This window comes from Paenibacillus sp. (genome assembly GCF_031177825.1).
In the GTDB taxonomy this organism is placed as follows: domain Bacteria; phylum Bacillota; class Bacilli; order Paenibacillales; family YIM-B00363; genus Paenibacillus_AE.
In genome coordinates this window covers 1-55,310 of sequence record NZ_JAPSKE010000014.1, presented here as the reverse complement: position 1 = coordinate 55,310, position 55,310 = coordinate 1, and the positions used below count along the sequence as shown (strand labels likewise).

The window sequence follows — 55,310 nt, the reverse complement described above, 5'->3', positions numbered from 1 at the left end:
GGAATTGAAGGAAGTCGTCGGACTGCTCGAAGGGAAAATCGACACCGAGACGATGACCGCGCTCAACTATGAGGTAGACGTAAATAAGCGAGACGCCGCCGAGGTCGCTAAGGAGTTTCTTCAAGAGAATGGCTTGCTGCAATGAACGATTTCTTCGAGTACGCGGCAAAGCACGGCGATACGATCCTAAGCTTGGCGATCGATCACATCGCGATGGTGGCGTCCGGGCTCGGGCTCGCTTTACTCCTCGGCATCCCGCTCGGCATGGTGTGCGCAAGACGAGAGAAGCTGGGACGATGGATTCTCGGCGCGGCGAACGTCATTCAGGTGTTCCCGAGTCTCGCGCTGCTGGCGCTTCTCATGATCGTGCTCGGTCTCGGGTTTAAAACCGTCGTCGTCGGCTTGTTCTTATATTCGTTGCTGCCGATTATCCGGAATACGGCCGTAGGTTTGAAACAGGTCGATAAGGGCGTCGTCGAAGCGGGACGGGGCATCGGGATGAACGCTTGGCAGCTGCTCTGGAAGGTGCAGTTCCCGCTGTCGCTCCCGTTCCTCCTCGCGGGGATCCGCGTAGCCGCGGTCATCGCGATCGGGGTGGCGACGATCGCGCCGCTCATCGGGGGAGGCGGTCTCGGCAAGGAAATTTACGCCGGCATCAATCTACGCAACGATATTCGCATCTTCGCCGGCGCGATTCCCGCCGCGCTGCTGGCGATCGTCGCGGACGCATCCCTCGGTCGTTGGGAACGAAAGCTTAACACCAAGAATAGTTAACGAGGCATAATATTACTGTCATTAATGAATGAAAAAGACGCCAACGCCGATGATTCGAATTCGGCCGGCGTCTTCTTCGTTTACAGTCGCTTAGATAATTGAGAGCGCCAGCTTTCGGCGAGGGCGTCGACGTCGAGCAGCTTGCGAAGCCCGGCGGCATCGCGCTTATCTCGATGCATAATCCGGTTCGCCTCCGTGACGGTGACGCCGGCCGGATGGGGCGCGTCGAGCCGCAGGCGGTCTCCGGGGGCTGCCTCGCCAGCCTTCAGAATCCGGAGGTAGAAGCCCGTAAAGCCCGTGGCCGTCACTTCGGCTTCCAGCGTCGTCCGTTCGTGACGGGCCGACAACTTGAAGCAGGGCACTCTCGGCTGCGACACCTGCAGCAGAGCGTCGCCGAGGCGGAACGTGTCGCCGATGCGAACCTCGTCTTCCGTCGCGCCGCGCAGCGTGAAATTTTCGCCGAAGGCGCCGGGCGAGAGCGGCTTCCCGATGATTCGCTCCCAGTAAGGATAATGTTCGTAGCAATACGCGCAGATCGCCTTATCCGGTCCGCCGTGATGCACCGTGTCGGCTTGCTCGTCGCCCGCGAGCGGCGTCGCGTCGAGTCGCAAAGGCCCGGCGACGGAAGACTTCGCGATGGCGGTGACGACTTCTCTCCCTTTATACAACACAGTCGTCGGCTTGCCGACGTTCAACGAAAAAAGTTCAAGCTCCATGTTCCGTTCGCCTCCCTATGCTTGCAACTTTATCATATCGGAAATCCGCCTATCAAGGATTGAACCTTGACAACGTTCGGGCGATCCGGTACACTAACGAATGTCGCTGTAAAGCGCTAGGACTTGACGACGTCGGGAACGGGCGGAGGGACTTACCGGATGACGGAGCGGGAGCGCGACGCGCTGGCCAAGACGAACCGCATCAACTCGCTGTTCGACTTCTACGAACCGCTGTTGACGGAGAAACAACGGACGTTCCTTGAGTTTTACTTCCATGACGATTACTCGCTCGGCGAGATCGCGGAGCAATTTTCCGTATCGAGACAAGCGATCTATGAACATATCAAGCGCGCCGAGACGGCGCTCGAAGAATACGAAGCGAAGCTGCAGCTGCTCGCGAAGCACGAACGCCGCGAGGCGGCCGCGAAGCGGATGGAGGACGAGCTCGGGAAGCTCGGCTCCTCTCCGGAGGCGGAACGCGTCCGGGAGCGGCTTCGCGAATTGATGTCGGTAATCTAGAAGCAGCATTGTTGGAAAGGGGGGCGGCCCATGGCACCGTTCGAAGGATTGTCCAGCCGACTGCAGAACGTATTCAGCAAGCTGAGAGGCAAAGGGAAGCTGACCGAGGACGACGTGAACGAAGCGCTTCGCGAGGTGCGGCTCGCATTGCTGGAAGCGGACGTGAACTTCAAGGTCGTGAAGGATTTCGTCGCGAAGGTGAGAGAACAAGCGGTCGGGCAGACGCTCGAGAAGGGCTTCAATCCGGCGATGACGGTCGTGAACATCGTCAACAAAGAGCTGACCGAGCTGATGGGCGGCTCTCAATCGAAGCTGGCTCGCTCGAATCGTCCGCCGACGGTCGTCATGATGGTCGGTCTCCAAGGCGCGGGCAAGACGACGACGACCGGCAAGCTGGCGAAGATGCTGCTCGCGCAAAATCATCGCCCGCTGCTCGTCGCGGCGGACGTCTACCGTCCGGCGGCCATCAAGCAGCTTCAGGTGCTCGGCGAACAAGTGAAGGCGCCGGTATTCACGCTCGGCGATCAAGCGAATCCCGTCGACATCGCGAAGGCGGGACTGGCCCACGCGAAAGAGCACGGCAACGATTACCTCATTATCGATACCGCGGGCCGGCTTCACATCGACGAGACGTTGATGGGCGAACTTCATAACATCCGCGAGGCGACGAAGCCGGACGAAATCTTGCTCGTCGTCGACGCCATGACCGGTCAGGACGCCGTGAACGTCGCCGAACATTTCAATTCGCAGCTCGAGCTGACGGGCGTCGTCCTGTCGAAGCTCGACGGCGATACGAGAGGCGGGGCCGCGATTTCGGTCAAAGCCGTCACCGGCAAGCCGATCAAGTTCGCGGCGATGGGCGAGAAGCTCGACGCGCTCGAGCCGTTCCACCCGGAGCGGATGGCGTCCCGGATTCTCGGCATGGGCGACATGATGTCGCTCATCGAGAAGGCGCAGATGAATCTCGACGAGTCGAAGGCGAAGGAGATGGAACGGAAGTTCCGCAAAGCGGAATTTACGTTCGAAGATTTCCTGGAGCAGATGCAGCAGGTGAAGAAGCTCGGCCCGATCGAGAACATTCTCGAGATGCTTCCGGGCATGGGCAATATGAAGCAGCTGCAGAACGCGAAGATCGACCCGAAGCAGATGTCGCGAACGGAAGCGATCGTGCTGTCCATGACGAAAGCGGAGAAGCAAGGGCTCGTCGTCATCGACGCGAAACGCCGCAAGCGCATCGCGGCCGGGAGCGGCACGACGGTGGCCGACGTGAATCGGCTGCTCAAGCAGTTCGAGGACATGAAGAAGATGATGAAGTCTCTCTCGGGCATGATGGGCGGCAAGGGCTCGAAGCAAATGAAGAAAATGATGAAGGGCGGACGCGGCGGTCTCGGCGGCGGCGGACGATTCCCGTTCTGATTATCGATCGATATCGGAAGAACCGTATATTTTCGCTGACGCGGTTCATCCTTTGAAGGAGGTGACAGTTTCATGGCAGTACGTATCCGTTTGAAGCGTATGGGCGCTCACAAGGCACCTTTCTATCGCGTGGTCGTATCCGACTCGCGCTCCCCGCGCGACGGTCGATTCATCGAAGAGATCGGCACATACAATCCGCTTGCTTCCTCCGAAGCGGTAACGCTTGACGAAGAGAAGGCGCTGAAGTGGCTCCAAAACGGCGCGCAAGCGTCCGACACGGTTCGCAACTTGTTCAGCAAGGCAGGCATTATGACGAAGTTCCACGAGTCCAAGCTGCAGAAGTAATCGCGGCGGCACGGAGGTGCGAGATGGAAGCATTGGTACGAACACTCGTCAGAGGGTTGGTCGACCATCCGGACGACGTGCGCGTGGATGTAACGGAAGACGACGATTCCGTCCTCTATGAACTGACCGTTCATCCGGAGGATGTGGGCAAGGTCATCGGCAAGGGCGGCCGAATCATTAAAGCGGTGCGCGTCGTCGTGACGTCCGCTTCCGCGAAGAGCGGCAAGCGAATCGCCGTGGAAATCGCATCATAATGGCAACGAGAGGGTTAGGACACGGGTCCTAGCCCTCTTGCGTATCTATCCGCGGACTTCCCTAAGGAAAAGCGAGGACAATCATGAAACCGAAACTGTTGACCGTCGGCAAGGTCGCGAACACGCACGGCATCCGCGGCGAGCTCAAGGTGTGGCCGGAGACGGATTTCCCGGAGCAGCGCTTCAAGAGCGGCGCGGGACTGCTGCTCGTCTCCCCGGACGAAGCCAAGACGATGCCGCTTACCGTCGTAACCGCGCGACCGCAGAAGACGGTGTACATCGTGAAATTCAAAGAATTCGACAATATCAATCAGGCGGAGCCCTATAAGGGCTGGAGCCTGAAGGTATCGGCGGAGGAACGCGCGAAGCTGGACCGGGACGAGTTTTATTTCCACGATATTATCGGCTGCGACGTACGGACCGAGGAAGGCGAGGCGGTCGGCGTCGTCACCGATATTTTGCGGCCGGGCGCCAACGACGTGTGGGTCGTGAAGCGGACGAACGGCAAGACGGCGTATATCCCTTATATCGCGGACGTCGTGCTCGACGTGGACGTGGCGGGGAAGGTCGTCACGATCCGACTGATGGAAGGTTTGCTCGAATGAGGTTCGACGTATTGACGTTGTTCCCCGAGATGTTCCCCGGCATGTTCACGACGAGCATTCTCGGCAAGGCGCAGGAGAAGGGCATCGTCTCGCTGAACGCGATCAACTTCCGCGAATTTTCCGGAAATAAGCATCATACCGTCGACGACTATCCGTACGGGGGCGGCGGCGGCATGGTGCTAAAGGCGGAGCCGATCTTCAACGCGGTCGAACACGTCGTCGCCGCGGCGCGCGCCGAGGCGGGGGACCGCGAGCCCCGGGCGCCGCGCGTCGTGCTGATGTGTCCGCAGGGCGAGACGTATACGCAGCGGAAGGCGGAGGAGTTCGCCAAGGAAGATCATATCATCCTGGTTTGCGGCCATTACGAAGGGTATGACGAGCGCATCCGGGCGCATCTCGTCACCGACGAAATTTCGATCGGCGACTATGTGCTTACGGGCGGCGAGATCGCGGCGTGCGTCGTCGTGGACAGCGTCACGCGGCTGTTGCCGGGAGCGCTCGGGAACGAGCTCTCATCGGTAACGGACAGCTACAGCACCGGTCTGCTCGAGCATCCGCACTACACGCGTCCCGCCGAGTTTCGGGGATGGAAGGTGCCCGACGTGCTGATTTCGGGCCATCACGTGAACGTCGACGCGTGGCGCCGGGAGCAGTCGCTGTACCGGACGTGGCGCCGTCGCCCGGACTTGCTCGAACGCGCGGAGCTGACCGACAAAGAACGGAAGCTGATCGAGCGGTGGAAGGAAGAAGAGAAGGAACAGGGAACGGAATAATCCCGGGGACGTTCGGATGAAAAATTAAAAACCGGGAGTTTCCACTTGTCTTTTTCTGGGCGCTATGCTATGATCTTAGTTGTGTGTTTTTGAAGGAACGGGCGGTCCTCTATTAAGCAGAGAACGGAATGCCTAGCATTCCGGGAGCGATATGAACGCCTATGGCGGAAGGAGGTCAAACCATGAGCAACCTGATTCAAGAAATCACTCGCGAGCAGCTTCGCAGCGATCTCCCGAACTTTCGTCCCGGCGACACGCTTCGCGTGCACGTAAAGGTTAAAGAGGGAACGCGCGAGCGGATCCAAATTTTCGAAGGCGTCGTGATCAAGCGCCGCGGCGGCGGTATCAGCGAGACGTATACGGTTCGTAAGATTTCTTACGGCGTAGGCGTCGAGAGAGCGTTCCCGCTTCACAGCCCGCGCGTCGATAAGATCGAAGTGCTTCGCAGAGGTAAAGTTCGTCGCGCGAAGTTGTACTACTTGCGCAACCTGCGCGGTAAAGCGGCGAGAATTAAAGAAATTCGATAAGAATACAGGGGGCTTGGTAAGGTTCATCCCACCAAGTCCTTTTTCTTTATCCCAAAATCTTTTTACGCTTCGGGAGGACCGACGTCATGGAGGAGCAAGAGTCTCGGCAAAATCAATCCTCCGCTTCGGAATGGAAGCGGGAAGCGGTCGACTGGGCGAAGGCGCTGATCGTCGCCGGCGTGCTCGTCGTCGTCATTCGTTGGTTTCTGTTTTCCCCTTATATCGTGGACGGGCCGTCGATGCAGCCGAATTTCCATACCGGGGAGCGTATCATCGTCAACAAGATATTGTACGACATCCGCAAGCCTCAGCGCGGCGAAGTGCTCGTCTTTCATTCCGGATACGACGCGGATTACATCAAGCGCGTCGTCGCGTTGCCCGGGGAGACGGTCGAGGTGCGCGGCGACACGGTGCTCGTCGACGGGGAGCCGCTGCCGGAGCCGTATATCCGGGAGCCGGTGGATACGGCCGCGGCGTCGGGGGGAACCTACAATAACAAGGATTTCTCGGCCCAGACGGTGCCGGAAGGGCATGTGTTCGTGATGGGAGACAATCGGCCGAATTCGCACGACAGCCGGGATATCGGGTTCGTCCCGTACGAGGAAATCGTCGGGCGGGCGGATGTCGTCATCTGGCCGATCGGGGACATTCGCTTGATCGGACATCACTAATCGACCGACCCAGGGGCGGAGACGTTCGTTCCGCTTCGAGGACGGCTAACGATAGAAGGCAGGGCAAGCGATGACGATTCAATGGTTTCCGGGACATATGACCCGGGCACGAAGGCAAATCGAAGAGAAGCTGAAGTTGATCGACGTGGCGATCGAGCTGCTCGACGCGCGATTGCCGGCTTCGAGCCGCAATCCGATGATCGGCGACATTCTCGGCCAGAAGCCCCGGCTGGTGCTGCTCAACAAGAGTGATTTGGCGGATCCTGCGGCGACCGAACGGTGGGTCGAGAAGCTGGCGGCGGATCAGGTGCGGGTGCTTCCGATCGACGCGAACACGGGAACCGGCGTACGTGACATATTGCCTCGGGCGAAGGAGCTCATGGCGCCGAAGTACGAGGCGTGGCGCAAGAAAGGGATGGAGCCCCGGCCGATCCGCACGTTGATCGTCGGCATTCCGAACGTCGGCAAGTCGACGCTCATCAACCGGCTCGCCGGGCGGGCCGTCGCCGCGACCGGAGACCGGCCGGGCGTGACGAAAGGGCAGCAGTGGATCAAGTTCGGCAAGGAGATGGATTTGCTCGATACCCCGGGCATCCTATGGCCGAAGTTCGAGGATCCGCACGTCGGGTTTCGGTTGGCGGCGACGGGCGCGATCCGAGACGATATCTTGAACTCGGAAGACGTGGCGTTCTTCACGGCGAAGTTTCTGTGCAAGCGATATCCGGGCGTGTTCCAGGAGCGGTACGGGATCGAGAGCCTTCCGGAGGATCTCGAGGATCCGCATCAGGTCGTCGAGCTGCTGGAAGCGATCGGCCGCCGGCGCGGCGCGGTCATGAGCGGCGGGAAGATCAATCTGACCAAGGCGTCGGACGTCTTCTTGCACGATTTGCGCGGCGGCAAGCTGGGGCGGATTACGTTGGAGCTGCCGGGTTTGATATAAGCCGATCGGCGCGCGTACGCCGCGTGCGGCGGGAAACATTGGGAAGAGCCCATCGAAGACGATGGGCTTTTTTTGCTGTACAATGGGGTTTATCATCGTTTGTTTCGTTGGAGGATCGGGTTTATGCTTACATACGAAAATGAATTATGGACCGCCGGCCGGGCGCTTGTCGCGGGGGTGGACGAGGTCGGGCGAGGCTGCCTGTTCGGCGACGTCGTCGCGGCGGCGGTCGTCTTGCCCGCGGGCTGCTCGCTCGAAGGCGTGGACGATTCCAAGAAGCTGACGGAGAAGCAGCGCGAGGCGCTGCTGCCGCGAATCGAGGAACGGGCCGTCGCCATCGGCGTCGGTCGCGTCGACGCCGAGACGGTGGATGCGATCAATATTCGCCAGGCGTCGCGGCTCGCGATGAAGAAGGCCGTTCGCGCGCTCGGCCTGACGCCGGATTATTTGTTGGTGGACGCGGAGTCGATCGATCTCGACGTGCCGCAGACGGCCATTATCCACGGCGACGCCTTGTCGCTGTCGATCGCCGCGGCGTCGATCGTCGCGAAGGTGACGCGGGACCGGCTGTGCCGGGAGTGGGACGCGCTCTATCCGGAATACGGCATCGCCGGACATAAGGGGTATGCCACGAAGCTGCACCGCGAGCGGCTGCTTGCGTTCGGCGCGACCCCGATGCATCGGCAGTCGTTCCTCGGCAAGCTGTTCGCGGAACGAATGGAGCAGTTGGAATTATTCTGAGCGTCGAACCTTCGCGCGAGCGGATCGCGAGTCGGGAAAAACACGTAACGATTTCGGGAATCGGCGTCGATATATAAGGGTGTTCGCATGAAATCCGGACGGAAGGGGCTGGGAAGATGGACGTCGGTCGATTGATGCGCGCGGCGCTGGGCGAGGCGTCGCCCGCGGAGCCGAAGACGCTCGAGTTAAAGCCCGGACAGGTCGTCCGGGGCATCGTGCTGCAGCTGTTCGCCGAGAATGAAGCCCTGCTCCATATGAGCGGAACGACGATTCGCGCCAAGCTGGAGACGCCGATTCCGGTCGGCCAGGCGACGCTGTTCCAGGTTCAGCCGGATTCCGGTTCGCTCGCCGTCTTACTGAAGCCGTTGTCCGCTTCGACGGTCGACATCGCGACGGAGTCGTTCGCGGGCGTGCTGAAGAGCTTCGGCATGAAGGATACACCGCTGAACCGCGCCGTCGTGCGGGTGCTCCACGAGGAGGGCGTGCCGATGTCGCGCGCGACGAACGGGGCGGTCGCGTCGGCGATCGAGGCGCTGGCGCCATCCGGCGACGCCGAGACGGACGCGCTGCTTCGCGCCGCCGCGACCGCGGCGAAGCGCGGGCTGCCGCCGACCGCGGAGACGGTGCGCGCGCTGCATACGGCGATGACGGGGCCGTCGCCGACGGAGCTGCATCGCGCGCTCGAGACGAGCGCGCGGGATGCGCTGGCCGCGCCGGGGACGAGCGCGGCGGCGAAGCAGGCGGCCACGCGCCTGTTGGAGGTGCTGCAGCGCGCGGACGCGCTGCTGGGGGAGACGCTGCGGCCGCGGGCGGCAGCGGATGCCGGCGCCGCGCGGGCGCCGGCCGCCGGAGCGGCGCCGTCTAGCGCGCCCGGGGCCGCTGCGGCGCCTGGGGCGCCGGCGAGCGCCGCGGGGCCGCAGGCGCCCCAGCCGCAAGCGCCGGGGCCGGCCTCGGCCGCGTCCGGGGCGCCCGCGTCGGCGTTGCCCGCGTCCGGCGCGCCTGCAAGCGCTCCGCCGCCGGCCGAGCCGGAACGACCGCCGCTGCTGTCGTTCCTGAAGCTGCTCGGCGTCGACGCGGAGCGCGAATGGCTGAAGCTCGCCGCTTCGCTTCCCCAGTCGCGGCAAGCGCAGGAGGCGGCGCCTCCGCCGCTGCCGAAGGATACGCCGGAGGGCGGCGAAGCGCCGAAGCCGTCGCCGCTTGCGGAGCGCCCGCTGCGGCCGCTCGACGGGCCGCTGCCGCAGACGGCGACGCCGGCCGCCGCCCACGCCGCGGACGGGACTGCGACGCCGTCCTCCGCGGCCGACAAGGCGCCCGTCGAGACGCTGAAATCGCTGCTGTCGCAAATCGCGGCGGACGCCGACGTGCCTCCGGCGCTCAAAGAAGCGGCGCAAACGGCGCTGCAGTCCGTAACGGGCCAGCAGCTTCTCATGGCCCAAGACAAGTCCGCGCCGTTCGCGCACGTCACGATGTTCGTCCCGTTGAAGGGGAGGGACGGCGCCGGCGACGGCAACGCGTCGGTGCAAATTCATACCCGCCGCGGGAAGAAGGGCGAGCTCGACGCGGACAACTGCCGTCTCTGGTTCCAGCTGTCGCTAGCCTCGCTCGGCGAGACGTGGGTCGACGTGACGGTGACGAACAAAATCGTCGGGCTGCACGTCTGGAACGACCATCCGGCCGCGCAGGCGTTGATGGAGACGCAAAAGTCGGGGATGGAAGAGGCGCTGCGGGGGATCGGATACCAGCTTCTGACGTTCAAGCATTCCACGAAGCCGAAGGAGTCCGGGGACGATCCGTCGCAGGCGCCGGGCGGGCAGAGGAACGTCTCGGCGGCGTACGCCCCGCCGAAGTACAAAGGAGTCGACCTTCGCGTATGACGAAACCACCGAAACAAGCGGTCGCCCTGTCGTATTCGACGGACGCCGCGGCCGCGCCGGTCGTCAAGGCGAAGGGGAAGGGCGAGGTGGCCGAGCGGATCGTGGCGATCGCCGCCGAGAACGGCGTGCCGGTCCGGGAGGACGCCTCGCTCGTCGAGGTGCTCTCCAAGCTCGACCTCGATCAAGAAATTCCGCCGGAGCTGTACCGGCTCGTCGCTGAAATCTTAAGCTTCGTGTACCGCGCGGACCAAGAGGCGCAGGAGCGGGTTTCGAGGAAGGACGGGGATCGATGAGCGGAGGAAGGAAGAAGGCGACCGGCGCGGCCGGCGAAGCGGCGGCGGCCGCGTATCTCCGAAGCGCCGGATACGCGGTCGTCGCGAACAACTGGCGCTGCCGTTACGGCGAGGTCGACCTCGTCGCCTCGACGAAGGACGGCGCGCTCGTCTTCGTCGAGGTGCGCGCCCGGTCGGCGGGCACGCTGGACCGATTCGGAGCGCCGCTCGAATCGATCACGCCGAGGAAACAGACGACGCTGCGCCGGTGCGCGCAGTCGTACTTGCAGCGGCTGCCGTCGGCGCCCGCCGCCGTCCGGTTCGACTGCATCGGCGTCGTGCTCGGCGCGGACGGCGAGCCCGTCTCCATCCACCATATCGACAACGCGTTCTAATCGCCTCCCGCAGATGACGACGTCGCTTCCTTCATATCCCCGTCTCGCAGGCGCTGCCGGCGAACGTCCAACGCCCGATACGTCAGCGCCTCGTTCATATGCTCCGGCTCGATCCGTTCCGATCCTTCCGCGTCCGCGATCGTTCGCGCCACCTTCAACACCCGGTCATGAGACCGGGCGCTGAGCTCCAGCGCGCCGTACGCGCGCATCAGCTTGCCGGACGCTTCGGCGCCGAGCCGGCAAAATCGGTGCAGCAGCTTGCCGGACAGCTCCGCGTTCGAGCGGATGCCGAGCCCTGCATATCGTTCCCGCTGCGCCGCCCGCGCCTTGTCGACGAGCCGGATCAGCGATTTCGTATCCCATCGGGGGCCGCTCCCGACGCCGTACTCGCCTTCGCGCATGCGCAGCTCCGCCTCTTCCGGACGCAGTCGCGGCACGTCCATCGTCATGTCGATCCGATCCATGAGCGGCCCCGACAATCGCGACAAATACGCCAGCTTGCGGGGGAGGGAGCACGTACAGGTACGACTTCCTTCTTCGTACCCGTCATAGCCGCAGGGGCACGGATTCATCGTTCCCGCGAGCGCGAATCGGGCGGGGTACGTGAACGCGCCGCGCGCCCGCGCGATCGTTACCGCCCCGTCCTCGAGCGGCTGGCGGAGCGATTCCAGCGCTGTTCGAGGAAACTCCGGCAGCTCGTCAAGGAACAGGACGCCGCGATGCGCGAGGCTCGCTTCGCCGGGGCGCGGCGTCGCCCCGCCGCCGATGAGCCCTTGGGGCGATATCGTATGGTGGGGCGAGCGGAACGGCCGGCGCCGGACGAGCGCCCCGCGGTCGGCGAGCTGGCCGGACGCGCTGTAAATCTTCGTCACCTCTAGCGCCTCGTCGTCCTCGAGCGGCGGGAGGATGGTGGCGAGCCGGCGCATCAGCATCGTCTTCCCGGAGCCCGGCGGGCCGATGAAGACGATGTTGTGCCGCCCGGCCGCGGCGATCGCGAGCGCCCGCTTCGACTGCATCTGCCCGACCACGTCGGCGAAGTCGAGCTCGTTCGCGGCGCCGTCCGAAGCGTTCCGCTCGTCCGCGGGCCGCGCCCGCTCGCCCGTATCGCCGGCGCCGAGCGACGCGTCGAGCACGTCGCGCAGCCGCGCGACCGGAACGACGTCGATGCCTCCCGCGAGCGACGCCTCCCGCGCGTTCTCCGCAGGCACGACGATGCGCGCAAGACCGGCATCCTTCGCGGCGAGCGCCATCGACAGGACGCCGGGCACCGGACGCACGTCGCCGAGCAGGCTGAGCTCGCCGAGGAACATCGCGCCGTCGGCGACGCTCGCCGGCCATTGGCCGCTCGCGAGCAGGATGCCGACCGCGATGGCGAGATCGAACGACGCGCCTTCCTTACGCACGTCGGCCGGCGCGAGATTCACGGTAATCCGCCGCATCGGGAACTCGAACCCGCCGTTCTTCAGCGCGGCGCGCACGCGCTCCGTCGATTCGCGCACCGCATTGTCGGGCAGGCCGACGATGGCGAACGCGGGCAACCCGTTGGCCAGATCGATCTCCACCGTCACCGTCCGCCCGTCGATGCCGTGCATGCAGGCTCCGTAACAGGTTCCGTACATAAAAAAACACCCCTTCTTCGAATGAAATGCTTCGAAGGAGAGGTGCTTCCTCATCGCTTGCTCGTTAGCGAGGAGTATACCACATTTTCCCGAGAAATTAAATTTTTCACCAAAGTTCTTGTTAATCCGCCGCTATTGGGAAAAGTTATTAGGGGTACAACCAAATTTAATGTCGAATTGCCGCGCACGAAAGAGGAAAATGTTTCACGTTCGTGATACAATAGAGAAGTTGTGTCCAGAGAATCGAATAGGAGGTTTCGAGATGAACATTCACGAGTATCAAGCGAAAGCGGTGCTCAAGCAGTACGGCGTGAAAGTTCCGGAAGGCTACGTGGCGTTCACCCCGGACGAGGCGGTGGAAGCGGCGAAGAAGCTCGGCACGCCGGTAACTGTCGTGAAAGCGCAAATCCACGCCGGCGGCCGCGGTAAAGCCGGAGGCGTTAAAATTGCAAAGAGCCTCGACGACGTTCGCAATTATGCATCCGAGTTGATCGGCAAGACGCTGGTGACGCACCAGACCGGGCCGGAAGGCAAAGAAGTGAAGCGAATCTTGATCGAGCAAGGCTGCGATATCAAGAAAGAATACTACATAGGTCTCGTCGTCGACCGGGCGACGGGTCGCGTCGTTATGATGGCTTCGGAAGAGGGCGGCACGGAAATCGAAGAAGTGGCCGAGCACTCGCCGGAGAAAATTTTCAAGGAAGTCGTCGATCCGTCCATCGGCCTCGCCGCGTTCCAAGCGCGCAAGCTGGCGTACGCGATCAACATCCCGAGTCCGCTCGTGAACAAGGCGGTTCATTTCATGACGGCGCTGTACCAAGCGTTCGTCGAGAAGGATTGCTCCATCGCGGAAATCAACCCGCTCGTCGTCACCGGCGACGGCGACGTCATGGCGCTCGACGCGAAGCTGAACTTCGACTCGAACGCGCTGTTCCGCCACAAGGACATCGTCGAGCTTCGCGACTTGGACGAAGAAGACGAGAAGGAAATCGAAGCGTCGAAATTCGATCTGTCGTACGTCGCGCTCGACGGCAACATCGGCTGTATGGTTAACGGGGCCGGCCTTGCGATGGCGACGATGGATATCATTAAATATTACGGCGGCGAGCCGGCGAACTTCCTCGACGTCGGCGGCGGCGCGACGGAAGAGAAAGTTACCGAAGCGTTCAAGATCATTCTCTCCGACGCCAAGGTCAAAGGCATCTTCGTCAACATCTTCGGCGGCATCATGAAGTGCGACGTCATCGCGAACGGCGTCGTCGGCGCGGCGCGTCAGCTCGGTCTCGACAAGCCGCTCGTCGTGCGTCTCGAAGGCACGAACGTGGAGCTCGGCAAGAAAATCCTGGGCGGGTCCGGCCTGAACATTACGGCTGCCGATTCGATGGCGGACGGCGCGCAAAAGATCGTCGCTCTTGTGAAGTAGAGCCTCATTATACTATAAGGATGTGAGGAGTACCCATGAGTATCTTAGTTAACAAGAATACCCGCGTCATTACCCAAGGCATCACCGGTTCGACCGGGATGTTCCATACGAAGGGCGGCCTCGACTACGGCACCCAGATGGTCGGCGGCGTTACGCCGGGCAAGGGCGGCACGAAGGTCGACTTCACGCTGGAAAACGGGAGCACGGTAAGCCTTCCCGTCTTCAACACGGTGAAGGAAGCGAAGGCGGCGACCGACGCGAATACGTCCGTGATTTACGTTCCGCCGGCATTCGCCGCGGATTCGATCATGGAAGCGGTCGACGCCGAACTCGATCTCGTCATCTGCATCACCGAAGGCATTCCGGTGCTTGACATGGTACGGGTAAGCAAGTACATGGAAGGCAAGAAGACGCGCCTCATCGGACCGAACTGCCCGGGCGTCATCACGCCGGGCGAGTGCAAGATCGGCATCATGCCGGGTTACATTCACTTGCCGGGCCACGTCGGCGTCGTATCCCGTTCCGGTACGCTTACGTACGAAGCGGTGCACCAGCTGACGTCCCGCGGCATCGGTCAATCGAGCGCGGTCGGCATCGGCGGCGACCCGGTGAAGGGCTCCGAGTTCATCGACATCTTGAAGCTGTTCAACGAAGACCCGGATACGTACGCGGTCATCATGATCGGCGAAATCGGCGGCACGGCGGAAGAGGAAGCGGCCGAGTGGATCGCGGCGAACATGACGAAGCCGGTCGTCGGCTTCATCGGCGGTCAGACGGCGCCTCCGGGACGCCGGATGGGCCACGCAGGCGCGATCGTGTCCGGCGGCAAGGGCACGGCGGCCGAGAAGGTCGCGACGATGGAACGCTGCGGCATGAAGGTCGCGCCGACGCCGTCCGAGATGGGCTCGACGCTCGTATCGGTGCTCGAGGAGAAGGGTTTGCTCGAGAAGTGCATCGTTCGTAAGTAAGGATAAACGGCTTCGCCGTCCAATGATGGACGGTATCCGTTTACCGAGACGATTCAGGTGTTGTATCCGTAGGACATACGTTCTGAATCGTTAATTAAATAGAAGCTTTACCATCCGAGCAGGTAAGCAACCTCTCGTTTTCGGCCGAACAAGCCGAAGGCGGGAGGTTTTTTTTATGCGAATTCAGGGGAGGAATCGATCATGAACGAAAACGAAATTATGCTGGCGATTCATGAAATGGAGGGCATCGGTTGGGATACAATGAGTCATATCGTAGACGCGGTGCCGGATTTCCGCAGCTTCTTGGATCGCCCCGCGACGGAGCTTCTGGCCGGATCGAACGTCCCGAGGAGCAAAGCGGCGAAAATCGAAACGCTTTTGACGAATGAATACATTCTAGGTAAACTTAGGTTCTACGAGAGTCGCGGCGTCGTCCCGATCACGTACTTCGATCCGACGTACCCGCCGCTCCTTCGTCACGGCATCGAGAAGCCGCCGTGGGTGCTGTACGCGCAGGGCGACGTCTCGCTGCTGCAGCGCAATTGCTGCGGAATCGTCGGCACGCGGCACCCGACCGCATACGGCCGAGAAGTGGCCGAATGGTTCGGCGCGGAGCTTGCTCTAGCGGGGGTAAGCGTCGTCAGCGGACTCGCCCGCGGGATCGACAGTTACGCGCACACGGGCGCGATGCGGTCGACGGGGGCGACGATCGCCGTGCTCGGCAACGGACTGAACGTCTGTTACCCGCCGGAGCACGAAGCGCTGCAGCGCGCCATCGCGAAGCGCGGCCTCGTCGTCAGCGAGTACAGCTGGGACGCGAAGCCGTCGAAGTTGACGTTCCCGTGGCGCAACCGGCTGATCGCCGGCATCTCGCGGGGGGTGATCGTCGTGGAAGCGGCTTCGGAGAGCGGCTCGCTGCACACGGCGAAATGCGCGACGAACGCGAACCGGGACGTCTTCGCCGTGCCCGGGCTCGTTACGTCGCCGAAAAGCGCGGGCTGCTATCGATTGCTTCGGGCGGGCGCCCTCATGGCGGCGTCGCCGGACGATATTTTGGCCGAATTCGGCATCGCGAAGCCGGCGCGAGGCGCCGCCAAGGAAGATGACGCGCTTGCGCCGGATGAGGCCGAACTGCTCGAGGCGATGGGCGCCGAAGCGGCGACGCTCGATGAAATGATCGTCCGCACGAATCGCAGTTTTGGACATTTGCACACGGTTTTGTTATCGTTACTCGTAAAGAACCGTATCCGGGCGCTTCCCGGTTCGCGATACATCGCAAGAATGAAATGACGGAAATGGGGTGCAGGGGAGATGGCAGCCGATACGCTCGTCATCGTGGAGTCTCCGGCCAAGGCGAAGACGATTGGGAAATACTTGGGCAGCAAGTTTATCGTTAAGGCTTCGATGGGGCATATCCGCGATTTACCGAAAAGCCAGACCGGCGTAGACGTCGAACAAGGGTTCGCGCCGAAATATATTACGATCCGCGGCAAGGGGGACGTTCTTAAGGAATTGAAGGACGCCCGCAAGAAGGTCAAGCGCGTCTATCTCGCGGCCGACCCCGATCGGGAGGGCGAGGCGATCGCCTGGCACTTGGCGCATTATCTCGAGATCGACGAAACCGAGCCTTGCCGCGTCGTGTTCAACGAAATCACGAAGCAAGCGGTGAAGGAAGCGTTCAAGCAGCCGCGGAAAATCAACATGGACTTAGTCAACGCGCAGCAAGCGCGGCGCATTCTCGACCGTCTCGTCGGGTACAAGATCAGTCCGCTCCTTTGGAAGAAAGTAAAGAAGGGGCTGTCCGCCGGTCGCGTGCAGTCGGTCGCGGTCAAGCTCATCTCCGACCGCGAGAAGGAAATCAAAGCGTTCGAGCCTGAAGAATATTGGTCGATCACGGCGACGCTCGCGGAACGGAACGTCTCGTTCGAGGCGAAGTTTTACGGCGAAGGCGGGGAAAAGAAAGACCTCCCGAACGAAGCCGAGGTGAACCGGATTCTCGCGGCCGTCGGCAAAAACGCGTTCGTCGTCGCCGAGATCAAGGAGCGCGAGCGGCAGCGTCATCCGTCGCCGCCGTTCATTACGAGCTCGATGCAGCAGGAAGCGGCGCGCAAGCTGAACTTCCGAGCCGCGAAGACGATGCAGATCGCCCAGCAGCTGTACGAGGGCGTCGATCTCGGCAAGGAAGGCACGGTCGGTCTCATTACGTATATGCGTACCGACTCCCCTCGCATCTCGCCGATCGCGCAAGAGGAAGCGCGGGAGTATATCGCGAAGTCGTTCGGCCCGGAGTTCGTCCCGGAGACGCCGCGCAATTACTCGAAGAAAAATGCGAACGCCCAGGACGCGCACGAGGGCATTCGCCCGACGTCCGTCGCTTACGAGCCCGAAGCGGTGAAACCGTTTTTGTCTAGGGACCAGTTCCGGTTATATAAGCTCGTGTGGGAACGATTCGTCGCGAGTCAGATGACCTCGGCCGTGCTGGACACGGTGACGGCGGACCTCGAGGCGGGCGGCGTCCAGTTCCGAGCCGTCGGCTCGAAGGTGAAGTTTCCCGGCTTCATGAAGGTGTACGTCGAAGGCAACGACGACGGCGTCACCGACGACGACAAGTTTTTGCCGCCGCTCGAGAAGGGACAGAAGCTGAAGGCGGAAGCGATCGTTCCGAAGCAGCACTTCACGCAGCCGCCGCCGCGATACACGGAGTCCCGGCTCGTGCGCGCCCTCGAAGAGCTCGGCATCGGACGGCCGAGCACGTACGCCCCGATTCTGGACACGATTCAGCGGAGAGGTTACGCGGCGATGGAGGAGAAGAAGTTTTTCCCGACGGAGCTCGGGGACATGGTGATCGCGATGATGGAGGAGTTTTTCCCGGAAATTCTGGACGTCGAATTTACGGCGCACATGGAGGAAGACCTCGACTTCGTCGAAGAAGGCAAAGCCGACTGGGTGAAGGTGCTCGGCGAGTTTTACGAATCGTTCGAGAAGCGTCTCGAAGTGGCCGAGGAAGAGATGAAGGAAGTCGAGCTGCAGGACGAGGTGGCCGACGAGCAATGCGAAAAGTGCGGACGCCACATGGTGTTCAAGATGGGGCGCTTCGGCAAATTCCTCGCCTGCTCCGGCTTCCCGGATTGCCGCAACGCGAAGCCGATCGTCAAGGACGTCGGCGTGACGTGCCCGAAGTGCAAGAAGGGCCGCATCGTCGAACGCCGAAGCAAGCGCGGCCGAGTCTTCTACGGCTGCGACGCGTACCCGGAGTGCGATTTCGTGTCGTGGGACCAGCCGGTGTCCGATCCTTGTCCGGACTGCGGCGCTATGCTGGTGAAGAAGCGGACGCGCAACGGCAACGTCATCCAATGCACGGCGTGCACGCATAAGCAGGAGGAACAGGAACAGGACACGGATCAAGAAGAAGCGTAAGTAAAGGAGCTATGAACAGCATGGAACCGCATGTGACCGTCATCGGCGCGGGCCTGGCCGGCAGCGAAGCGGCTTGGCAGATCGCCGAAAGCGGCGTACGCGTCACGTTATACGAGATGCGGCCGGTTCGGAAAACCCCGGCGCATCATACCGATAAATTCGCGGAGCTCGTCTGCAGCAACAGCCTGCGGGCGAACGGCCTCAGCAACGCGGTCGGCGTCTTGAAGGAAGAGATGCGGCTGCTCGATTCGCTCATCCTCTCCGCCGCGGACCGTCACGCGGTCCCGGCGGGAGGCGCGCTCGCCGTCGACCGAGACGGATTTTCCGGCGAGGTGACGACCCGGCTTCGGACGCATCCGAACATCGACGTGCGCACCGAAGAGATGCCGGAGCTGCCGTCCGGCGTCGTCGTCGTCGCCACCGGTCCGCTGACGTCGCCCGAGCTGTCGGAACGCATCCGCGGACTTACCGGGGAAGACTACTTCTACTTCTACGACGCGGCCGCGCCGATCGTCGAGAAGGATTCGATCGACATGGACAAGGTATTCCTCGCCTCCCGGTACGATAAGGGGGAAGCCGCATACCTGAATTGCCCGATGAACGAAGAGGAGTGGAACGCCTTCTACGAAGCGTTGACGACCGCGGAAGCGGCGCCGCTGAAGGAGTTCGAGAAGGAAGTGTACTTCGAAGGCTGCATGCCGATCGAAGTAATGGCGAGCCGCGGCAAGCAGACGCTGCTGTTCGGTCCCTTGAAGCCCGTCGGCCTCGTCGATCCGCGCACCGGCAAGCAGCCGTTCGCGGTCGTCCAGCTGCGGCAGGACAATTCCGCGGGAACGCTGTTCAACTTGGTCGGCTTCCAAACCCATCTGAAATGGGGCGAGCAGAAGCGGGTATTTTCCATGATCCCGGGTCTCGAGAACGCGGAATTCGTTCGCTTCGGCGTCATGCACCGCAATACGTTCATCAACTCGCCGAAGCTGCTCCGCCCGACGTATCAATATCAGGGCCGCGACGATTTGTTTTTCGCGGGGCAGATGACGGGCGTGGAAGGGTACGTGGAATCCGCGGCTTCGGGTCTGATCGCGGGCATTAACGCCGCCCGGTACGCGCTCGGACAAGAGCCGCTCGTCTTCCCGGAAGATACGGCGCTCGGCAGCATGGCGCATTACATCACGACGGCAGATTTCCGCCACTTCCAACCGATGAACGCCAACTTCGGATTGTTCCCGCCGCTCGGAGAGAAGATCCGGAACAAGAAGGAAAAGAACGAACGAATCGCGAATCGGGCGCTGGAACGAATTCAGAATTTTTCGACAATCGTTAGAGCCCCTGTCTTGTAAACGCGATTCTCGCTGTGATACGATGAAGGAAGCGCAAGCTAGGCTTCATACGCACGCGTCGGGGGGATCGATCACGGCATGAATTCGGACGAATGGGTAGCTCGATTTTTACTCGCTCAGGAGATGGAGCATAACGCGTCTCCATATACGATCCGGCAGTACGCCTCCGACTTAACGCAGTTTTTGGAATTTCTACGAACGCAATCCGGCGACGATTTGGCCGCCGTCACGTACGTGACGGTGCGCACGTTTCTCGCCGGACTGCACGAGAAGCAATTGGCGAAGCGATCCGTCGCGCGAAAGCTGTCCGCGCTGCGATCGTTTTTTCGCTTTCTGATGCAGGAAGGCCGGATCGAAACGAATCCGATGCAAGCCGTCCGCAGTCCGAAGCTCGATAAGCCGCTGCCGAAGTTCCTATATCCGGATCAGACGATCCGGCTTCTGACGTCGCCGGACGAAGCGACGCCGCTCGGAGCCAGAGACCGGGCGATGTTCGAGCTATTGTACTCGAGCGGCCTTCGCGTCGGAGAGCTCGTCGGCCTCGACATGGACGCGGTTCGACTCGACCTCGGCATGGCGCTCGTGCTCGGGAAGGGCGGCAAGGAACGGTGGGTTCCGGTCGGGGAACATGCTTCGGACGCGCTCCGCGTATATGTAGAGGGCGGGCGCTACGCGCTTCTTGCGAAGTCCGCCAAAGCCGCGGGGGAGAGGGCCTTGTTCTTGAACCGCGACGGTACCCGTCTTAGCGATCGGAGCGTTCGTCGCATCTTGGACAAATACGTGGCTAAGCTCGCCGACGTGAACGGCATCAGCCCGCATACGCTGCGCCACACGTTCGCGACGCATCTGCTGGAGGCCGGGGCCGACCTGCGTTCGGTCCAAGAGCTGCTGGGGCATGCGCATCTGTCGACGACCCAAGTGTACACGCATGTAACGAAGGATCATCTGCAATCGATTTATAACCGCGCTCATCCGAGAGCGTAGGCACCGACAATATTGATTTTCGAAGGGGGGACGCGCGACGATGGAGATGAGCTTTCACGCCACCACGATCTTCGCGGTTCGGCATAAGGGCAAGGGAGCGATCGCAGGGGACGGACAAGTGACGTTCGGCAACGCGATGGTCATGAAGCACGGCGCGAAGAAAGTACGTCGCCTGTATCGGGGCAAGGTCGCGGCCGGCTTCGCCGGCTCGGTGGCCGACGCGATTACGCTGTTCGAGAAATTCGAAGGGAAATTGGAAGAGCACGGAGGCAACTTGCAGCGAGCGGCGGTAGAGTTAGCCAAGGAATGGCGGTCCGATCGGGTGCTTCGCCGGCTCGAAGCGATGATGATCGTCATGGATTCGCAGCACCTGCTGCTTATTTCGGGCAACGGGGAAATCATCGAGCCGGACGACGGCGTACTCGCCATCGGTTCCGGCGGGAGCTTCGCGTTATCCGCGGGGCGGGCGCTCAAGCGGTACGCGGGAGATCATATGGAAGCGAAAGAAATCGCCTTGGCCGCCATGAAGATGGCCGCCGAGATTTGCGTATATACGAATGATAACATCATCGTCGAAGAGATGGAGGGGTAGGGAGGTCTTATGTCTACATCTAATGAAGCCTATACACCTAGACAAATCGTCGCGGAGCTTGATAAGTACATCGTCGGTCAGAAAAAGGCGAAACGTTCGATGGCGGTCGCGCTGCGGAATCGATACCGTCGGAGCCAGCTGGACGAATCGATTCGGGACGAGGTCGTGCCGAAGAACCTGCTCATGATCGGACCGACCGGGGTCGGCAAGACGGAAATCGCGCGTCGCCTCGCGAAGCTCGTGAACGCGCCGTTCGTGAAAGTCGAAGCGACCAAATTCACGGAAATCGGATACGTCGGTCGCGACGTCGAGTCGATGGTTCGCGATCTCGTCGAGACGGCGATCCGGATGGTGAAGGCCGAGCGGACGGAGAAGGTTAAGGACCGAGCGGAGGCGCTCGCCAACGAGCGGATCGTTTCGATCCTCGTTCCTTCGCCGCAGCGCGAGAAGACGCCGAAAAATCCGCTCGAGATGATTTTCGGACAGGCGCAGCAGCAACAGCCTCCGCAGGAGCACGACCCGACGCTGAACGACCGTCGCGACATCGCGCGCCGCAACCTGGCGAACGGGCATCTCGAGAACGAGCAGATCGAAATCGAGGTCGAAGAGAACGCGCCGAACATGCTCGACATGTTGTCCGGTCCCGGCGGCAACGAGCAGATGGGCATGAATATGCAGGAGATGTTCGGCAACTTCCTGCCGAAGCGGACGAAGAAGCGCAAGCTGACCGTCAAGGAAGCCCGCAAGGTGCTGACCCAAGAAGAAGCGCAGAAGCTCATCGACATGGACGACGTGACGCAGGAGTCGATTCGGCGCGCGGAACAATCCGGCATTATCTTCATCGACGAGATCGACAAGATCGCCAGCTCTTCGCGGGGGAACGGACCGGACGTATCGCGCGAAGGCGTGCAACGCGACATCTTGCCGATCGTGGAAGGCTCTACGGTCGTAACGAAATACGGTCCGGTGAAGACCGATTACGTACTCTTCATCGCAGCCGGGGCGTTCCACGTGGCGAAGCCTTCGGACCTTATACCGGAGCTGCAGGGTCGATTCCCGATCCGCGTCGAACTAAGCTCGCTGACCCAGAGCGACTTCGAGCTCATCTTGAAGGAGCCGAAGAACGCGCTGACGAAACAATACGCAGCGCTTCTGAGAACCGAGGGCATCGAGGTCGAGTTTTCGCCGGAAGCCGTCTCGGAAATCGCGAAAATCGCCGCGGAAGTGAATCAAAATACCGAAAATATCGGCGCGAGACGACTGCACACGATTCTCGAGAAGCTGTTGGAGGATCTGAGCTTCGAAGCGCCGGACATCACGCTGGAGAACATCGTCATCACGCCGGAATACGTGCGGGAAAAGCTCGGCGAAGTAGCGAAAAACCGCGATTTAAGTCAGTATATCCTATAATCTCGAGAGGCTTGAGTGCATCAACATGACATTGTTATCCAAAACGAGGCGGTTGAATAAACTGCTGCAAAAAGCGGCCGGCACGTCCGTCAACTTCATGGAGATGGGAGAGGTGCTGCGGGACGTCATCGACGCGAACGTGTTCGTCGTCAGCCGCAAAGGGAAAATTCTCGGCTGCGGTCTTGCGCGAAATCCGCAAGGGGCGGACCTCGCCCGATTCGTTCTAGAGGACCGACGGTTCCCGCAGGAAGCGAACCATTGGTTCTCCAGCATCGATGAGACGACCGGCAATACGGACGATGACAGTCCGTACCGCAACCTCGTCGAGAAGGTCCACGAGCTGATGGAGGATCGGTTCGTGACGGTCGTTCCGATACTCGGCGCCGGCGACCGGATCGGAACGTTGCTGATTACGCGCGCGGAGTCGCCGTTCGGCGACGACGACCTGATTTTGGCGGAATACGGCTCGACGATCGTCGGGATGGAAATATTGCGGGAGCGCGCCGAGGAGAGCGAGCTGGAGGCGCGGACGAAAGCGGCCGTACAGGTCGCAGTCGGTTCGCTCAGCTTCAGCGAGCTCGAGGCGGTAGAGCATATTTTCGAGGAGCTGAACGGCAAAGAGGGACTGCTCGTAGCGAGCAAGGTGGCGGATCGGGTCGGCATCACGCGCTCCGTTATCGTCAACGCGCTGCGCAAGCTGGAGAGCGCCGGCGTCATCGAGACGCGGTCGCTCGGCATGAAGGGCACGTATATAAAGATTTTGAACGATCAGCTTGTCGAACAAATAGTAAAACCTGGGATTTCTCGAGAAGCAACAAACTAGAGACTTGGTTGATATAGGCTAAAGGCCCTACCTCTTATTTGCGAGGCGGGGCCTTTTTTTGCGTCTTATGACGCAATTCCAACAAGATCCTACAAAGGGAGCAGAAATTTCGATAAAAAATGTCGAATAAAGAAGGAAAAAAAACAAGGACTGTGGAATAAGATTATCTGACCTAAATCAAGTGTGCGTTTTTTAGGAATTCTATATCATTTTCGTATAGGAAGGGGGACCCTTGTGCTTAACGTAAACGGAAGCCACTTCCGCTTGTTGGAGCGGACGCTCGACGCCTCGAGCCTGCGGCAGGCCGTCATCGCGAACAATATCGCGAATGTCGACACGCCTCGCTTCAAGCGCTCCGAAGTTCAATTCGAAACGCTGCTTCAACAATCCATGAACGGGACGCCCGGCGGCATCGTCGGCCGTCGTACGGACCCCCGCCATATATATATCGGCAGGGGCGGCAAGGAAGTTGAGTCAAAAATTACAATTGATGAAAATTCTGTCATGAACAATAACTTGAACAACGTCGATATCGATTCGGAGATGTCGGCAATGGCGAAAAACCAACTCCGCTATAACACTTTAGTGCAGCAGGTTTCTCATGAAATCAAATTGGCGAAGACGGCATTGGAGGCTAGATAATGCGACTTACGAACGGCTTTGATATCAGTTCTTCGGCATTGACGGCCCAACGCTTGCGCATGGACGTCATCGCTTCCAATATTGCCAACGCCGAAACAACGAGGGGAAAATTTGTAGATGGCAAATGGGTTCCGTATTCTCGTAAACTTGTAGTTATGGAACCGAAAGGACAGGCTTCGTTCGCCGATGTCCTGAACGGTAAAATGCGCGAAAATACGGGAGAAGGCGTGAAGGTGACCCGCATTTACGACGATCCCGCACCGTACAAGCAAGTGTATAATCCTACGCACCCGGATGCCGACGAGAGCGGCTTCGTTTTGATGCCGAACGTCGACGTGCTGAAGGAGATGGTGGATATGATTTCCGCCACGCGTTCGTACGAAGCGAACGTGACCGCGTTGAACGCATCCAAGTCGTTCATTACGAAGGCGCTCGAAATCGGAAGATAATCGGTAAGTGTTTACTTAATTAGATGATATTAGAGGATACGAGGGAGAGAAACCGATGGAAGTATCGGGCGTGAAACCATTGTCGATCTCCGGCATCGCAAGCAACGGCGGTACCGGCGCAGCGAAGATCGGCGATGTGACGAAGGTCACAGAATCGTTCGGCGATGTTTTAGGAAATGCATTACAAGCGGTGGATAGCCAAGAGAAGCAAGTGAAGGTGTTGAACGAACAATTCGTCACGGGTCAAATCTCCGACGTGCATACCCTGATGATCGCCTCGGAAAAGGCGCAGCTCGGGTTGCAGCTTACCGTTCAAGTGCGCAACAAAGTGATCGAGGCTTACCAAGAAATCATGAGAACGCAGCTGTAATCATCGACAACGACTGAGCCCTGGTAATGAGGTGAAAAAGTGAACGAAACGCTCGTCCGGTACCGAGAAGCCATTCTACGGTTCTGGGGTCAATATAGTAACAAGCAACGATTCATGTTTATCGGCGCTTTCGTTCTCAGCGTCGCGACGATCGCACTGCTTGTGTTTCAATTTTCCAAAACGGAGTATTCCGTCGCATTCACCGATTTGAATCCGACGGATGCCGCCAATGTGAAAGGTTACCTGGAATCTTCCGGAATCCCCTACAAACTGAGTCTTGACGGGCGTACGATCGGCGTCCCGAGCACCGACGTGTCGTCCGTCAAGATCGACGTGGCTTCGCAAGGACTCGTGACGAACGGATCGATCGGCTACGAGATTTTCAGAGAGAACATGAACAGCTGGAGCATGACGGATTCGCAGTTCGACGTTCTGAACGCGGACGCGAGATCCGGCGAGATCCAGCGGTTGATCAACCAAATCAGCGGCGTCTCCAGCTCCGAGGTGTTGATCAATTCCCCGAAGCAAAGCGTATTTTTAAACCCGGACGGCGCGGGCCAGCAATCCACCGCTTCGGTCGTCGTCAACTTCACCCCCGGCTTCCCGCCGGACCAAGCGAAGATCGATACGATCTACAATCTCGTGGCGAAGAGCGTGCCGAATTTGACGCTCGACAACATTACGATTTCCGACCAGAACGGCGAATTGCTTCCGTCCTCCAAGCTCGGCGCGGGCGCCGGCGCTTCGGCGGGGCAGCTCGAACAGCAGATGCGGTTTAAGAAGCAATTCGAGCTCGATCTGCAGCGCAACGTCATGAGCTTCTTGGCGCCGCTGCTCGGCCAAGAGGACGTCATCGTGAGCGTCTTCTCGACCCTGAATTTCGACCAACGGAAAAGTCAAGAGAACCTTGTTACTCCGGTAAACCAAGAAGACGGCACGGGCATTATTATTTCCCGAAACGCCATCGAAGAGACGGTCAACAGCACCGGCGGCGAAACCGGCGGAACGACGGGCACGGGCGAGACGGATGTGCCGGGTTACCCGGGTACGACGTCGCAAGGCAATTTGGAATCCGAAAAAAGCGACATTACGGAAAATTTCGAAGTGAACCGCATTACCAACGAAATCGTGAAGAGTCCGTACGTCGTGCAAGACTTAAGCATCTCCGTCGGCATCAATGCGGACAACGATCCGGAGACGGTCGCCCAAGTCGAGGCGCTCCTTAAGAACATCGTAGGCACATCTCTCGCGAATACCGGCGTCACCCTTACGGACGAACAATTGTCCTCTAAGGTTTCGGTCATTTCGCGATCGTTCGGCGGTTCGGCCGCGACGACGGCGGCGAACGACAATCAGACGTTGCTGTACGCGATCGCGGGCGCGGCGGTCATGGCGCTCCTCGCAGGCGGCGGTTTCTTCCTCGTCCGTCGACGGAAGGCGCAGGCGGAGGCGATCGCGCAAGCGGAGCTGGAGGCGGCCGCGGCGGCGGCGAGCCAGCCGGAGGTCGTACTCGATATCGAACAGGTCGGCAACGACAGTCAAATACGCAAGCAGCTGGAACAGCTCGCGAAGCGCAAGCCCGAAGAATTTACGAATCTCCTTCGCACCTGGCTGGCGGATGAATAGAGGTGGAACCGAATGGCGAAGGGTCAGATGCAACAAATGCTCACGGGCCGGCAGAAAGCGGCGATTCTGCTCATTACGCTAGGCCCCGAGGTATCCGCGCAAGTATTTAAGCATCTGCGCGACGAAGAGATCGAGCAGCTGACGCTGGAAATCGCCAACGTCCGCAAAGTCGATCCGGTCGAGAAGGACGCGATCATGGCGGAATTCCATCAGATCGCGGTCGCGCAAGAGTTCCTTACGCAAGGCGGCATCAACTACGCGAAGGAAATTTTGGAGAAGGCGCTCGGCGCCGGCAAGGCGATGGACATTATCAACCGCTTGACGGCTACGCTTCAAGTTCGTCCTTTCGACTTCGCTCGGAAAGCGGATGCCGGTCAAATTTTGAACTTCATACAGAACGAGAACGCGCAGACGATCGCGCTCGTCCTCTCGTATTTGCATGCGGAACAAGCGGCGATCATCCTATCGTCGCTGCCGCAAGAGAAGCAAGCGGACGTCGCGAAGCGAATCGCGCTCATGGACAGCACGTCGCCGGAGGTCATCTCGCAAGTCGAGCGCGTGCTCGAGCAGAAGCTGTCGGCTACGGTAACGCAGGATTACACGTCCGCCGGCGGCATCGAAGCGATCGTTCAAATTTTGAACGGCGTCGACCGCGGTACGGAACGCACGATTCTCGATTCGCTCGAGATCCAAGATCCCGAGCTGGCCGAAGAAATCAAGAAACGAATGTTCGTCTTCGAAGATATCGTCAATCTCGACAATCGTTCGATTCAACGTATCATTCGCGACATCGAGAACGCCGATTTGCAGCTTGCCCTCAAAGTGGCGAGCGAGGAAGTGCGCGAAGCGATCTTCCGGAACATGTCGAAGCGCATGGCCGATTCGTTCAAGGAAGAGATGGAATTTATGGGCCCCGTCCGTCTGCGCGACGTCGAGGAAGCGCAAACTCGCATCGTAGCGACGGTACGTCGTCTGGAAGAAGCCGGAGAAATTATCATCGCGCGCGGCGGAGGAGACGATATCATTGTCTAACGTGATTAAGTCGAATCGGTATATTTCCCTGGAAGAAATCCGAAAGCTGGAAGCTTTCATCTATCAACCGCCTGCCCCGGAGGCCGAAAGCGAGTCCTTCGACCCGGAGCAAGCGTACGCCTCCGAACGGCGCAAGCAGTCGGAGGCGGTCGCCGAGCAGCTGATCGAAGACGCGAAGACGGCGGCCGAGGAGCTGCTGCAAGGCGCTTCCGACGAGGCGAACCGGCTCATGAACGAAGCGAATTCGCAGATCGAGCGGTGGTGGGACGAACGGCGTATGGAAGACTTGCGCGTCGTGGAGGAGAGCCGCCAATCCGGGTACGAAACGGGATACCGCGAAGGACTGAGGCAAGCCGAAGACGAAACGGCGGAGAAGTACGAGTCGCTGCTTCGCGAGGCGCGACAGCTGGTCGAAGAGGCGCATCACGTGAAGGAGCGCGTCATCTCGGAAGCGGAGCCGTTCTTGGTGGAGCTCGCGACCGCGGTGGCGAAGAAAATCATCGGCGAACATCTGGCCGTCGACACCGAATGGACGAAAGCGCAGGTCAAGCGAACGCTGGAACGACGTCGGGAGAAGGGGCTAATTACATTGTGCGTCGCTCCATCCCAATTCGCGAAGATGCAGGACGCTAGGGCGGAGCTGCTGCTCGCCGTCGACTCGGAAGCGGATTTAACGATCGTTCCGGACGCGACCGTCGACGAGGGAGGCTGCGTCGTACGTACAAGCTTCGGAAGCATCGACGCTCGGATCGATACGCAATTGTCCGAGCTGAAGGCGGCGCTTATGGAAGTCGCTTCGGAATCTGACGAGGGAGCGGGTGCGCCTTGAACGAAACAGCGACGAAGCGGCTCGACATCGATAGATACTTAGACAGCCTCCGTCCCGTCGACCCCGTCCGGATCAACGGCAAGGTGACGCAAGTCATCGGTCTTACGGTCGAGTCGGAGGGGCCGGACGTGAAGCTTGGCGACGTCTGTTTGATCCATCCGGGCAAAGGCGCGACGCCGTTGAAGGCGGAGGTCGTAGGCTTTCGGAACAACAAGGTCATCTTGATGCCGCTCGGCGATCTGCATTCGATCGGACCGGGCTGCGACGTCGTCGGCACCGGCAAGCCGCTTTCGGTGAAAGCCGGTCACGAGCTGCTCGGCAAAGTGCTCGACGGTCTCGGCGTTCCGCTCGACGGCTCCTCGCTGCCGATCCGGATGCCGGAGGTGTCCGCCAACAACGTGCCGATCAGTCCGTTGAAGCGGCCCCGCGTATTGGACCCGTTATCGGTCGGCGTACGCTGTATCGACGGACTGCTGACGATCGGGAAGGGGCAGCGGGTCGGGATCTTCGCCGGCTCGGGCGTCGGCAAGTCGACGCTGCTCGGCATGATCGCCCGCAACACGTCGGCGGACGTGAACGTGATCGGGCTGATCGGCGAACGCGGGCGCGAGGTGCTGGACTTCATCGAACGCGACCTCGGACCGGAAGGGCTTGCCCGGTCTGTCGTCGTGGTGGCCACCTCCGATCAGCCCGCGCTCATCCGGATGAAGGGGGCGCTGATCACGACGGCGATCGCGGAATACTTCCGCGACCGGGGGCTGAACGTTATGATGATGATGGACTCCGTCACGCGTTACGCGATGGCGCTGCGCGAGGTCGGCCTTGCGGTCGGCGAACCGCCGGCGACGAGAGGGTATACGCCTTCCGTGTTCGCGAGCTTGCCGAAGCTGCTGGAGCGTGCGGGCACCGGACCGAAGGGGTCGATCACGGCGTTTTATACGGTGCTGGTCGACGGCGACGATATGAACGAGCCGATCGCCGACGCGGTCCGAGGCATCTTGGACGGGCATATCGTTCTGGACCGCAAGCTGGCGAACCGCGGCCACTTCCCGGCGATCGACGTGCTCGCGAGCGTCTCCCGCGTCATGAACGAGATCGCGCCGAAGGAGCAGATCGCATCCGCGAATCGAATGAAGGAGCTCTTGTCCGTCTACCGCGACGCGGAAGATTTGATCAATATCGGCGCGTATAAAGCCGGATCGAACCCCGACATCGACATGGCGATCGATTCGATCAAAGACATCTGGGGCTTTACGAGACAAGGAACCGACGAGAAGTCGACGCTGTTCGATGCGCAGCAGGCGTTAATTCGCCAGTTTTCCGGAGGTTGATGAGAACGTATGAAGTTCGTATATGCTTTCCAGAAAGTGCTGGACGTCAAGACGAACGAGAAGAAGCAAGCGGAATCGCTTCTATCGCAAGCGGTCGGTGCCATGACCCAAGCCGAGCGGGAGCTGTCCGACCTGATGCTGTCGAAGTACAGATATCAGGAGAAGCTGGCCGACGATGCGACGAAGGGGCGGCCGATGGCCGACATGATCGCGGGACAGCAGTACGTCGATCATCTCGAAGAGCGAATCCGCGCGAGCAAGCGGGCGCTGCTCGCCGCCGAGAAGGCGGTGAACGAGCTGCGGGAGAAGCTGACGGACCGTTCGCTTGACGAGAAGGTGTGGCTCAATATGAAGGATCGGGCGTTCGCCGTCCATCGCGCCGAGGTCGAACGCCGCTCGCAATACGAGCTGGACGAGATGGCCGCGCTGCGTAGCCGATTCGCCCGATAAGGACGCTGCATAGAGGAAAGGGGGGAGACGCGTGGCGGACATGGAAGAGGAGCGATCGTACAGCTTCATAGAACGACTGCTGTTTTATACGCTTCCGGTTTTGTTTACGCTGCTCCTGACCGGCGTACTGCTCACGGTATTCGGCTATGACGTCGTAAACGAACTGCTGCGGGTCGGCCACAAAGTGCCGGGCGTATCGGCCGTGCTGCCCGACCCGAAGCCGACCGAGGAAGAGTTGCGGGCGGCGGTGTTCGAGGCCGGGGAGCAGGAGACCGAGGGAGAGACGAACGAAGAAGAAGCAGCGAAGATCGAAGCGGCGTTGTCGGCGAAGGAAGCCGAGATGGCGGCGCTGCGGTCGGAGACCGAGTCGAAGGAACAGCAAATCGCGAACCTGCAGGCGGAGCTTGAAGCGAAGCAGGAGGAAGAGGCGCGGCAAGCGGCATCCGAGGCGGAGTACGCGGAGAACATCAAGAAGCTGGCGAACGTATACGCCGAGATGAAAGCGAGCAAGGCGGCCCCCGTCTTGGAAAACTTGACGCTCAGCGAGCGGGTGCTCGTGCTCAAGGAAATGAAGGAAGAGAAGCAAGTCGATATCCTTGAGAAAATGGATCCGACGATCGCGGCCGAAACCTCGATCCTGATGAAGGACGTGGTCGCCGTGCGCGATCTGCAGATCGCGGCGCTGCAAGAGCGCCTCGCCCTCGGCGAAACGCAGACGGCATCGTCCGCGGCGCTTACGATCGACGAATTGAGCCGGACGTTCGCGCAGATGACGCCGGATCGGGCGGCGGAGGTCCTGCTAGAGATGGAGCAGTCGCAGGTCGTGAACATTTTGCGCGGCATGGAAGAGGCTTCTCGGGCGACGATCTTGAACTCGCTTGCGGAGCTCGACAAGGAACGGACGGCGCAAATCACCGCCCGTCTTGGATAGGTCCTGCCTTCTGTGTGGGAACAAAGACGGGGAAGGAGGTGAATACACATATGATGAATGGAGTACAGACTTTATTCGCGGGCATGACGACCCAATCGATGCCGAACGGCCTCGCGCAAGCCGGAATGGAACAAACCGCGAACGGCTCCGCCTTCGCGGCGCTCGTAGCGAGCTTGCTCGGCGGCGACGCGATGCCGGCGATGGCGCAGGAGACGACGTTGTTCGGTTTGTTGACCGGCGCGACGCTCGGAACGGCGGAGACGGCCGAAGGCGCGACCGACGAGGAGTCGCTCGAAGCGGCGTTGGAGCAGCTTGCGGCTTGGATCGGTTCGCTCTCGGCGGAACAACAGCAGAAGCTTGCCGCGGATCCGAAAGTCGCGGAATGGATGGCGATGACGGACGCGGAGCTGACGATGTCGGGTCATCCGGCGGCGGGGCTTCCGATGGAAGCGCAGGAGGACGGAAAGCCGCTTTCCGTTTTATTTGCCCGGTTGCTGGAGGTTTTGAAATCCAACGAGACGCAACCGTTCTTGGCGGCGGCGGCGAAGCAGGCGAAGGAAGTCATAACCTCGGCCGTCGAATCCGATATCGCGAACTTGCTGACGAAGACGAACGGCACGGTCGAGACGGAGGCGCAGCCGAAGGCGGAGACGCCGAACGCGAACGTTCGTTGGTCGCACTTCACCGCGATGCAAGCGAAGACCGTCCTCGTTCGCGTCACCGGCGCGGAGACGAATGCAACGACGGCGACGGCTGTCGATACGGCGGCGAAAGGCGGTGAGCCGATGGCCGGCGAGACGAACGGCTTGTTGCATTCGAATGCAGTCGAAGCGGCGAAGGCGGCGACGCAAGCGGAAGCGGCTAAGGGAACGGAGGCAGCCCCTCGCATGCCGCTCGCGGAAGCGACGGAGCGCTTGAACGAATGGGTGCTGAAGCATTCCGCGACGTCCGGCAGCCTGAAGGCGGAGACGGTGCTTAAGCTCATGCCGGAGCATCTCGGTCAAGTCGAGGTCAAGCTGTCGATCGCGAACGGCCAGTTGACCGCGGCGATTACGACGGAATCGGCGATGGCGAAGGAAGCGTTGGAATCGAATTTGGCAACGCTTCGCAGCAGCTTGCAAAGCCAAGGCGTGACGATAGAACGATTGGTCGTCTCGCAGCAGCAGCCTAGCGGCTTCCAGTCCGGCATGTTCCAGGAAGGGCGCCAGCAACGGCAGCCGGCAGAACGAGACGGAGCGCGCGGCGAGCGAGGAGACAAGGAGCAAGAAGCCGAAGATTGGGCGGAAGCGCTCGCGGTGAACGCAGGGGCGGATGCGGTTGAACGGGGCAATTACGGAAGCTCGTTCCGGGCCCAGGCGTAATCGGGAGGTGAACCTATGGCAGGCGCGGTGCAATGGCCTAATTATTCGAAAGTGAACGCGACGACGGCGACGAACGGGCAAAACGGTAACGTGATGGGCAAGGATCAATTTTTGAAAATTTTGATCACGCAGCTCCGAAACCAGGACCCGGCAGCGCCGATGCAGGACCGAGAGTTTATCGCGCAGATGGCGCAATTTTCCTCCTTGGAACAAATGATGAACATGACGAAAGAAATTCAGGATCTGCGTCAATCGCTCGGCATCGCATCCGGCATGATCGGTCGTGAGGTGACGTGGCTGACGTACGACGAGAACGGCGAGGCGATCGGACAGGACACAGGGGTCGTGGACGGCATCGTCATTAAGGAAGGCGCGCAATACGCGGAAATCGGCGGCAAGCAGATCGCCGTAAGCGACATCGTCGGCATGCGGACGGTGACGGAGGAAGCGACGCCATGAGCGACCGTCAGACGATAGGACAGATGTTTCCGAATCGCGTAGGCTTCGTAGCGCCGAAGCAAGGGCCGGCGAAACCGGCGGCATCGTCGAACGGGCCGGCATTCCAGGACGTGCTCGACGGCCACATCGTGAAGTTCAGTCATCATGCGGAGCAACGGTTGGCGCAGCGCGGCATCCGTCTCGAACCGGAGCAGCTGCATCGGCTCGGAGGGGCGATCGACAAGGCGGCGTCCAAGGGCGCGAAGGATTCGCTCGTATTATTTCAGGATTTGGCGTTCATCGTCAACGTGAAAAACCGGACCGTCGTTACGGCGATGGACGGCGCATCCATGAACGATCACGTCTTTACGCAAATCGACAGCACCATCTTAGTGAAGTAGGGCTGGACCTAACGGAGGCCCACCGGTTACGCGGACCGAATGAAGCGTAACGACATACTTATCAAATAAAGCGGAGGCTATTCCATGTTACGATCGCTATATTCAGGGATTTCCGGCATGCGCGGGTTCCAAACGAAGCTCGACGTCATCGGCAACAACATCGCGAACGTCAACACGGTAGGCTTCAAATCCGGCCGCGTCATGTTCAAAGATATCCTTAGCCAGACGATCTCCGGAATCACGGCGCCGGAGGAAGGCGTACGAGGCGGCGTGAACGCGAAGCAAGTCGGCCTTGGCGTCACGCTCGGCTCGATCGATACGGTTCATACGCCCGGCAGCGCGATGACGACGAACGTCGTGACGGACCTGCGGATCGACGGCGACGGATTTTTCGCCGTAACGACGGGCGAAGATCAGGATGTCCCGTACTTAACGCGAGCGGGCAACTTCACGCTCGACGGCGCTCGCCAACTCGTAACCGCCGACGGTTACTTCGTACAGACGGCAGGCGGCGGCAACATCGTTCTCGACGAAGAAGTGACCGCGTTCACGATCGCGCAAGACGGTACGATCATCGCGATCGGCGCGGACGGCACGAGCGAACCGACGGAATTTCAAGTCGGCGTCGTGAAGGTCGCGAACCCGGCGGCGCTCGAGAAGATCGGCGGCAACATGTATCGCATGAACGCGAACGCGAATCCGGAAGGCGAGTTCGAAATAAGCGTCGCGAACGATCCGGAAGTCGGCACGGGCGCGGTCATCTCCGGTCAGCTCGAGATGTCGAACGTAGATCTGACGAACGAATTTTCAGAAATGATCGTCGCGCAGCGCGGCTTCCAAGCGAACTCGCGCATCATCACGACGTCGGACGAAGTGCTGCAAGAAGTCGTCAATCTGAAGCGTTAATAACGGTTAACGGCTAAGGAATCCGATCCGGACCGGGAGGACATTTCCTTCCGGTCGACGGACGGGCGCGAAGGAGGAATGGTTTATGATCACCGTGACCCGCTTGAACGGAACGCGCGTGACCGTGAACGCTCTACTCATAGAGACGGTGGAAGAAACTCCGGATACGATCATTACGCTGACGACAGGCAAAAAATTAGTGGTCACGGAAAAAACGACGGAGCTGGTCGCGCTCGTTCAAGCCTATTTCTCGGGGATCGGGCTCGTCCGTACAACCGTCGAGTTACAGCAATCGGAGGGGTCGTAAGTGAAAAAAATGTTGCCTTGGATCATCGTGATCCTGCTGGCCGTCACGCTCATCGTCGGAGCGGCCTTCGTGCTTTGGAACAGCTTCAAGGAATCGTCTCCGTCGGATCCGAGAGCGGCCGCGAGAGAGCAAGCGGAACAAACGGAAACCGAACACGTCAGCGCCGAAAAGCTGGCGGAGATGACGTTCGCCATCGACGACGTCATCACCAATCTTTCCGATCCCGCCTATTTCGTGAGCGCGAGCTTCACGTTCGAGATGGACAGCCCGGAAGCGAAGCACGAATTCGAGCTCCTGAGCTATAAGATGAAGGATGTCATCAACACGACGCTGACGGATATGGCGCCGAACGAAGTGCAAGGCAGCGCCGGCATCGACGCGATCAGCTCCGCGTTGCTCAACAAGACGAACGAACTACTTCACGAAGGAAAAGTAAGACATGTGTACGTCACGAAATTTATCGTTACCGAGCAATAAGACGTTATACGCAATACAGGGAATGTGAGCTTGTCGACTTGATTTTGCGCAAAAAAGAGGGTGACCCCCATGGTGGACGTACTTTCGCAGAACGAGATAGACGCGTTACTTGCCGCGTTGTCTTCGGGCGAAATGGACGCCGAAGAGCTAAAAAAAGAAGAAACCCAGAAGAAAGTCCGCTCCTACGACTTCAAGCGCGCCGTCCGGTTTTCGAAGGACCACATCCGAAGCCTTACGCGGATCCACGAAAACTTCGCCCGCTTCCTGACGACGTACTTCTCGGCGCAGCTGCGAACGTTCGTGCAGATCAACGTCGTTCAAGTGGAACAGCTCCCGTACGACGAGTTCATCCGTTCCATCCCGAAGATGACGATCTTGAACATCTTCGAAGCCGAACCGCTCGAGGGCCGCATGGTGCTCGAGGTGCATCCGAACGTCGCATACGCGATGCTTGACCGTCTGTTAGGCGGAACCGGGACGTCGCCTTCGAAAATCACGAACCTGACGGAAATCGAAACGATCGTCATGGAGCGGATTTTCAGCAAAGCGTTCGACAGCCTTCAAGAAGCTTGGAAGACGGTCATCGAGATCAATCCGAGACTGGAGGCGCTAGAGACGAATCCGCAATTCATGCAGATCGTCTCCCCGAACGAAACGATCGCGCTGATTAGCTTAAGCACGAAGATCGGAGATACGACGGGGATGATCAACCTTTGTATCCCGCATGTCGTGCTCGAGCCGATCATGCCGAGACTATCCGTGAATAACCTGTTCTTTTCTCCGAAGAAGACGCGGGCGCCGGAAGAAATGGAAGTGCTGCAAGAGAGGCTCCATCGGGCGTCGTTACCGATTATCGCCGAGCTGGGCTCCTCGACGATTACGATTCGGGAGTTTTTAAGTTTGACGACCGGCGACGTCATCGCGTTGTCGAAATCCGTGGACGAACCTCTCGATATTAAAATTGGCGACCGTTCGAAATTTACCGGCACCCCGGGTACGGTCAAAGGCAAGCTAGCCGTTCAAATCACGGACTATGTGACCGAAGGAGTAGAAGAGCATGACGAATAAAGATTATTTATCGCAAGAGGAGATCGACGCGCTGCTCCGCGCTTCGTCGGACTCGAACGACGACCTGGACGCGTTCGCGGCCGGCTCCGCTTCCGGCTCGATGCTGTCGATCGACGATTACTTGACGCCGATCGAACAGGACGCGCTCGGCGAGATCGGCAACATTACGTTCGGCAGCGCTGCGACGGCGTTATCCACGCTGCTGGGTCGCAAGGTGGATATTACGACGCCGAAGGTGTCCGTCATCGGCAAAGAGGAAGTATCCGGGACGTTCCCGAGCCCGCATGTCGCGGTCCACGTCAACTACGTCGACGGCTTCCACGGCATTAACTTGCTCGTGATCAAGACGCGCGACGCTCAAGTGATCGCGGACCTGATGCTCGGGGGGACGGGGCACCCGGTCGAGACGGAGCTGAACGAAATTCACGTCAGCGCCGTTCAGGAAGCCATGAACCAAATGATGGGCTCCTCCGCGACGTCGATGTCGACGATCTTCAACCGGTTCGTCAACATCTCCCCGCCGGGCATCGACGTGCTCGACTTCGCGGAAGGGGAGGGCGACCAGCTGCTGACGGAAGAGGCGTTCATCCAAGTGTCGTTCCGTCTGACGATCGGCGACTTGATCGATTCCAACATTATGCAGCTGCTCCCGGTCTGGTTCGCGAAGGACATGGTATCCATTCTGATGGGCGGCGCCTCGAGCGAGCCCGCGCCTGCGCCGAAAGCCGCAACGCCGGCGCCCGCGCCCGCTCCGGTTCCGCCCCCGGCCCCTGCGTCTCAGCCGCCGCAATACGGCGAGCCGCCGGCCGCGCCGAACTATGGAGGATATCCGCCGCCCGGGCATCAACAACCGCCGTATGCGCCGCCCTATGCGCCGCCGTACGGAGCGCCGGCCCATGGAGCCCCGCCGATGCCGCAGCATGGCTACGCGCCGCCGCCTCCGAATCGGAACGTGCAGGCGGCGCAGTTTTCGGACTTGTCCGGATTCGGGGCTCCGAATACGGAAAATTCCAACCTGAATTTGCTTCTGGACATCCCCCTTAAGGTTACTGTTGAATTAGGTAGGACGCAGAAGCAAATCAAAGACATTCTCGAGCTGTCCCAAGGCTCGATCGTCGAGCTCGATAAGCTGGCCGGCGAGCCGGTCGACATCTTGGTCAATAACAAGCTGATCGCCAAGGGGGAAGTCGTCGTTATCGACGAAAACTTCGGCGTGCGGGTAACGGATATCGTCAGCCCTTGGGATCGAATCCAGAAGCTTCAGTAAGATCCGGTAGACGGCAATTCGTATGACTTCGTACTTTCAAATAAACAAACTAACGATCGAAAGGATTTGTATCGAATGGCGAACCGTATTTTAGTAGTGGACGACGCAGCATTCATGCGCATGATGATCAAGGACATCTTATCCAAAAACGGGTACGAGGTCGTAGGGGAAGCCAGCGACGGCGCGCAGGCGATCGAAAAATTCAAAGAGACGAATCCGGATTTGATCACGATGGATATTACGATGCCCGAAATGGACGGCATTACCGCGTTGAAAGAAATCAAGAAACTCGACCCTAGCGCGAAAGTCATCATGTGCTCCGCCATGGGCCAGCAGGCGATGGTTATCGACGCGATCCAAGCGGGCGCGAAGGACTTCATCGTAAAGCCGTTCCAAGCCGATCGCGTCATCGAAGCGATCAAGAAGACGTTGGGCTGATTCCATGTACGGAACCTTGATCAATACGCTCGGCAATTCGCTCGACGCGCCGCCTGGGACGTCGCCGGAGGGGTTTACCACAGGTGATTTCTACGGCAACTTCTTTCAAGTCATCGTCGTCCTTGCCGTCGTCATCGGACTGATCGTCGTATTGATCCGGTTTCTGGCCGCAAGGAATAAACGTTGGTCGGGGGACCGCTCGCTCCAGGTGCATGCCGGCGTTCCCCTCGGGCAAAACAAGTCGATGCAAGTGGTCGAGATCGGCGATGCCGTCTATATCGTGGGCGTCGGCGACGACATTACGCTGCTCGATAAGATCGACGACCCGGATCGGGTCGAGGCGTTCCTCGCATCTCTCGAGGCGAGACCGACTCCCGTTGCGGGAACCGCCGTCGCCGCCCTGGCGGGGATCGTTCAAGGGTGGCGCAGTCGTCGACGAGCCGCCCCGGAACAGCCGGAGTGGCAATCGAACGAAGCGTTCAAAGATTTGCTTTCCCAGAAGCTGAAGGGCGTCTCCGCGAGGAAAGACGCGATGAAGGAATGGATGGAGGAAGAGGACCGATGATACGAAAGCTGCTGTCGGCGTTGGTGCTCGGCGTCGCGCTGCTCGGCGTCTCTCCGTTCGCCGTTCCGGAGGCCGCGCTCGCCGCCGAGTCTCCGATTCCGGGCATCGACCTGTCGATCGGTACGTCGGACGAGCCTCAGGACGTCTCTTCCACATTAAGTATCGTGCTGATGCTGACGGTGCTCAGCTTGGCGCCGGCCATCCTCGTCATGATGACCAGCTTTACGCGGATCGTCATCGTGCTCGGGTTCGTACGAACGTCGCTGGCCACGAACCAGATGCCGCCGAACCAGGTGTTGATCGGATTGGCGCTGTTTCTCAGCTTGTTCGTTATGGCGCCGACGATCGGCGAAATTAACGAAACCGCCCTGAAACCGTATTTGGCAGGGGAACTGACGCAGGTCGAAGCGCTGAACGAAGCGGCCGTGCCGCTGAAGAAGTTTATGTCTAGCCAGACGCGAGAGAAGGATCTGCTGCTGTTTTTGGATTACGGAAACATGCCGCGTCCTACTTCGTACGAGGATATTCCGCTTACCGCGCTCGTTCCGGCCTTCGCGATCAGCGAGTTGAAGACCGCGTTCCAGATGGGCTTTATGATTTTTATCCCGTTTCTCGTCATCGATATGGTCGTTGCCAGTACGCTGATGGCGATGGGGATGATGATGCTGCCCCCGGTCATGATTTCGCTGCCGTTCAAGATTTTGCTGTTCGTCTTGGTCGACGGGTGGTATTTGGTCGTGAAGTCGCTGCTCTTAAGCTTCAATACCTGACGAACGGAGGGGACGCGCGTGAGATCCGATACGGTCATCCGCATCGCCGGCGAAGCGATCTATACGACATTAATGGCCAGCGGACCGATGTTAATATTGGCGCTCGTCGTCGGTCTCGCGATCAGCGTATTCCAAGCGACGACGCAAATTCAAGAACAAACGCTTGCATTCGTTCCGAAGATCGTCGTCGTGCTTGTGGCGATCTTGTTTTTCGGTCCGTGGATTTTGTCCAAGCTGGTCGATTTTACATTCCACTTGCTGGATAATCTGCACAATTTTATCGGGTAACCGGACATGGAACTCGTATTAGCTTATTACCCGAATTTATTGCTTATATTTTGCCGAATGACCGGTTTCTTTATTACGGCGCCGGTGTTCGCGACTCAAAATAATGTACCGCCACAATTTCGTATCGGCATATCGGTGTTCGTTTCGTTACTGGTATTTTTTACGTCCGGCACGGACCGCGCGATTCCGATCGACGCCGAGTACGCGTACTTCGTCATTCGGGAAACGCTGATCGGCGTGCTTCTGGGCTTCGTTGCCTATTTGTTTTTTACCGTTGTCCAAATTGCCGGATCGTTCATCGACATGCAGATGGGCTTCGGCATCGCCAACGTCATCGACCCGATGACCGGGGCGCAAACTCCTGTGTTCGGCAGCTTTAAATATATGGTTGCAATGCTATTGTTTTTGACGCTGAACGGACATCATTATTTGCTGCTCGGCATCATGGACAGCTACCAAACGATTCCGTTGAATAACTCGTTTTTCGCGGCTTTGGCCGACGGTCCGCCGACGGAGATGCTCACGAGAAGCGTATCGACCGCCTTCACGCTGGCGTTCCAGATGGCGGCGCCGATCGTTGCCTCGATGTTTTTAGTGGATGTCGCGCTCGGCATTTTGGCGAAGACGGCTCCGCAATTCAACGTATTCGTCGTCGGGATGCCGCTGAAGATTTTGGTCGGTCTCGGCATTACGCTGCTGCTGGTTCCCGGCTTTCTGGCCCTGTTCCAAACGCTGTTCGCGACGTTGTTCGACAACATGTTCGAAATGATGCGAACGCTGCGATCCGTCTAAGCAAGCCGCAAGGAGGTTTCCGATGCCGCTCCCGTTACGTTATACGCTCGACCTGCAGCTCTTCTCCCAAGAGAAGACGGAAACGGCGACTCCGAAGAAGCGGCAGGAATCGCGCAAAAAAGGACAAGTCGCCAAAAGTATGGAATTGCCGGGTGCGCTCATCATGCTCGGCGGTTTCGGTCTGTTGGCCATGTACGGTTCCACAATGGGCAAGGGCGTCGCGGGGATGTTCTCCGCGGGGCTTAAAGAATACATTCTGTGGGACGTCACCGATACGAACGTGATCGCGATGTTTTCGCAGTTAATGCGGGAAGGGCTTCTGCTTCTCTTGCCGATCATGGCGGTCGGCCTGGTGATGGCGCTGTTAAGCTCGTACGCGCAAATCGGTTTCTTGTTCACGGGCGAGACGCTGAAGATGAAGTTCGAAAAGATTAACCCGATTCAAGGCTTCAAACAGATTTTCTCGCTGCGTTCGGTCGTCGAGTTCCTGAAATCGATGCTGAAGGTGCTCATCATCGGATTGATCGCCTTTCTGATTTTATGGGGCGAACGCGCGACGCTGTTGACGCTGGCCTCAGTCCCGATCGGTTCGATCTTCCAATACCTCGCATCGCTGACGCTGAGACTGGGGTTGTTTTCCGGAGGCGCGTTGTTCGTACTCGCGCTGTTCGATTACGCGTATCAGAAATGGGAGTATGAGAAAAACCTTCGCATGTCCAAACAGGACATCAAGGACGAGTACAAGAAGACCGAGGGGGATCCCCTCATCAAATCGAAAATCCGCGAGCGTCAGCGTCGCATGGCGATGCAGCGGATGATGCAGGAAGTGCCGAAGGCGGATGTCGTCATCACGAACCCGACGCACTTCGCCGTCGCGATTAAATACGACGGGGCGGAGATGGAAGCGCCTCGCGTCATCGCGAAGGGCGCCGACTACGTCGCCTTGCGCATCCGACAAATCGCGAAAGACAACGATGTCCCGCTTATGGAAAATAAACCGCTCGCCCGCGCGCTGTACGGGCAGGTCGAGATCGGCGAATCGATTCCGCAAGAGCTGTTCCAAGCCGTCGCCGAAGTGCTTGCCTTCGTCTACAAAGCGAGAGCGAAGCTGCCGGCTGTTAAGAAATAACCGTAACGCCTAGTTCGAGGAGAGGAGGGGAACGCGATGAAGTTGAAAGATTTAGCGGTGCTCGGCGGCATTATCGGAATCGTACTGATGATGATCGTTCCGATCCATACGCATCTCCTCGATTTCATGTTGATCATTAACATCTCGCTGGCGCTCACGATGCTGGTCGTCGCGATGAATACGAAAGAAGCGCTGCAATTTTCGATCTTCCCCTCGCTCCTCCTCATCACGACGCTGTTCCGGCTCGCGCTGAACGTGTCGACGACAAGAAACATTTTGGCGAACGCGCATGCCGGCAAGGTCGTCGAGACGTTCGGCTCCTTCGTCGCGCAGGGCAACATCGCGGTCGGCTTCATCGTGTTCCTCATCCTCGTCATCGTTCAATTTATCGTCATTACCAAAGGTTCGGAACGCGTCGCCGAGGTCGGAGCGCGATTCACGCTCGACGCGATGCCCGGTAAGCAGATGAGCATCGACGCCGATTTGAATTCGGGGCTCATCAACGAGCAGCAAGCCCGGGAACGGCGGAAGAAGATCGAATCGGAAGCCGACTTCCACGGCGCGATGGACGGCGCGATGAAGTTCGTCAAAGGGGACGCCATCGCATCTATCATTATTCTCGTCATTAACCTGATCGGCGGCATTATTATCGGCATGACGATGAAAGGCTTCGAATTCGGCCAGGCGGTCGAGATGTATTCGATCATGACGATCGGCGACGGGCTCGTCAGCCAGATTCCGGCGCTCTTGATTTCCACGGCGGCGGGTCTGATCGTTACCCGCGCCTCCTCGGAAGGCAACTTGGCGCAAGATATTATGGAACAGTTGGGGGCGTTTCCGAAACTGCTTTACGTCGTCGGCGGTACGATCGCCCTGCTCGGTATCTTCACGCCGATCGGTCCCGTTCTCACGCTTCCCGTCGGAGGCGCGCTGGCGTTCGCGGCCTATCGGATCGACGGCGTCTTGAAGAAGCGGGAAGTGGAGCAGGAGATGCTCGTCGAGGAGCAGCAGATCGAAGAAGTGCGGAGCCCCGAGAGCGTCGTCAATTTGCTTCAGGTAGACCCGATCGAGTTCGAGTTCGGGTACGGCCTTATTCCGCTCGCGGATCAGCAGCAAGGCGGCGACTTGCTCGACCGGATCATCATGATCCGCCGTCAGTGCGCGCTCGAGCTCGGTCTCGTCGTGCCGGTCATTCGGATCCGGGACAACATTCAACTGCGCCCGAACGAATACGTCATCAAAATCAAAGGCAATACGGTCGCGCGCGGCGAACTGCTGCTGAATCATTACCTCGCCATGAGCCCCGGCATCGATGACGACAGCGTCACCGGGATCGAGACGGTCGAGCCGGCGTTCGGATTGCCGGCGCTATGGATCGACGAAGCGGCGAAGGACCGGGCGGAAATTTCCGGATATACGGTCGTAGACCCGCCCTCGGTCGTGGCGACGCACCTTACCGAGGTAATTAAGCGCCATGCGCATGAGATGATCGGACGCCAAGAGACGAAAGCGCTCGTGGAGAACGTCAAAGAGTCGTATCCGGCGCTCGTCGAGGAGCTTATCCCGAACGTTATGACGATCGGCGACGTGCAGAAGGTGCTGGCGAAGCTGCTGAAGGAAAAAGTTTCGATCCGCGATTTGGTTACCATTTTCGAGACACTCGCCGATTACGGAACGTACACGAAGGATCCCGATATTTTGACGGAATACGTAAGGCAAAGCTTGTCTCGCCAAATTACGCAGCAATATGCGCCCGGCAACGACACGCTTCGCGTCGTCACGGTCGGTCCGTCCTTGGAACGGAAAATCGCGGAGGCGGTTCAGCAATCCGATCACGGCAGCTACCTCGCCTTGGACCCGGCCAGCTCGCAAACCGTCGTTCAAAAAATTGCGGAGCAGGCGTCGAAGCTTGTGCAGTCCGGCGGCACGCCGATCGTGCTGACGTCGCCGACGATCCGCATGTATTTAAAGCAGCTGCTGGAGCGCGCGATGCAAGACGTTACCGTGTTGTCTTACAGCGAGCTTGAGCCGAACGTGGAAGTCCAAAGCATAGGGGTGGTGAACGTATGAAGGTGAAAAAGTACATCGTCGATTCGATGCCGGACGCGCTGCAGAAAATTCGCGCCGAGCTGGGCAAGGACGCCGTCATCATCAACACGAAGGAGATTCGGGTCGGCGGCTTCCTCGGGATGTTCACGAAGAAGAAGGTCGAAGTCGTCGCGGCGACGGATTCGAACCCCGAATCGGCTGCGACCGCGCGACCGACGTCCGCGATCGCGTCGTCGTCCCTCGCCGGACTGTCCGCGCCGCTCAAGCCTCCGGCTCCCGTCGCGCCGAGACCGACGCCTTCGGCTCGGCCGGAGCCGCGGCCAAACTTCGAAGCCGTGGCGGCCGCAGCGCCGACCGGACCGCTCGCGTCGGCTACGGCCGGGCCGACCGGGGCGAAGGATGACGCTCTTCTTCAGGAAATGAAGCAAATGAAGGAAATGATGCTTCGCCTAGCCCAAGCGCAGGCGGGAACGGGCCCCGTCGCCGCGTTGGCGGAAGCGTTGCCGCCCGCCTTCGACTCGATTCGTTCGCGCCTCGTACAGCAAGACGTGCTGCCCGAGCTCGCCGCGAAGCTCATCAAGGATTCCGTCGTGCTTCTCGAAGAAGCGGGGCGGCCGGTTTCGGAGCTTTCCGCGGCCGAGGCGGGCGCCGCCGTGAAGTCGGCGATCGTCGAGCTGCTTACGAAACGTCCGATCGAACAAATTCGGCAAGACGCGCGCATCGTTCATTTCGTCGGGCCGACCGGCGTCGGCAAGACGACGACGATCGCGAAGCTGGCGGCGGAGCAAACGCTCAAATTTCGGAAGTCGATCGGCCTCATTACGTCGGATACGTATCGGATCGCTGCGATCGAGCAGCTGCGAACGTATGCTTCCATCTTGAACGTGCCGCTCGAGGTCGTCTTCTCCGCGCTGGATTTGCAGAAGGCGCTCGATCGGATGCAGGATCGCGATATGATTCTGATGGACACCGCGGGCCGCAACTTCCGCAACGAGATGGCGGTATCGGAACTTCAATCGCTGCTTCGGATCGAAGAGCGCAAGGATACGTTCCTGGTCCTCAGCCTTAGTATGAAATACAGCGATATGAAAGCCGTCACCGACAATTTCTTCCGGTTCGGCGTGGAGAAGGTACTGTTTACGAAAGCGGACGAAACCGCCACGCTCGGGTCGATCGTCAACCTGTTACACGATTATCCGTTGTCTCTCTCCTACGTTACAGACGGGCAGAACGTGCCCGACGACATCAATATCGCTAACGCGAGGAATATGGCAGACGAACTAGTAGGTGAACCTCATGATGAATGACCAAGCGGAAGCGTTGCGCAATCTCGTTCGGCAGGACGTCGGAACGCCGCCTGCGGAGCGGGCTGCGCCGGAACGTCAGACGCGCATCTTGACGATCACCAGCGGCAAGGGCGGCGTCGGAAAGTCGAATTTCACGTTGAACTTCGCCTTGCAGCTGCAATCGCAAGGGTACCAGGTGCTCGTCTTCGACGCGGACATCGGCATGGCCAACATCGACGTGCTGATGGGCGCTTCGCCGAAGTACAATTTATACCATTTGTTGAAGCGGGAGAAATCGATCGAGGAGATCGTTTGCCTAGGACCGAACGATCTCCGCTTTATCGCAGGCGGTTCCGGCTTCAACGACTTGCTTTCGCTTACCAAAGAAGAGCTGCAATATTTCACGGAGCAAGTGCTCTCGCTGAGCGGGACGGTCGATTACATCTTGTTCGACACCGGCGCCGGTCTCTCGAAGGAATCGATGACGTTCATTACGGCGGCGGAACAGACGATCGTCGTGACGACGCCGGAGCCTACCTCGATTACGGACGCGTACGCCATCATCAAGATGGTCCACGCCCAGCAGCCCGACGTACGGTTCCAGCTCGTCGTCAATCGCGTGACCGACCGGAAGGAAGGCAAGCAAACCGCGGATAAGATCCGGATGGTGTCCAATCAATTTCTGCACCTCGACATTCCGACGCTCGGTTATATTCCGGACGACGCGAACGTCTCCAAGGCGGTCAAGCGGCAGATCCCGTTCTCCGTGTTGTTTCCGGATTCGGCCGCTACCCGGGAGTTGAAGGAGCTCGTTCGCCGCTTCGAAATATCGCAGCCGATGTCGGCGCCGGAAGGCGAGACGTCGGAGGCGGGAGGCGTCAAGCGGTTCCTGTCTCGGATGCTTTCGTTCATGAAATAAAGGAGGAGTCGCAATGCCCCCGTACCGCATTCTGGTGGTCGACGATTCCGCCTTCATGCGCAAGGTGGTTTCCGATATCGTGAATAACGACGAGACGCTGACGGTCGTCGGCACGGCATGCAACGGAGCGGAAGCGCTCGAAGCGGTCAAGTTGCTGCGGCCGGACGCCGTCACGATGGATCTGGAGATGCCGGTGATGACCGGACTCGAGGCGCTGCCGATGCTCATGAAGGAAGCGCCGACGCCGGTCATCATGCTCAGCAGCTCTACGGTGGAAGGAGCCGCCGCTACGATTCAAGCGCTGGAACTCGGAGCGTTCGACTTCGTGCCGAAGCCTTCGGGACCGAATTCGAGCGATCTCGGGCGGCTGCAGGAATCGCTGGCGGCGACGCTTCGGGCGGCGGTCGCCTTCCACCGAAAGGAGACGGTCAGCCGGCTTCAGCCCACGCCGTTGCCTTCGCCTGCGCCTTCGACGTTGCCTTCGCCTGCGCCGCTGCGGCCGAAGCCGCCGGAGCCTCCGGCGTGGAGAGGCGTCGCTCCGCCGGCGCCGCCGCCGAAACAGCCTGCCGCAACGAAGCCTGCCGTCTTGAAGCCTCCGGCCCGGCCGGCCGCGCCGGCTCCCGTGAAACCGGCGGCTTCCGCTCCGGCCGCGCCGTCGGCCAAGCCGGTCGGAAAGCCCGCAGAAAGGTTGAAGCCATCCGCGCCGGAAGCGCCGCCGCCCGCGAAACAACGTCCGAAGCCGCCCGTCGCGGTGTGGAATCGCGTCGTGGCGATCGGCACGTCGACGGGAGGACCTCGCGCGCTGCAGCAGGTATTAACGAGACTGCCCGAACATTTTCCGGCTCCGGTGCTCGTCGTGCAGCATATGCCCGCGGGCTTTACGAGGTCGCTGGCGCAGCGGCTGAATACGCTGTGCGCCATCGAGGTAACGGAAGCGGAGGACGGGATGGAGCTTCGACCGGGAGCGGCGTATATCGCGCCCGGTGGCTTACATATGACCCTTCGGAAGGAAGGCGGCGCGTACCGAATTCGTCTGAACGAAGATCCGCCGAGAAGCGGACATCGCCCTTCCGTCGACACGCTGTTCGAATCCCTCGCGCTGACGCCGGAGCTGGACCGGACGGCCGTGCTCATGACGGGCATGGGGAGCGACGGCGCGAAGGGGATGAAGGCGTTGTACGACCAAGGGGTGCGCCGAACGATCGCGGAGGACGCATCGAGCTGCATCGTGTACGGCATGCCGCGCGCCGCCGTCGAGCTCGGATGCGTCGCGAAGACGGTTCCGCTCGAATCGATCGCGGACCAAATCCGAAAAGAAGTAGAACAGGCCGAGGAGGTGTAGGGATGGATACGAACCAATACTTATCCATGTTTATCGATGAGTCCAGAGAGCACTTGCAAGCGATGAACGACAATATGCTCGCTCTGGAGAGCGCTCCGGACGACATCGGCATCGTGCAAAACATGTTCCGTTCGGCGCATACGCTGAAGGGAATGTCCGCAACGATGGGCTTCGAAGATATCGCATCGCTTACGCACGAGATGGAAAACGTGCTCGATCTGGTCCGCAACGGGAAGCTGAAGGTAGAGGACTACACGTTCGAGACGATCTTCCAAAGCTTGGACGCGCTCGAGGCGATGGTTTCCGATATCGTCGACGGCGGCACCGGCAAGTCGGACGTCTCCTCGATCGTGACCGATTTGAAGGCGATCGTGAACGGGACGTACGGCAAAGCGGGGAATCGAGCGGCCGACGCGACGGACCCATCGGACGGAACCCAAGGCGCCAGCGCGGCTGCCGGCGGTACGGTGCAAGGCCTGCTGGACGAATACCAATCTTCCGTGCTGCAGCAATCGCTCGAGTCCGGTCACCGCGCGTATCGGATTTCCGTCGCGATCCGCAAGGATTGCGTCCTGAAGGCGGTTCGCGCTTACATGGTGTTCGACGCCCTCGGCCGGCTCGGCGAAGTGATCAAGTCGGCGCCGTCGACGGAAGACATCGAAGCGGATCGATTCGATTACGAGTTTACGATCATCTTCCTGAGCGCCTCCGAAGGGGCTGCGATCGAAGCGGCGATCAACGGCGTGTCCGAGATCGAGCGAGCGACGGTGGAGCCGATCACGTCGGAGGACATCGCCTCGGCCGCGTCGTCGGCTGCGGCCGAAGCGGCTGCCGGCGCAGCCGCGCCGGCAGCGCCTGCGTCGGCGCAGGCGCAAGCCGCGACGACGCCGCCGTCAGCTTCGCCGGCGGCGCCGAAGGCGAGCGCGCCCGCGCCGGCGAAAGCCTCCGGGGCGGCGGCGACTCGCACGATCCGCGTCGACATCGAGAAGCTGGACACGCTGATGAACCTGTTCAGCGAGATGCTGATCGACCGCGTCCGGTTGGAATCGCTCGCGGGCGAAATCAAGCGCGCCGACCTGATCGAAACCGTCGAGCATATGGGACGGGTCAGCAGCGATCTGCAAGGCGTCGTCATGAAGCTGCGCATGATGCCGGTCGAATCGGTATTTAATCGGTTCCCGCGCATGGTGCGCGACGTCGCCAAGTCGCTCGGCAAGAAGGTCGACCTCGTCATTACGGGCGCCGACACCGAGCTCGATCGCACGGTGGTGGACGAAATCGGCGATCCGCTGGTGCATCTGCTCCGCAACTCCGTCGATCACGGCATCGAATCGATCGAGGAACGGCTGAAGGCGGGCAAGTCGGAGACCGGCACGGTCCATCTGCGCGCGTTCCACAGCGGCAATCACGTATTCATCGAGGCGGAGGACGACGGCAAGGGCATTAATCGCGACGTCGTGCTGAAGCGCGCGGTGAAGAACGGGATCGTGACGAAGGAGCAAGGCGATGCGATGAGCGACGAAGCGGTCTATATGCTGTTGTTCGCTTCGGGCTTCAGCACGGCCGATGTCATCTCGGACATCTCCGGTCGCGGCGTCGGACTCGACGTCGTCAAGTCGAAGATCGAATCGCTCGGCGGTCGCGTCTCGGTGACGTCGACCCTCGGGAAGGGCTCGAAGTTCTCGATCCAGCTGCCGCTCACGCTGTCGATCATTATGGCGATGATGGTGAAGCTCGGCGGCGAGAAATACGCGATCCCGCTGTCCAGCATCGTCGAAACGATGATTCTCCGCAAGGAGGACATCCGCAATGTGCACGGCAACCGGATGTTCGACTACCGTTCGAGCGTCGTTCCGCTCGTGTCCTTAAGCAAGCTGTTCGACGTGCCGGATTACAGCGACGAAGGCGAGGACGAGACGGAAGTCGTCATCGTGCGCAAGGGAGACCGGATCGCCGGACTTGCGGTAGACGAGCTGATCGGGCAACAAGAGATCGTCTTGAAGGCGCTCGGGAAATATTTGAACCGCGTCTTCGCGGTGTCGGGCGCCACGATTTTAGGGGATGGACAAGTCGCGCTCATTCTCGATACGAACGCGCTGATTAAATAACCTCGACAAGAGAGGAAGTGTCGTTATGGCAGCAGATACAAAGACGATCGTATTTTCGATCGGTACGGAGGAGTACGGCATCGAAGTCGAGCACGTGAAGACGATCGAGAGAATGATGCCGATGACCCGGGTACCGAAGACGCCGCCCTTCGTCAAAGGCGTCGTCAATCTCCGAGGCGTCGTCGTCCCGGTCATTCATCTGGCCTCGCGCTTCGGCTTGCCCGAGAACGAACCTACGGAAAATTCGCGGATCGTGATGGTCAACGTCGGCGACCTGGAGGTCGGCTTCATCGTCGATTCGGCGAACGACGTCATCGACGTCAACGCGGATCGCATCGAGGAGCCGCCGGAGGTCGTGGGCGGTATCCGGGCGAAATATTTGCGCGGCATCGCGAAGGTCGGAGACAACCGCCTTCTGGTGATGCTCAACTTGTCGGAGGTGCTCAACAAGAGCGAAATCATTCAGCTGGAGCAGATGGAGGACTAATCTTGAGCGAAATCGAACGGTTCGGCGAAACGCAGATGGACGTCCTTCGCGAAGTCGGCAATATCGGCGCCGGTCATGCCGCCACGGCGCTGTCGAAGCTGCTCGGCAAGCCCGTCGACATGGATGTGCCGCGCGTCAACTTGGTGCCGTTCGACGACATCGCCGAGCAGGTCGGCGGGGCGGAAGCGGTCGTCGCCGCGGTATTCCTAAGGGTGGAGGGGGATGCGCCGGGCAATTTGTTCTTCCTCCTGTCGATCGATTCCGCGAAGCAGCTGCTGCTGGAGCTGCTCGCTATGGAGACGGGGGAAGGGTCCCCATTTACGGAGCTCGAGGTATCGGCTTTGTCCGAAATCGGAAACATATTGGCGGGCTCCTATTTGTCGTCGCTTGCCGATCTCACACGCTTGAATTTGTCTCCGACGGTGCCGGGCTTCGCGGTGGACATGGCGGGCGCGATTCTGGCGTACGGTCTGCTTCAGTTCGGAGACATGGGGGATAAAGCGCTCTTGATCGAGACGTCGTTCTTCGACGGGATCGATCGGGTAGAGGGAAACCTGTTTCTGATTCCGGATCCGGAAGCGTTCGCTACGATCTTCGCCTCGTTGGGAGTGCCTCCCGAATGAGCGAAGCCGTCGTCGTGAAAGTAGGCATGGCGGATTTGAACGTCGCCGGCGGCGGACAATCGCTGCGGACGACGGGACTCGGCTCCTGCGTCGGTCTGACGCTGTTCGATCCCGTCGTTCGCGTCGCGGGCATGGCTCACGTCATGCTTCCGTCCTCCTCGATCTCGAAGGACGCGGCGTTGAATAAAGCCAAATACGCCGACACCGCGCTGCCTGAATTGCTCCTGCGCATGCAGAAGATCGGCGCGGTCGCCGGCAGACTGCAAGCGAAGCTCGCCGGCGGGGCGCAGATGTTCACCTTCTCGTCCCCGGCGGCCGACACGATGCGGATCGGTCCGCGGAACGTCGAGGCTTGCAAGGAAGCGCTGTGGCGTTACAATATTCCGATCATAGCGGAAGATACGGGTGGGAATTATGGACGTACGATCGAAATCGAAAGCGCGACGGGCAAGCTGTTCGTTCGCAGCGTACAACTCGGCGCGAAGGAGCTGTAAGCGATGATCGGCACCTGGCGGTGGAACGCGGTCGCGGCATGCGCCCTGGCCGCGGTTATCTTCTTGCTGTCGTATCGGAGCAATCCGCTCGCTACGGCGGGCATTCGCACGGGCATCGCCTTCGCCGTGACGTTCGGGATCGGTTTCGCGGTGCGCTGGCTGCTCGGCCAAGCGCTGGCAGGCGCCGAATCCGCCGCCGCCGCGCAGACGAGAGACGCCGAAGCCGCGGACGAAGCCGCCAAAGGGCAATCGATCGACATCGTCACGCCGGAGGACGAGGAGGAGGCGGGTCTCGATCTCGGCTTCGCGCCGCTCTCTCCGCCGAAGCTCGCCAAGACCGAATCCCCGATCGACCCCGAATTGCTCGCGCAAGCGTTAAGACACATGTCGGATAAATAGGAGGCGAAGGAAGTCGATGGACAGTACGCTATCGGAAACGCAGACGAACGGAATCGCGTCGGTATGGCGAAGCTGGAAAGCCACGGGCGACCCTGAAGCGAAGCGCAAGCTGATCGAGCATTACGTAAGCTTGGTCGATTACGTCACGAGTCGATTGGCCATCGGCTTGCCTCGAAATGTGTCTAAAGACGATCTTGCAAGTTATGGTATAATGGGATTAATCGACGCCGTCGATAAGTTCGACCTGGAGCGCGGCTTGCAATTCGAGACATACGCCTCCTGGCGCATCCGCGGGGCGATCATCGACGGGCTGCGCCAAGCCGATTGGGTGCCGAGATCGGTGCGGGAGAAAGCACGCAAGATCGAAGAGGCGTATCAGCGGTTGGAGCAGGAGCATCTTCGCAGCGTAACCGACGGGGAGATCAGCGCGTACCTCCAGGTGTCCGAGCAAGAGTTCCAGCAGATGGTGCAGGAAGTATCCGTCGCCTCGCTCGTGTCCCTTGAGGATCCGATCCGCGAGGAAGAGTCGGAGACGCGCATGACGCTGCTCGTGGACGAACGGGCGAAGAACCCGGAAGACAGCGTGCGGGACATCTACCTGAAGGAAAGCTTGGCGAAAGCGATCGAACGTTTAACGGAGAAGGAGCGCACGGTCGTATCGTTGTTTTATTTCGAAGAATTGTCGCTCAGCGAAATTGCGGAAGTCATGTCGTTGTCTCCGTCTAGAATTTCTCAACTGCACTCGAAGGCGATTCTCCGGCTGCGGGGTCATCTCGGCCGGGCGAAGGAACAATTGATGCAGCAGTAACGGAATTCGTCGAAGGAGAAGAGCGAAGGGGGGAACGGTGTGACGTCGGAGTTTACCATGAATCTCGGGGCGGCGGTTGCGGTGTCCGTCTCGGAGGATCGAATGAGCGCGTTCATACAAGTAGCGGAACCGGATTTGGCGCAATCGATCACGAAGGCGGGGCTCGTCGAGCTCCTGAAGGCGAACCGTGTCGTTTACGGCTTGAAGGAAGAAGCATTGTCCGCATTCGCGCTTCATCCGTTATCTTACGTCACTACGCCGTTATTGATCGCGCAAGGCGCGGCGCCGATGGCCGGCGCGGACGGGTACATCGATAACTTATTCAGTCTGGAAAATAAAGCCCGCAAACCGCTCGAACTCGAGAACGGCGCGGTGGATTACCGCGAACTGATGCAGCTGAACAACGCGGCGAGAGGGCAATTGATCGCCCAGCGCGTGCTCGCGACGAAGGGGACGGCCGGCATGGCGGTCACCGGCGAGCCGATTCCCGGCAAGGACGGGAAGGAAGCGAGATTCAAGCAAGGAAAGAACGTCGTGGTCGACGCGGAGAAGATGAGGATGTATGCGGTCATCGACGGCCTCGTCACCCAAACGGAAAAAGGCAAGCTCAACGTCTTCCCCGTCTACGAAGTGAACGGGGACGTCGATTATCACATCGGAAACATCGACTTCATCGGCACGGTCGTCGTACGCGGCAATGTGCTGAGCGGGTTTCGAATAAAAGCGGCCGGCGACATCCGCATCACGGGCGGCGTCGAAGGCGCGGAATTGGAAGCGGACGGTTCGATCGACATCGCGTCGGGCATCTTCGCGGCCAATAAGGGGTTCGTCAAGGCGGGCGTCGACGTGAAGAGCTCCTTCGTGCAAGAGGCGAACGTCTTCGCCGGGCAAAACATCGTCGTCAGTCAGAGCATCCTGCACTCGAACGTACGCGCTGGCAAGAGCATCTTATGTAAGGGATCCAAGGGGCTGATCGTCGGAGGCAATCTGCAAGCCGGCGAGATGATCGTAGCCCGCACGGTAGGCAACTCGACGTCCACGTCTACCGCGCTCGAGGTCGGCGTCGCGCCGGAGCTGCGGAACGAGCTGCAACAGCTGAGGACCGTCACGAAGCAAATCGCGGATAACCTGGACAAGACGGATAAAGCGCTTCACTTGTTGGATCAGATGGCGCTCGCCGGAACGCTGACGCCGGAGAAGCTGGAGCTCCGGACGAAGCTGCTCAGCACGAAGCGCACGTCGACCGAAGAGCTCGGCGCGGCGAGGGAACGCATCTGGGAAATCGAAACGAGCCTCGAGGATATCGAGAAGGCGAAGGTCGAAATCATCGGTACGGTGTACTCCGGCACGAAGGTCGTCATCGGCCGATATACGCGTTTCATTAAGGACGCTACGACGCGGGTCGCCTTCCAATTGCAAGGCGGCGAGATCACGTTAACCTCTCATTTTTAGCCCGCGGCCCTAAGGCCGCACCTGGCGATCGGGGGAACGAGAGATGAGCATGAAGGGCGTCGAGATGCAAATCGCCATACCTCGCACGAACGAAGCGACGACCGTGCAAAATCATCTGAATCATAAGCCTACGTACGATCAAGCGGTATTGGCGAACCAAACGACGAAGCAAACGGAACGGCGGAAGAAAGTCAGCGCGGAGGTGGACGCATCCGCGTTTTTGAACGTGAAGGAAGAAGGGTACGGCGGCTCCGGCGCAAGGCGGAACGCGGCGAAGCCGCGTACGGCCGGCAAGGAGGAGGACGCCCGTTTGTCCGGGGCGGATTCGGGTCATCCTTACAAGGGAAAACATATCGATATTTCATTATAGGGACGGTTGGGGGAATGTTCGTTGGAGATGTGGATGATCGTGGCGCTGCTCGGGCTCGTCATTATTTTATACGCCTCGATGCTGCCCCGCACCTCCGAGCGCAAGCCGGTGCAGGAAGATTTCCTCGACTCCGTGGGCGATACGCTGCAGCAGTTCGCCGACGAGATCGAGTCCGAAAATAAAGAGCTTATCCGTATGGTAGGAGAGATGAAGCGGGAGCACGAACAGCGGACGGGCAAGCTGCTCGCCCGCATCGAGCAGCTCGAGAAGCATTCCGCCGCGCCGGAGGAGCGCCTAGGGGCGCTCTCGCCCGCGGCGCCTACGCCGTCTGCGAATTCGACGCCTGCCTCCGCGCCTCGGCCGTTCGTCGCGAGCGTCGCCCCGGAGCTGCCGCCGCCGCTTCGCGCGGATCGGCTGCGCCCCGAGTCGGTGACGCACGTCGCCGCCGAAACGCGTCCTTCGTCCGTCGAATCGGCGGCCGCGACATTCCCGGTCGAGCCGGGCCTCAAGGACAAGCCCGCCCCGGAACCGGCGTCCCGGTTCGCCGATACGGTGAAATCCCGTTATAAGGAAGTGTTCGATCTGCACGACAGCGGCAAGTCGATCGAACATATCGCTAAGAAGCTCGGCAAAAACAAAGGCGAAGTACAGCTGATCATCGGACTCGCCAAACAGGAGGAACCGCAGCATGGCCAGCCGTAAGACGTATCTGTACGGGCTCGGAACGGGGCTGATCGCCGGCTCGTTGCTGCTGCAGCTGGCCAGCATCGGCCAGTCCGCGACGAGCGCGTTGAGCGAGGCCGAGCTGCAGGCGGCGGCGGCGGCCGGCGGGTACGTCTTGAAGGATGCCCGCATGGCGTGGTTCAACGAGTCCGAGGTGGAGGCCCGCGTCGCGGAAGCGGTCGAAGAAGCGTTAACGGGAGCCGCGGCGGGCGCGGGGGACGAGAAGCCGGCGGAGCAGCCCGTCGAAGCTCTGCCCGTCGCCAAAATTTACGCCTTCACGATCGCCGAAGGCACCGAGCTGACGACGGTCGCTAAGCTGCTGTACGAGCTCGGTCTCGTCTCGGATTATAACGGCTTCTTGATCGAGATGGACGAGCGGGGGCTCGCCGGGAAAATCCAGGCCAAGCATTATCGATTCGACCGCGTGCCGACGACGGACGAGCTGATCGAAGCGCTCATCACGCCATAATTTTCGAAGATAGAAGTTAAAAGTTGCGAAGGTCGCCGGTGGTATGTTATATTTGTAGACGGTGTGAAAAATCACACGCCTTTTCAATTTTCATCGTGGTGCTTTCGCCTGGCGGGAGCTCGATGGGAAGATGCGAAGGGCGGAGGCCAAAAAAACCATTTTGAGGAGGTGCGTGAAAGATGGCAGTAATTTCCATGAAACAGCTTCTGGAGGCAGGCGTGCACTTCGGTCACCAAACTCGCCGCTGGAACCCGAAAATGGACAAGTACATCTTCACGGAACGTAACGGGATTTACATTATCGACTTGCAAAAGACGGTAAAGAAGGTTGAAGAAGCATACAACTTCGTGAAGTCGGTCGCCGAGAACAACGGCACGATCCTCTTCGTAGGCACGAAGAAGCAAGCGCAAGACTCCGTCGCGGAGGAAGCCGCTCGCTGCGGTCAATTCTACATCAACCAACGTTGGCTCGGCGGCACGCTGACCAACTTCGAGACGATCAAGAAGCGGATCAACC

General features: G+C 59.9%; 64 protein-coding genes (1 of these 64 running past the window's edge). 62 read left to right on the top strand and 2 right to left on the bottom strand.

Annotated elements, in window-relative coordinates:
- Both RIN49_RS16810 and RIN49_RS16805 read left to right on the top strand, forming a co-directional pair.
- Window positions 1–145, top strand: the 3' end of a protein-coding gene (locus RIN49_RS16810; RefSeq protein WP_309121316.1) for a glycine betaine ABC transporter substrate-binding protein. The gene continues 758 nt to the left of window position 1, outside the view; 145 of the gene's 903 nt are visible here — the last part of the coding sequence; the start codon falls outside the window, past its left edge; it ends in the stop codon at window positions 143–145.
- Window positions 142–774 (top strand): ABC transporter permease, encoded by a 633-nt coding sequence (locus tag RIN49_RS16805; protein WP_309121315.1) that lies wholly within the window; start codon window positions 142–144, stop codon window positions 772–774. Before RIN49_RS16810 ends, RIN49_RS16805 begins: the two co-directional genes overlap by 4 nt.
- Before the next feature lie 80 nt (window positions 775–854).
- On the opposite strand, the gene RIN49_RS16800 is transcribed toward RIN49_RS16805, so the two are convergent.
- The gene (locus RIN49_RS16800; protein WP_309121314.1) at window positions 855–1,490 is read right to left on the bottom strand and encodes an MOSC domain-containing protein; all 636 of its coding nucleotides are present in this window, start codon (window positions 1,488–1,490) and stop codon (window positions 855–857) included.
- A gap of 159 nt (window positions 1,491–1,649) precedes the next feature.
- Here RIN49_RS16800 and RIN49_RS16795 point away from each other — a divergent pair, with 159 nt between their 5' ends.
- The 13 genes from RIN49_RS16795 (at window position 1,650) to RIN49_RS16735 (ending at window position 10,822) form a co-directional block, all read left to right on the top strand.
- The gene (locus RIN49_RS16795; RefSeq protein WP_309121313.1) at window positions 1,650–2,009 is read left to right on the top strand and encodes a putative DNA-binding protein; all 360 of its coding nucleotides are present in this window, start codon (window positions 1,650–1,652) and stop codon (window positions 2,007–2,009) included.
- A 30-nt stretch (window positions 2,010–2,039) separates the two neighbouring features.
- On the top strand, window positions 2,040–3,425 hold the full coding sequence (gene ffh / locus RIN49_RS16790; protein ID WP_309121312.1) for a signal recognition particle protein: 1,386 nt from the start codon (window positions 2,040–2,042) through the stop codon (window positions 3,423–3,425).
- Between the two features lie 72 nt (window positions 3,426–3,497).
- Entirely contained in the window at window positions 3,498–3,770 is a 273-nt protein-coding gene (gene rpsP / locus RIN49_RS16785) for a 30S ribosomal protein S16 (RefSeq protein ID WP_309121311.1), read from the top strand.
- Between the two features lie 23 nt (window positions 3,771–3,793).
- The gene (locus RIN49_RS16780; protein WP_138196693.1) at window positions 3,794–4,024 is read left to right on the top strand and encodes a KH domain-containing protein; all 231 of its coding nucleotides are present in this window, start codon (window positions 3,794–3,796) and stop codon (window positions 4,022–4,024) included.
- Between the two features lie 83 nt (window positions 4,025–4,107).
- Window positions 4,108–4,629, top strand: coding sequence for a ribosome maturation factor RimM (gene rimM / locus RIN49_RS16775; protein ID WP_309121310.1), 522 nt, complete (start codon window positions 4,108–4,110; stop codon window positions 4,627–4,629).
- The gene (trmD, locus tag RIN49_RS16770; RefSeq protein WP_309121309.1) at window positions 4,626–5,402 is read left to right on the top strand and encodes a tRNA (guanosine(37)-N1)-methyltransferase TrmD; all 777 of its coding nucleotides are present in this window, start codon (window positions 4,626–4,628) and stop codon (window positions 5,400–5,402) included. The genes rimM and trmD overlap by 4 nt, the downstream gene beginning before the upstream one ends.
- Before the next feature lie 182 nt (window positions 5,403–5,584).
- Entirely contained in the window at window positions 5,585–5,929 is a 345-nt protein-coding gene (gene rplS, locus RIN49_RS16765) for a 50S ribosomal protein L19 (RefSeq protein ID WP_138196690.1), read from the top strand.
- An 86-nt stretch (window positions 5,930–6,015) separates the two neighbouring features.
- Window positions 6,016–6,600, top strand: a complete 585-nt coding sequence (gene lepB, locus RIN49_RS16760) for a signal peptidase I (protein WP_309121308.1) — start codon at window positions 6,016–6,018, stop codon at window positions 6,598–6,600.
- A 70-nt stretch (window positions 6,601–6,670) separates the two neighbouring features.
- Entirely contained in the window at window positions 6,671–7,540 is an 870-nt protein-coding gene (gene ylqF, locus RIN49_RS16755) for a ribosome biogenesis GTPase YlqF (protein WP_309121307.1), read from the top strand.
- Window positions 7,541–7,663: 123 nt separating this feature from the next.
- Window positions 7,664–8,281 carry a ribonuclease HII gene (locus RIN49_RS16750; RefSeq protein ID WP_309121306.1) on the top strand — a complete coding sequence of 206 codons (618 nt, stop codon included), beginning with the start codon at window positions 7,664–7,666 and terminating at the stop codon, window positions 8,279–8,281.
- Window positions 8,282–8,397: 116 nt separating this feature from the next.
- Window positions 8,398–10,155: a hypothetical protein gene (locus RIN49_RS16745; protein WP_309121305.1), complete on the top strand. Its 1,758-nt coding sequence runs from the start codon at window positions 8,398–8,400 to the stop codon at window positions 10,153–10,155.
- On the top strand, window positions 10,152–10,448 hold the full coding sequence (locus tag RIN49_RS16740; RefSeq protein ID WP_309121304.1) for an EscU/YscU/HrcU family type III secretion system export apparatus switch protein: 297 nt from the start codon (window positions 10,152–10,154) through the stop codon (window positions 10,446–10,448). The genes RIN49_RS16745 and RIN49_RS16740 overlap by 4 nt, the downstream gene beginning before the upstream one ends.
- Window positions 10,445–10,822 carry a YraN family protein gene (locus tag RIN49_RS16735; protein WP_309121303.1) on the top strand — a complete coding sequence of 126 codons (378 nt, stop codon included), beginning with the start codon at window positions 10,445–10,447 and terminating at the stop codon, window positions 10,820–10,822. The genes RIN49_RS16740 and RIN49_RS16735 overlap by 4 nt, the downstream gene beginning before the upstream one ends.
- On the opposite strand, the gene RIN49_RS16730 is transcribed toward RIN49_RS16735, so the two are convergent.
- Window positions 10,819–12,441 carry a YifB family Mg chelatase-like AAA ATPase gene (locus RIN49_RS16730; RefSeq protein ID WP_309121302.1) on the bottom strand — a complete coding sequence of 541 codons (1,623 nt, stop codon included), beginning with the start codon at window positions 12,439–12,441 and terminating at the stop codon, window positions 10,819–10,821. The genes RIN49_RS16735 and RIN49_RS16730 overlap by 4 nt on opposite strands.
- A 262-nt stretch (window positions 12,442–12,703) precedes the next feature.
- Here RIN49_RS16730 and sucC point away from each other — a divergent pair, with 262 nt between their 5' ends.
- The 47 genes from sucC to rpsB form a co-directional block, all read left to right on the top strand.
- Window positions 12,704–13,864: an ADP-forming succinate--CoA ligase subunit beta gene (gene sucC / locus RIN49_RS16725; RefSeq protein ID WP_309121301.1), complete on the top strand. Its 1,161-nt coding sequence runs from the start codon at window positions 12,704–12,706 to the stop codon at window positions 13,862–13,864.
- A 35-nt stretch (window positions 13,865–13,899) separates the two neighbouring features.
- The gene (gene sucD / locus RIN49_RS16720; RefSeq protein WP_309121300.1) at window positions 13,900–14,832 is read left to right on the top strand and encodes a succinate--CoA ligase subunit alpha; all 933 of its coding nucleotides are present in this window, start codon (window positions 13,900–13,902) and stop codon (window positions 14,830–14,832) included.
- Between the two features lie 201 nt (window positions 14,833–15,033).
- On the top strand, window positions 15,034–16,122 hold the full coding sequence (dprA, locus tag RIN49_RS16715; protein ID WP_309121299.1) for a DNA-processing protein DprA: 1,089 nt from the start codon (window positions 15,034–15,036) through the stop codon (window positions 16,120–16,122).
- A 21-nt stretch (window positions 16,123–16,143) separates the two neighbouring features.
- Window positions 16,144–18,249: a type I DNA topoisomerase gene (gene topA / locus RIN49_RS16710; protein ID WP_309121298.1), complete on the top strand. Its 2,106-nt coding sequence runs from the start codon at window positions 16,144–16,146 to the stop codon at window positions 18,247–18,249.
- Window positions 18,250–18,269: 20 nt separating this feature from the next.
- The gene (gene trmFO / locus RIN49_RS16705; protein WP_375295262.1) at window positions 18,270–19,589 is read left to right on the top strand and encodes an FADH(2)-oxidizing methylenetetrahydrofolate--tRNA-(uracil(54)-C(5))-methyltransferase TrmFO; all 1,320 of its coding nucleotides are present in this window, start codon (window positions 18,270–18,272) and stop codon (window positions 19,587–19,589) included.
- A 78-nt stretch (window positions 19,590–19,667) separates the two neighbouring features.
- Window positions 19,668–20,573, top strand: a complete 906-nt coding sequence (gene xerC / locus RIN49_RS16700; protein WP_309121296.1) for a tyrosine recombinase XerC — start codon at window positions 19,668–19,670, stop codon at window positions 20,571–20,573.
- Between the two features lie 40 nt (window positions 20,574–20,613).
- A complete protein-coding gene (gene hslV / locus RIN49_RS16695) occupies window positions 20,614–21,165 on the top strand; it encodes an ATP-dependent protease subunit HslV (protein ID WP_309121295.1) in 552 nt (183 codons plus the stop codon).
- Between the two features lie 9 nt (window positions 21,166–21,174).
- Complete coding sequence (gene hslU, locus RIN49_RS16690) at window positions 21,175–22,575, top strand: ATP-dependent protease ATPase subunit HslU (protein ID WP_309121294.1); 1,401 nt, start codon at window positions 21,175–21,177, stop codon at window positions 22,573–22,575.
- A gap of 25 nt (window positions 22,576–22,600) precedes the next feature.
- Window positions 22,601–23,398: a GTP-sensing pleiotropic transcriptional regulator CodY gene (gene codY / locus RIN49_RS16685; RefSeq protein WP_309121293.1), complete on the top strand. Its 798-nt coding sequence runs from the start codon at window positions 22,601–22,603 to the stop codon at window positions 23,396–23,398.
- 234 nt (window positions 23,399–23,632) lie between these two features.
- Complete coding sequence (flgB, locus tag RIN49_RS16680; protein ID WP_309121292.1) at window positions 23,633–24,040, top strand: flagellar basal body rod protein FlgB; 408 nt, start codon at window positions 23,633–23,635, stop codon at window positions 24,038–24,040.
- Entirely contained in the window at window positions 24,040–24,489 is a 450-nt protein-coding gene (flgC, locus tag RIN49_RS16675) for a flagellar basal body rod protein FlgC (RefSeq protein ID WP_309121291.1), read from the top strand. Before flgB ends, flgC begins: the two co-directional genes overlap by 1 nt.
- Before the next feature lie 55 nt (window positions 24,490–24,544).
- Window positions 24,545–24,859, top strand: a complete 315-nt coding sequence (gene fliE, locus RIN49_RS16670; protein ID WP_309121290.1) for a flagellar hook-basal body complex protein FliE — start codon at window positions 24,545–24,547, stop codon at window positions 24,857–24,859.
- Window positions 24,860–24,898: 39 nt separating this feature from the next.
- Complete coding sequence (fliF, locus tag RIN49_RS16665) at window positions 24,899–26,485, top strand: flagellar basal-body MS-ring/collar protein FliF (RefSeq protein ID WP_309121289.1); 1,587 nt, start codon at window positions 24,899–24,901, stop codon at window positions 26,483–26,485.
- A gap of 12 nt (window positions 26,486–26,497) precedes the next feature.
- Entirely contained in the window at window positions 26,498–27,517 is a 1,020-nt protein-coding gene (gene fliG / locus RIN49_RS16660; protein ID WP_309121288.1) for a flagellar motor switch protein FliG, read from the top strand.
- A 1-nt stretch (window position 27,518) separates the two neighbouring features.
- Complete coding sequence (fliH, locus tag RIN49_RS16655; protein WP_309121398.1) at window positions 27,519–28,346, top strand: flagellar assembly protein FliH; 828 nt, start codon at window positions 27,519–27,521, stop codon at window positions 28,344–28,346.
- Window positions 28,343–29,677, top strand: coding sequence for a flagellar protein export ATPase FliI (gene fliI / locus RIN49_RS16650; protein ID WP_309121287.1), 1,335 nt, complete (start codon window positions 28,343–28,345; stop codon window positions 29,675–29,677). Before fliH ends, fliI begins: the two co-directional genes overlap by 4 nt.
- 9 nt (window positions 29,678–29,686) lie before the next feature.
- Window positions 29,687–30,127 carry a flagellar export protein FliJ gene (fliJ, locus tag RIN49_RS16645; protein WP_309121286.1) on the top strand — a complete coding sequence of 147 codons (441 nt, stop codon included), beginning with the start codon at window positions 29,687–29,689 and terminating at the stop codon, window positions 30,125–30,127.
- Between the two features lie 31 nt (window positions 30,128–30,158).
- On the top strand, window positions 30,159–31,058 hold the full coding sequence (locus tag RIN49_RS16640; RefSeq protein ID WP_375295261.1) for a hypothetical protein: 900 nt from the start codon (window positions 30,159–30,161) through the stop codon (window positions 31,056–31,058).
- A gap of 50 nt (window positions 31,059–31,108) precedes the next feature.
- Window positions 31,109–32,419: a flagellar hook-length control protein FliK gene (locus RIN49_RS16635; RefSeq protein WP_309121285.1), complete on the top strand. Its 1,311-nt coding sequence runs from the start codon at window positions 31,109–31,111 to the stop codon at window positions 32,417–32,419.
- Between the two features lie 15 nt (window positions 32,420–32,434).
- Window positions 32,435–32,878 (top strand): flagellar hook capping FlgD N-terminal domain-containing protein, encoded by a 444-nt coding sequence (locus RIN49_RS16630; RefSeq protein WP_309121284.1) that lies wholly within the window; start codon window positions 32,435–32,437, stop codon window positions 32,876–32,878.
- Window positions 32,875–33,258, top strand: coding sequence for a TIGR02530 family flagellar biosynthesis protein (locus tag RIN49_RS16625; RefSeq protein WP_309121283.1), 384 nt, complete (start codon window positions 32,875–32,877; stop codon window positions 33,256–33,258). The genes RIN49_RS16630 and RIN49_RS16625 overlap by 4 nt, the downstream gene beginning before the upstream one ends.
- Window positions 33,259–33,342: 84 nt before the next feature.
- Window positions 33,343–34,164, top strand: a complete 822-nt coding sequence (gene flgG, locus RIN49_RS16620) for a flagellar basal body rod protein FlgG (RefSeq protein WP_309121282.1) — start codon at window positions 33,343–33,345, stop codon at window positions 34,162–34,164.
- Between the two features lie 85 nt (window positions 34,165–34,249).
- Window positions 34,250–34,471, top strand: a complete 222-nt coding sequence (locus tag RIN49_RS16615; protein ID WP_309121281.1) for a flagellar FlbD family protein — start codon at window positions 34,250–34,252, stop codon at window positions 34,469–34,471.
- Window positions 34,472–34,480: 9 nt separating this feature from the next.
- Window positions 34,481–34,948 carry a flagellar basal body-associated FliL family protein gene (locus tag RIN49_RS16610; protein ID WP_309121396.1) on the top strand — a complete coding sequence of 156 codons (468 nt, stop codon included), beginning with the start codon at window positions 34,481–34,483 and terminating at the stop codon, window positions 34,946–34,948.
- Between the two features lie 69 nt (window positions 34,949–35,017).
- A complete protein-coding gene (gene fliM / locus RIN49_RS16605) occupies window positions 35,018–36,016 on the top strand; it encodes a flagellar motor switch protein FliM (RefSeq protein WP_309121280.1) in 999 nt (332 codons plus the stop codon).
- Complete coding sequence (fliY, locus tag RIN49_RS16600) at window positions 36,006–37,283, top strand: flagellar motor switch phosphatase FliY (RefSeq protein ID WP_309121279.1); 1,278 nt, start codon at window positions 36,006–36,008, stop codon at window positions 37,281–37,283. The genes fliM and fliY overlap by 11 nt, the downstream gene beginning before the upstream one ends.
- A gap of 75 nt (window positions 37,284–37,358) precedes the next feature.
- Complete coding sequence (locus tag RIN49_RS16595) at window positions 37,359–37,721, top strand: response regulator (protein WP_138196657.1); 363 nt, start codon at window positions 37,359–37,361, stop codon at window positions 37,719–37,721.
- A gap of 4 nt (window positions 37,722–37,725) precedes the next feature.
- Window positions 37,726–38,286 (top strand): flagellar biosynthetic protein FliO, encoded by a 561-nt coding sequence (locus tag RIN49_RS16590; protein WP_309121278.1) that lies wholly within the window; start codon window positions 37,726–37,728, stop codon window positions 38,284–38,286.
- Window positions 38,283–39,056, top strand: a complete 774-nt coding sequence (gene fliP / locus RIN49_RS16585; RefSeq protein ID WP_309121277.1) for a flagellar type III secretion system pore protein FliP — start codon at window positions 38,283–38,285, stop codon at window positions 39,054–39,056. Before RIN49_RS16590 ends, fliP begins: the two co-directional genes overlap by 4 nt.
- A gap of 18 nt (window positions 39,057–39,074) precedes the next feature.
- Entirely contained in the window at window positions 39,075–39,344 is a 270-nt protein-coding gene (fliQ, locus tag RIN49_RS16580; protein ID WP_309121276.1) for a flagellar biosynthesis protein FliQ, read from the top strand.
- Window positions 39,345–39,350: 6 nt separating this feature from the next.
- Window positions 39,351–40,136 carry a flagellar biosynthetic protein FliR gene (gene fliR / locus RIN49_RS16575; RefSeq protein ID WP_309121275.1) on the top strand — a complete coding sequence of 262 codons (786 nt, stop codon included), beginning with the start codon at window positions 39,351–39,353 and terminating at the stop codon, window positions 40,134–40,136.
- 22 nt (window positions 40,137–40,158) lie between these two features.
- Entirely contained in the window at window positions 40,159–41,265 is a 1,107-nt protein-coding gene (gene flhB / locus RIN49_RS16570) for a flagellar biosynthesis protein FlhB (RefSeq protein WP_309121274.1), read from the top strand.
- Between the two features lie 36 nt (window positions 41,266–41,301).
- Complete coding sequence (flhA, locus tag RIN49_RS16565) at window positions 41,302–43,335, top strand: flagellar biosynthesis protein FlhA (RefSeq protein ID WP_309121273.1); 2,034 nt, start codon at window positions 41,302–41,304, stop codon at window positions 43,333–43,335.
- Complete coding sequence (flhF, locus tag RIN49_RS16560; protein ID WP_309121272.1) at window positions 43,332–44,621, top strand: flagellar biosynthesis GTPase FlhF; 1,290 nt, start codon at window positions 43,332–43,334, stop codon at window positions 44,619–44,621. The genes flhA and flhF overlap by 4 nt, the downstream gene beginning before the upstream one ends.
- Window positions 44,614–45,519 carry a MinD/ParA family protein gene (locus RIN49_RS16555; RefSeq protein WP_309121271.1) on the top strand — a complete coding sequence of 302 codons (906 nt, stop codon included), beginning with the start codon at window positions 44,614–44,616 and terminating at the stop codon, window positions 45,517–45,519. Before flhF ends, RIN49_RS16555 begins: the two co-directional genes overlap by 8 nt.
- A gap of 13 nt (window positions 45,520–45,532) precedes the next feature.
- Entirely contained in the window at window positions 45,533–46,861 is a 1,329-nt protein-coding gene (locus RIN49_RS16550) for a protein-glutamate methylesterase/protein-glutamine glutaminase (RefSeq protein ID WP_309121270.1), read from the top strand.
- A 2-nt stretch (window positions 46,862–46,863) separates the two neighbouring features.
- Window positions 46,864–48,969, top strand: coding sequence for a chemotaxis protein CheA (locus tag RIN49_RS16545; RefSeq protein ID WP_309121269.1), 2,106 nt, complete (start codon window positions 46,864–46,866; stop codon window positions 48,967–48,969).
- 25 nt (window positions 48,970–48,994) lie between these two features.
- Complete coding sequence (locus RIN49_RS16540) at window positions 48,995–49,456, top strand: chemotaxis protein CheW (protein ID WP_309121268.1); 462 nt, start codon at window positions 48,995–48,997, stop codon at window positions 49,454–49,456.
- A 35-nt stretch (window positions 49,457–49,491) separates the two neighbouring features.
- Window positions 49,492–50,079 carry a chemotaxis protein CheC gene (locus RIN49_RS16535; RefSeq protein ID WP_309121395.1) on the top strand — a complete coding sequence of 196 codons (588 nt, stop codon included), beginning with the start codon at window positions 49,492–49,494 and terminating at the stop codon, window positions 50,077–50,079.
- Complete coding sequence (locus RIN49_RS16530; RefSeq protein ID WP_309121267.1) at window positions 50,076–50,573, top strand: chemotaxis protein CheD; 498 nt, start codon at window positions 50,076–50,078, stop codon at window positions 50,571–50,573. The genes RIN49_RS16535 and RIN49_RS16530 overlap by 4 nt, the downstream gene beginning before the upstream one ends.
- 3 nt (window positions 50,574–50,576) lie before the next feature.
- Window positions 50,577–50,972, top strand: coding sequence for a hypothetical protein (locus RIN49_RS16525; protein ID WP_309121266.1), 396 nt, complete (start codon window positions 50,577–50,579; stop codon window positions 50,970–50,972).
- 16 nt (window positions 50,973–50,988) lie between these two features.
- On the top strand, window positions 50,989–51,780 hold the full coding sequence (locus RIN49_RS16520) for a FliA/WhiG family RNA polymerase sigma factor (protein WP_309121265.1): 792 nt from the start codon (window positions 50,989–50,991) through the stop codon (window positions 51,778–51,780).
- A gap of 57 nt (window positions 51,781–51,837) precedes the next feature.
- Window positions 51,838–53,232, top strand: a complete 1,395-nt coding sequence (locus tag RIN49_RS16515; RefSeq protein ID WP_309121394.1) for a flagellar assembly protein A — start codon at window positions 51,838–51,840, stop codon at window positions 53,230–53,232.
- A 43-nt stretch (window positions 53,233–53,275) separates the two neighbouring features.
- Window positions 53,276–53,602, top strand: a complete 327-nt coding sequence (locus tag RIN49_RS16510) for a hypothetical protein (RefSeq protein WP_309121264.1) — start codon at window positions 53,276–53,278, stop codon at window positions 53,600–53,602.
- 27 nt (window positions 53,603–53,629) lie between these two features.
- Entirely contained in the window at window positions 53,630–54,304 is a 675-nt protein-coding gene (locus tag RIN49_RS16505) for a DUF6115 domain-containing protein (RefSeq protein ID WP_309121393.1), read from the top strand.
- Window positions 54,291–54,794, top strand: a complete 504-nt coding sequence (locus tag RIN49_RS16500) for a hypothetical protein (protein WP_309121263.1) — start codon at window positions 54,291–54,293, stop codon at window positions 54,792–54,794. The genes RIN49_RS16505 and RIN49_RS16500 overlap by 14 nt, the downstream gene beginning before the upstream one ends.
- A gap of 179 nt (window positions 54,795–54,973) precedes the next feature.
- Window positions 54,974–55,310 (top strand): 30S ribosomal protein S2 (rpsB, locus tag RIN49_RS16495; RefSeq protein ID WP_309121262.1); only part of this gene is annotated, 337 nt, incomplete at its 3' end.

What these genes read in the sequence shown, in the direction of transcription:
- RIN49_RS16805 (WP_309121315.1), top strand. Translation starts at nt 142, where the DNA reads ATGAACGATTTCTTCGAGTACGCGGCAAAGCACGGCGATACGATCCTA.
- RIN49_RS16800 (WP_309121314.1), bottom strand. Translation starts at nt 1,490, where the DNA reads ATGGAGCTTGAACTTTTTTCGTTGAACGTCGGCAAGCCGACGACTGTG.
- RIN49_RS16795 (WP_309121313.1), top strand. Translation starts at nt 1,650, where the DNA reads ATGACGGAGCGGGAGCGCGACGCGCTGGCCAAGACGAACCGCATCAAC.
- ffh (WP_309121312.1), top strand. Translation starts at nt 2,040, where the DNA reads ATGGCACCGTTCGAAGGATTGTCCAGCCGACTGCAGAACGTATTCAGC.
- rpsP (WP_309121311.1), top strand. Translation starts at nt 3,498, where the DNA reads ATGGCAGTACGTATCCGTTTGAAGCGTATGGGCGCTCACAAGGCACCT.
- RIN49_RS16780 (WP_138196693.1), top strand. Translation starts at nt 3,794, where the DNA reads ATGGAAGCATTGGTACGAACACTCGTCAGAGGGTTGGTCGACCATCCG.
- rimM (WP_309121310.1), top strand. Translation starts at nt 4,108, where the DNA reads ATGAAACCGAAACTGTTGACCGTCGGCAAGGTCGCGAACACGCACGGC.
- trmD (WP_309121309.1), top strand. Translation starts at nt 4,626, where the DNA reads ATGAGGTTCGACGTATTGACGTTGTTCCCCGAGATGTTCCCCGGCATG.
- rplS (WP_138196690.1), top strand. Translation starts at nt 5,585, where the DNA reads ATGAGCAACCTGATTCAAGAAATCACTCGCGAGCAGCTTCGCAGCGAT.
- lepB (WP_309121308.1), top strand. Translation starts at nt 6,016, where the DNA reads ATGGAGGAGCAAGAGTCTCGGCAAAATCAATCCTCCGCTTCGGAATGG.
- ylqF (WP_309121307.1), top strand. Translation starts at nt 6,671, where the DNA reads ATGACGATTCAATGGTTTCCGGGACATATGACCCGGGCACGAAGGCAA.
- RIN49_RS16750 (WP_309121306.1), top strand. Translation starts at nt 7,664, where the DNA reads ATGCTTACATACGAAAATGAATTATGGACCGCCGGCCGGGCGCTTGTC.
- RIN49_RS16745 (WP_309121305.1), top strand. Translation starts at nt 8,398, where the DNA reads ATGGACGTCGGTCGATTGATGCGCGCGGCGCTGGGCGAGGCGTCGCCC.
- RIN49_RS16740 (WP_309121304.1), top strand. Translation starts at nt 10,152, where the DNA reads ATGACGAAACCACCGAAACAAGCGGTCGCCCTGTCGTATTCGACGGAC.
- RIN49_RS16735 (WP_309121303.1), top strand. Translation starts at nt 10,445, where the DNA reads ATGAGCGGAGGAAGGAAGAAGGCGACCGGCGCGGCCGGCGAAGCGGCG.
- RIN49_RS16730 (WP_309121302.1), bottom strand. Translation starts at nt 12,441, where the DNA reads ATGTACGGAACCTGTTACGGAGCCTGCATGCACGGCATCGACGGGCGG.
- sucC (WP_309121301.1), top strand. Translation starts at nt 12,704, where the DNA reads ATGAACATTCACGAGTATCAAGCGAAAGCGGTGCTCAAGCAGTACGGC.
- sucD (WP_309121300.1), top strand. Translation starts at nt 13,900, where the DNA reads ATGAGTATCTTAGTTAACAAGAATACCCGCGTCATTACCCAAGGCATC.
- dprA (WP_309121299.1), top strand. Translation starts at nt 15,034, where the DNA reads ATGAACGAAAACGAAATTATGCTGGCGATTCATGAAATGGAGGGCATC.
- topA (WP_309121298.1), top strand. Translation starts at nt 16,144, where the DNA reads ATGGCAGCCGATACGCTCGTCATCGTGGAGTCTCCGGCCAAGGCGAAG.
- trmFO (WP_375295262.1), top strand. Translation starts at nt 18,270, where the DNA reads ATGGAACCGCATGTGACCGTCATCGGCGCGGGCCTGGCCGGCAGCGAA.
- xerC (WP_309121296.1), top strand. Translation starts at nt 19,668, where the DNA reads ATGAATTCGGACGAATGGGTAGCTCGATTTTTACTCGCTCAGGAGATG.
- hslV (WP_309121295.1), top strand. Translation starts at nt 20,614, where the DNA reads ATGGAGATGAGCTTTCACGCCACCACGATCTTCGCGGTTCGGCATAAG.
- hslU (WP_309121294.1), top strand. Translation starts at nt 21,175, where the DNA reads ATGTCTACATCTAATGAAGCCTATACACCTAGACAAATCGTCGCGGAG.
- codY (WP_309121293.1), top strand. Translation starts at nt 22,601, where the DNA reads ATGACATTGTTATCCAAAACGAGGCGGTTGAATAAACTGCTGCAAAAA.
- flgC (WP_309121291.1), top strand. Translation starts at nt 24,040, where the DNA reads ATGCGACTTACGAACGGCTTTGATATCAGTTCTTCGGCATTGACGGCC.
- fliE (WP_309121290.1), top strand. Translation starts at nt 24,545, where the DNA reads ATGGAAGTATCGGGCGTGAAACCATTGTCGATCTCCGGCATCGCAAGC.
- fliG (WP_309121288.1), top strand. Translation starts at nt 26,498, where the DNA reads ATGGCGAAGGGTCAGATGCAACAAATGCTCACGGGCCGGCAGAAAGCG.
- fliJ (WP_309121286.1), top strand. Translation starts at nt 29,687, where the DNA reads ATGAAGTTCGTATATGCTTTCCAGAAAGTGCTGGACGTCAAGACGAAC.
- RIN49_RS16635 (WP_309121285.1), top strand. Translation starts at nt 31,109, where the DNA reads ATGATGAATGGAGTACAGACTTTATTCGCGGGCATGACGACCCAATCG.
- RIN49_RS16630 (WP_309121284.1), top strand. Translation starts at nt 32,435, where the DNA reads ATGGCAGGCGCGGTGCAATGGCCTAATTATTCGAAAGTGAACGCGACG.
- RIN49_RS16625 (WP_309121283.1), top strand. Translation starts at nt 32,875, where the DNA reads ATGAGCGACCGTCAGACGATAGGACAGATGTTTCCGAATCGCGTAGGC.
- flgG (WP_309121282.1), top strand. Translation starts at nt 33,343, where the DNA reads ATGTTACGATCGCTATATTCAGGGATTTCCGGCATGCGCGGGTTCCAA.
- RIN49_RS16615 (WP_309121281.1), top strand. Translation starts at nt 34,250, where the DNA reads ATGATCACCGTGACCCGCTTGAACGGAACGCGCGTGACCGTGAACGCT.
- RIN49_RS16610 (WP_309121396.1), top strand. Translation starts at nt 34,481, where the DNA reads ATGTTGCCTTGGATCATCGTGATCCTGCTGGCCGTCACGCTCATCGTC.
- fliM (WP_309121280.1), top strand. Translation starts at nt 35,018, where the DNA reads ATGGTGGACGTACTTTCGCAGAACGAGATAGACGCGTTACTTGCCGCG.
- fliY (WP_309121279.1), top strand. Translation starts at nt 36,006, where the DNA reads ATGACGAATAAAGATTATTTATCGCAAGAGGAGATCGACGCGCTGCTC.
- RIN49_RS16595 (WP_138196657.1), top strand. Translation starts at nt 37,359, where the DNA reads ATGGCGAACCGTATTTTAGTAGTGGACGACGCAGCATTCATGCGCATG.
- RIN49_RS16590 (WP_309121278.1), top strand. Translation starts at nt 37,726, where the DNA reads ATGTACGGAACCTTGATCAATACGCTCGGCAATTCGCTCGACGCGCCG.
- fliP (WP_309121277.1), top strand. Translation starts at nt 38,283, where the DNA reads ATGATACGAAAGCTGCTGTCGGCGTTGGTGCTCGGCGTCGCGCTGCTC.
- fliR (WP_309121275.1), top strand. Translation starts at nt 39,351, where the DNA reads ATGGAACTCGTATTAGCTTATTACCCGAATTTATTGCTTATATTTTGC.
- flhB (WP_309121274.1), top strand. Translation starts at nt 40,159, where the DNA reads ATGCCGCTCCCGTTACGTTATACGCTCGACCTGCAGCTCTTCTCCCAA.
- flhA (WP_309121273.1), top strand. Translation starts at nt 41,302, where the DNA reads ATGAAGTTGAAAGATTTAGCGGTGCTCGGCGGCATTATCGGAATCGTA.
- flhF (WP_309121272.1), top strand. Translation starts at nt 43,332, where the DNA reads ATGAAGGTGAAAAAGTACATCGTCGATTCGATGCCGGACGCGCTGCAG.
- RIN49_RS16555 (WP_309121271.1), top strand. Translation starts at nt 44,614, where the DNA reads ATGAATGACCAAGCGGAAGCGTTGCGCAATCTCGTTCGGCAGGACGTC.
- RIN49_RS16550 (WP_309121270.1), top strand. Translation starts at nt 45,533, where the DNA reads ATGCCCCCGTACCGCATTCTGGTGGTCGACGATTCCGCCTTCATGCGC.
- RIN49_RS16545 (WP_309121269.1), top strand. Translation starts at nt 46,864, where the DNA reads ATGGATACGAACCAATACTTATCCATGTTTATCGATGAGTCCAGAGAG.
- RIN49_RS16540 (WP_309121268.1), top strand. Translation starts at nt 48,995, where the DNA reads ATGGCAGCAGATACAAAGACGATCGTATTTTCGATCGGTACGGAGGAG.
- RIN49_RS16535 (WP_309121395.1), top strand. Translation starts at nt 49,492, where the DNA reads ATGGACGTCCTTCGCGAAGTCGGCAATATCGGCGCCGGTCATGCCGCC.
- RIN49_RS16530 (WP_309121267.1), top strand. Translation starts at nt 50,076, where the DNA reads ATGAGCGAAGCCGTCGTCGTGAAAGTAGGCATGGCGGATTTGAACGTC.
- RIN49_RS16525 (WP_309121266.1), top strand. Translation starts at nt 50,577, where the DNA reads ATGATCGGCACCTGGCGGTGGAACGCGGTCGCGGCATGCGCCCTGGCC.
- RIN49_RS16520 (WP_309121265.1), top strand. Translation starts at nt 50,989, where the DNA reads ATGGACAGTACGCTATCGGAAACGCAGACGAACGGAATCGCGTCGGTA.
- RIN49_RS16515 (WP_309121394.1), top strand. Translation starts at nt 51,838, where the DNA reads ATGAATCTCGGGGCGGCGGTTGCGGTGTCCGTCTCGGAGGATCGAATG.
- RIN49_RS16510 (WP_309121264.1), top strand. Translation starts at nt 53,276, where the DNA reads ATGAGCATGAAGGGCGTCGAGATGCAAATCGCCATACCTCGCACGAAC.
- RIN49_RS16505 (WP_309121393.1), top strand. Translation starts at nt 53,630, where the DNA reads ATGTGGATGATCGTGGCGCTGCTCGGGCTCGTCATTATTTTATACGCC.
- RIN49_RS16500 (WP_309121263.1), top strand. Translation starts at nt 54,291, where the DNA reads ATGGCCAGCCGTAAGACGTATCTGTACGGGCTCGGAACGGGGCTGATC.